Below are 57671 nucleotides of genomic sequence, written 5' to 3' on the forward strand. Positions count from 1 at the left end.
TGAATGCGTCGGCTCTGCGTGCCTTTCTGTGGTCGTTTGTGTTGGCCCTATGGGAGCAAATCTGGGCTAGGTCCGGAGGCATTTCCTGCCTGTTGATGGACGATGCCCAGGACCTGCTAGACCCCGCCAATGTGGCCAACATGGCGGCGGCGATCCCCAAAATACTGGAGGCGGGGATTAATCCCCTGGTCGCCAGCAATGATTTTGCGTTCCTTGCCTCTGTGGAGAACCACGTTAGGGCTGGAAACGGGCGCGCAGGCGCTCCGCAGGTGGATGCCTGGGAGTTCTCGGCGATCTCGCGCTCAAAAGCGACAGCTACCATGACGCCATTGCTTGATGAGGTGAGGGAGCGCTTCCGCCGGTGGCAAACTAACGAAAACGACCCGGAACTGTCCCGCCAATTCGCCTATCCAGTCCGCGTTCGCATTGAGACCAAGCTGTGGGATCTGCTTGGTGACGATCCAGTCGTGCTTCAGGACCCGACCCTGCACGACCTGATGGGCCGGATTTCTACGATGCGACGCAACGGCGAGGTGCCGTTCAACGAAGAGCCTTTCCGCAGGCTCGTCGAATTGCCATGCCTTCAGCCTGGCGCCTCGTTCCGAGATGTTATTAACAAGGCCCACCATGGTCGAGCCGACCAAGTTACACCCGGCGAAGCCGCCATCGTGGCCGAGCACCATGATATAGTGCTGAAGGCAATTGATGCCTGTTGGACGACTTACGCTAGGCACATGCGACGTTTGCCGCCAGAGGAAGGCGATTTGTCTGCGGGCGCGAAGGCTCCTGCGCCACCCGCCGCAATCACTTTCACAAATACGAACTTCCCAATTATTGGCAATCTGGCCGCGCATGGTATTGGGACGGCTCTCGTCGATCTGGAAGCTGCAACCGCTTCGTTTCAGCTCGAAACACTGGGCGATATTGCGCTTTACACGCTTAGGGCGAACACATTGGGAATGGTCGCCCTTCAAGGGCAGACCCTCATTGTCTCCTTGAGCGAGCAGCCCCGCCATGGTGACCTCGCCGTAGTTCAGACTGCGGGGAGGACCTACGCCCGCCGCATTGGCATAGACCGCCGTGACCCGTCCCGTATTGCGCTGGAAACGCTGCAATCAACCGCGAATGTACCTCCGACACATTTCGTGATGCAGGCGACGTCGCGCGTACTCAAGATTATTGGGGTGCTATTCGACAACACGCAGTCTGGCCATGGTCAGGATGAGGCCATCCTGACCGATGTCTCGCAGATCATCAAGCAAGTGACCGGCGTAGCCCAGGTGGTCGGTGATAGTGCTTTTCCTCTGGCCAATGACGGCCACCACGTCCTCATTGGACCGGCGGGGCCCTTGGATGCCTTGGTCGGGCGGATCGTTGCTGTGATTGCACACGACGACCCCGATTTTCCTCAGCGCCGGGGGTTTCTCAAGCGACTGAGTAAGCCGATGCCGGGCCACAGAAACATCCACTATCTTGAAAACGTGGGGCTTTTTGGAGAAGGGGAATACGTGCAATTCCCTGTCAATGCGACACTCGTCCCAGGTGTTCCCCTGGTCGACCAGATTTGGAGAGTGCATGGGGTGCTCTTCAGATGAGTGAGCAGGGCCGCATCAGGGCCGATGCCAGGTGGGCGAATGGCTTCGGTTTTTTTTGATCCATGTTCGGCGTGGCAACTGTCGCCTGCCGTTCCAAGGAAGACGCCGGCCTTGCCCCAGGAAACCAATCCCGCAACCCAAAGCGCCATGGACGATGCCCAAGAAGCGCGGGCGCCGGCTGGCCAATTTGAAGGTTGGCGGTTCAGCGCTCGTTCGGCAAATCCGACAAGATGGCCAGGCGCGTTTGCTGCGGGTGCAGCGCCTCAAGGACGAACAGGACAACACACCGGGAATACCGGTATTGGTGGAGGGTATCAGTGTCATGTCGCCAGGGAACGTGGTCGTCTGGGAAGCCGCGCCGTCCACTGAACCGCTTCGTCTGCGGGCGTCGGAACACATCTTCAGTGTAAAAATTGGCTACGCGATCCTCTCCGCATCCTTGACCAAAACACTTTGCTGAGCCGTAAAAACTACGTTCCCGTTGGGTTGGTCGTAGTCAACGCCTGAGACTCTTTTAGAGCTAGAAGCTTATCAATATCCGGGTTCCATCTAGCCATGTTGGCAGTATGATCTTCCGCATGCCATGTTCTGCTGCTAACATATTTTATATTAATATCAATTGGCTCATTGCTGCCGACAATGGCACCGAAGCACCAGCGATGGAAATTCTCGTTATCAGATATATTCATTATGTTGAATATGATCTTCGCATTAACCATGTTTACCATTGGTATTTTCCGTTTCCATCGCCGATCAATTATTGAATACATTTTATTTTTAAAAGCATTGTATCCGTCTACAAGAACTGCAATCCCGTTGTCTAATTCCTCAAGATTTATATTAGGAGGATAACTTTGTTCTCGCGCACGTTCATAAGCCATCATTACGTCGGATTGCCCCAGCACGAACGCTATATATAGTACATCTTCCAGCAGCATGGCGCGCGTGTCTGGATGCAGAGTTGACGCACCAATAGCGCGGCCGAGTAGCTCTTGCGACAAAAAGGCAAGGCGCCCCGCCGCCGCATGTGCCGGCAATTGACCAAGGGGATGGCCACAGCCGCAACGTTCAAAGTAGCGCCACGACAATGGAATGCCGCAGACACAACGATCCACAAGCACAAGGTCATGTTCTGGACAGGTGCGCATCCAACGATGTTGCCAGGCCCGCAAATGCCACGGCTTATCTCGGAAGCACTCGGGGCATATGCGGCGTCGTTGAGAATCTATGAAGGCACAATCAAGACGGTCAACGCCAAAAGAAAGCCCAGGTCGTCCAGAATTACAAGGTAGTAAATGGGGATACGACCTTGGATTCACCTCTAGACTCTCGAGGAAATTAACAATGGCCTGGCGATTAACCATTAACTTATCCAATTCTTCCGGCTTTCCAATCAGCCTATTAATAACCTCTTCCGTTTCCGGATAGCCGTTTGCCAGGATGGCGCGCCGGACATAGCCGGAGAGACATTCACCAGTCTCTGGGCGAGGGCGAACAATAAAGCGCATCATTCACCCCAAAAATGGGTTGGTCCGTCTGGACGTAGAACCAGGAAAACGGCGTTCATGGACCGCTGCCAAATCTTGCAGGCGGAGCATGTCCGCGCCTTGCTCAAGTGCGTGGATAGCCGCGTCGCAAAGAAGATCCGCAGTAAGCCCGATAAAACCGCCCGTCGCTGCATGCACTCGACGTGCCCAATAATCATCAGCCAAGTTAACCTGCCGCAGAGGCTTCGCCACAATATCCCATGTATTCAAGAACGACCTGAACTCACCATCCATGACGCCATAGCCCTTCATCTCAACGAGAATCCGACATCGGCGATATAAGGAGTCATTGGTCCTGAATATTTCCCAGAATCCATCCGATCCACAGAACACAAATCCGACTTTCACGTCGTTAAGAATGGTTTTTAGCCATTCCGTTATCTCTCTAATCACCTTTTCATTCTTGGAACTGACAATTAGTTGCGCTTCATCGATAAAAAGCACGGAAGTTTTCAAGACGGACGCGTAGAGAGCGATCCGCTGCCGGAGAGTTTGCTGAGTGTCTCGACGTAGGACGATCATTTCCTCACCGAAGGCACCCAGCAGATCCAAGGCAATACTCCGATATGTTACAGGGCCGCCGGTGATTTTGGCATACGCTACAGGCTTCTCATCGCTTCGTGCGCCCCTGTCCGTGCCGAACCTTCCCATCCAAGCATGTATGGTTGAGGTCTTGCCGGACCCTGGCGGGCCTGTAAGCAACATCCCGGCCGAACTGGAGCCCAAGCTCCCGTAATTCTTGATCCAATCGAATCCCGAATGGGCGGCCGATGCAGATTCATGAGGAATATGCAGCGACTTCAGCCTGTTAGCGATCTGCGTAATTTCCTGTGGCGTGAAGGTCATAGCGCGCTCCTGCTAGGATCGACCGCAATCATGGGAGCGCGGGTTTCCCACGTCTTAGGATCCGACCGTGCTGGTTCGGCGGCTGCAGCAGGTCGATCGCCATCGCTTAACCAGCCGGGCAAGCTTTCCATTTTGTCGGCAATATCAACGATCAGTCCGGCCATGCCATCGCTTGCAGGGTTGCAATAGCGTAGCATCGTCTTGGAATCCTTAATGCGCTTCGCGTTCAAGGCCGTTACCTCGGCGACCATCTTTTGCCGGCTGTACAACAGTTCCTTGACGGTGATGGCCTCCTGATCTCTTGCTTCTCTACGGGCCAGCTCGACGATGAGGCGGTGTTGGTACAGTGTAAGGTCCCGCGTGTAGTCCGGGTCGGTGGATTTGGCTACTTGCCAAGTCTCGGTCAGGGGATCGAAGAACCGAACCGTGACTAGGTCAAGGGGATCGACCTTGACCTTAATTTTGGTGCCCTTTGGCTGGGCACTACGGATGGCGGCAAACCGTGGCGTCTGCCAGGTCAAGTGCTTCCACTTGATACCATAACGCTGCGGCGTACATTCGATGGCGATCCCGGTCAGGCACTCCAGTTCGCCGGCGGTCGGCGCCGGCCGCGGCGGCATGCCCCCCTCCCGCGCCAGGGCTAAGTTCCAGGCCATGGCAGGGGACATGTTAAGCCCAGCGTGCAGGCTCTGGTGATAGTCGTCGATAAGCCACTGATGGAAAAATCCGATGAACGACTTGTAGCCGATGCACGCATATTTAGATGGATCGTGGGCCCGATCTCGGGCCCGGACCGTATTGCCCGGCAGTGTCTGCACAAATCGGGTTTTCACCGTCGAGAACCAACGCTCTATTCTTCCTTTATACCAGGGCTGCTCCGCCGGACAGGGATCATGGTCAATAAACAAGAGGCGAAGCGCGTCGAGTAAACTTTCCCCGGTAAACTCCCTTCCACGATCCGTTCGGAAGCGCTCGCAGCGGCCACCCGTATTGTAGGAAAAATGGATCCCGGGATAGAGATCCCTGACGTAGTCCTTGGGCGAGAGCGCGTGCCTCAGAGCCAGCATGACACTGAGGTAACTCGGTGGCTCAAAGCCAATGTAGAAGCCCATGACGATACGCGTATAGCCATCAATGATGGCGGTGATCCACGGTCGCCCCAGGAGCAGATTCAGCCTTTCGTCGTAAAGAATGATGTCGAGCAGGGTATGGTCGACCTCCCATATCTCATTCAGCCGCGTTGGGCGCATCCCTCGAGTGACAGTGGCAAAAGTTCGCCGGGCCGCCTGGCGCCCTTTCTCCATCGCCACCCGGGTAAAGCGGCTAAGCGTCCAATATGTCCGGTAAACGGTCATCCTGTTGACCTCCGGGATTTGCTCAGCCTGTTGTTCGTTGTGCCGTTCGATCGCCGCGTTCAGCGCCCGATACGCCGCGACGATTGGAGCGTTCCCAACCACCAGGAATTCATGGATGGCCGCCATCATGAGCGATTGGGCGATTGGATGAAGCTGCGACCTGCGGCCCCCACGCCGCTCAATGAGAGGAATCAGCGCCGGCAGCGAACGCCCGTGCTTCAGCCAAATAGCATGCCACCGACGCACCGACCGTTCGCCCGGCGGTGCGCGGTCATCCTGCCGATCGGCAACGACCATGATGGCCTGCAGCGCATCCCTGGACCGCGAGCCCGACGGCAACGCATCATAGGCCCTGACATATTCGTAGAGCTTCCGGGCGCGCGATTGCTGACGTGGGGTAAATGCGGCGAAGGCTATGGAGATCAGCCGCGCCCGTTCGGCCGCCGCCATCGCCTCCCGCTCAACCGGAATCACCAGCCGCCCGAGTACGTGAAGTTCGTTGAAGCGTTCCAGCGTCAACGTCCGTGGCGTCAAGAAGGTGCCTGACCGCATCAATACACGGCCCTCGCCCACCGACCTTACCGTCATGGGCTCGGCGTCCAGGTAGAGGGACAAGCCCGGCTTGATAAATGCGAGGTCATGGTTCATCGCCCCCCTCCTCCCACAGCTGCACCAGCGTCTCGGAGTGGAGCGGCGCGTCCAGGTCGAACGTCAGGACACCTTCCCGGCACAGGGCCAACACTTCACAGCGAGGGTCGGGGCTTCGCACCTGTCCCAGCAACACGCCGAACGGCTTGCCTGAACCGATCTCCAAGGTCAGCTGAAGCCGATTGGCGGGGTCCACGACGTGTCCGCGGGTGTTGAGCAGGGCAGAAATGTTGGCGAGCCTGTCGCTCCCCGAACGCTCATTCAGGATATGGACATGCGCCCCATCCAGCCCCAGTTGCAGCGCAAACCCGCGCAGCGCTTCCAAATGCTGATCAGCCTCATCCCGGCTTTGGGCTATCAGCGTCAGGCGGCGACCCGCCCGACGGCTGCTCACCGCCGTGTGTGAAATCATGCGGCACGGCACGACGGAAGCGCCTTTTGGAAGAGAAGGACGCAACGCCATGCCTTCGATGGTCGCATCGACCTCGGCATCCCGGAGGAACGCCACCTCCGCCCAGGAATAGGCGGGCAGAGCTTGACCCGCCTTCACGCTGGCAAACTGCTGCTTCAGGCCATAGGGCAGGCCCCCATGCGTGCGCCCAGATCGGGATTTAGCAACGGTCAGTGGAGACGATAGCGGTTGTATCATCACGGTCACCCCTTGCAGAGGACCGGCAAAGTTCTCCCGTTACGTCTTGATTGGATAGACGCACTGCGCTATCTTCAAGACGTTCTCTTGAACGGGGAAAGGTGCCACCGGTCCCGCGTTTGTGAATGTAAGAAAGGCCTGAGATTCCGTTGCACCGGAGTCTCAGGCCTTCTTCGTTTCCAGCGTCATCGCATGATCGCCCCCTTGCATGGCCACCACCACGCTATAAATCATGCGCCCTTTATCCTATTGGTCAACAGAAATCATATAGGATTATAATAATCGCATCCCTCGCCATATTGGGAAAATAAATTATTCACATATAACTGTTCACGATGCCTATAGTCATAGTGACAATGAAGAAAAAATAGGAATTACTCGCTTTTCCCATATTTACAGACAATTCCGTCGAATGTACCGGAAACGCACTGAATGTGCTGGAAACGCTCGCCCTTGAGCAGCTGCGGAACAGATTTCCCCCCGGATTGTCTTTTCCGCGGCCAGGCGCAGCGAATGGGCAAGGCAGCACCGGCCCGGTGCCTGGGCCACAATTGCGCCTTGAGCCCACTGGATGAGGTCGGGATCGGCAACTGCAACGCCTTCCGCTGTGCTTTATCCTAAGCAGGCGACGGACCGGTCATTGTGTGGCGTCCAAGCGTTCCAGGACTGCGTCCAAAGCAGACGTGGCACTGTCGAGCGCGGATTCCATGCCAATAATGATCGCGTCGACCTGGGCCAGGGCCGCCTTCTCACTATCACCGGCGTCATCATCGAGCGCGCAGCGCCGCACGTAGGCGCTCATGGAGAGGCCCGCAACCTTGGCCTTGGCGACGATCATACTCCGCTCCTGAGCGCTGACCTTGACGACCAAACGTAAGGTACGCGACTGGGCGGTGGGTGCGGGAATGGTCCGGCTCATAGACGGTTGGCTCCCCTGTCATGCAGACCAACCACAGTTGGGCATAGATAAGCCCTGGGAGCAAGGAGCCAGCCCCGGAAAGTTGGCACTCTTCCTTGCAAGCGTGACCGGAATCTCGGCCAGCCGGGGCATCACCCGCCCCTGGCACGGTCTCGGAATAACTTCTCCGTCGGATTGTCCTTCCAGCGGTCGGCGTGGCGCACGTAGCGCAGGGCAACATCGCTGCTACGATGCCCAGTTTGGTCCATGATCTTCTTTAGCGACGTCTCCGCCTCGGCGGCGGCCGTGGCCAAGCCACTGCGCAGCGAGTGGGCGGAGTAACGCCGGCCCAGAGTCTGGGCCGCAACCACACCCTGGGTCCACTGGATCAGGGCGGGATCGGCAGCACCAATGCCCTCGGCCGTGGCCTGCACCACGCGAGCGACCGTGCGATCGGAGAGCCGCCCACCGGGCCGGCTGCCCTTGCCAATGGCGATGAACAGAGGGGCGTCGGCATCTGCCACGGCATGCCAAGCCCGCCAGCGGTGAAACGCTGCCACCGGACAGAAGCCGGAATCGCCGGAGGCCCAGACGGCAGCGACACGGCCGCGCTTGGTCTTGCCGCCACGAATGGTAACCTCCAGACCGCGGCCCGGCACGAGAGTGATGTCACCAATGTCGAGCCCCACTAATTCGGAGCGCCGGGCGGCGGCCCCGAAGCCCAGCAGCAGCAGCAACGCATTACGCCAGCCGGCGGGGGTATTGGGCTGGGCCGCCACCAGCCGGCGCAGCAGGTCAGGCAACAGCGGTGCCGCCTGTCGCACCCGGCGCCGGGCTTGCAATGCAGCGACACCGGCCAATTGGTCGGCGATGAGCGCGTGCTTGGCGTCCAGCGATCGGCCAGCCAGGCGGTGGGCCAGCAGGATAGCCGCCAGGTGAACCCTCAAGGTGGGCAGCGCCAGGCCTTCGGAGGCCTTGGCCAAGTACAGGCCAACAATGCGGGGGTCGGCATTGAGAGGCTGAACCCCTAAGCTCTCTGCCCAGACACGGTATCGGCGCCAGGCGCCGCGGTAGGCGCGCTGAGTGTTGGGGCTATAGCGGCTGGCGACATTCCGCACGGCCGCGCGGGCCAAGCGCTCAATCTCCACCACCTGGTCCAGGGTGTGGACCCCGGGCAGCACCAAGTCGTCCAGCAGGCCGGATTTGATGACCAGGCAATCTGGCCCCACCTCAACCCGCGGCTCGGCCGTGCTGGCGTCGTTCAGGACCATTCCCGGAAAATTCTCGCTTCACATGTGGATGATGCAACCATACTCGTTTTTTATGTCCGACAATATAGCTTGTCGGACATAAAGTGGTCGACCCACTAGCAAGGGGTGGCATGGCCGGACCATCCTTGCGACAGGCAACGAATAGGCCTCAGGCCCCGTCGGCCCCGTCATCCAACAGCCGGTTCAAGTGATCATGCTCAGGGGACATTTGGGCGTCCTCGATGAGTTGCCAGTCGCCCTCTGACAATTCCGCTGTGGTCACCGCAATCACATGGTCCTCAAGCTCCACCACGGCGTCCGGTAGCGCCGCCCGGACGCTCTTCAAGGCCCGATCCCGCGCCTCTTCCTTCGCTGGCAGGCCGTTAAACACGACACGGAGTCGAAGTTGGTGCGTGGCCATCTGGATTCCTCCTGTGGGGCTGAAACGACCAATTGCCGCGCCTCCAACGCTACGTCGCGCGCCGACACAACACCAGAGTCAGTGGAAAGCATGCCTGCATGAGTGGCTGGTACGAATCAGACCAAGCCATCCCCATTGAAGCCCTTCTGCATACGCATAGTTTATGCAAGGGTACGGCGAAGGCGGAGCAGATTCCCTAATGATTTCAACGGTTGGCCACTTAACGTGTTACGGGTTTGGCCATGTTCGGCGTGATTTGGCCACTTAACGTGTTAGAGGACAACTGTGATTAAGAAAAGCAAAAAATAGAAATGATTTGACAACGCTGTCAACGCAACTATTAATAACAGAGCTGACACCCGGCAAGCACCCGGATGCTGCCTGCGATCCAATCGCCGGGCGGCGTATGGGAAGGATTTTGCGGAAGCATACCGCCGGCGCTCAGTAAGGTTGAGCCTAAGTCTCAGTAAAAAATAAATATATCTCGGGAGGATAGAGACATGAGCGCGCAAGCAATCTGCCGACCCTGTCATGGACATACTCACTATAGTTAGAACTGGTTGACCTTTCCCGGTAACGGAGAGGGAGGGGTTCAGCCGACTGTCAGATCGGCATGCCCTTATTCCAGTATCAGGTAGATCCGTCGCGACCGGACAGCAGCGCTGTGCCGTTCCCTGGCGCGCACCCTAAACCATGGGTTGCGGGCGGGAACCGTGGCCAGCGGCCGGGCCCGCGCATCCACGAATACCCCCCAAGGGAGGGACCTCGCATGTACGGAGAGTTGAAGATGTTACGGCGGCTGTTGATGGGTGCCGCCTCCTGCGCCGCCTTGGCTGCCACCCTGGCCGCGCCCACCGCCTTCGCCCAAAGCACGCAGCCGGCAGCACCCGATCCGCAGGCCGCCCCCCAGGCCACGTCCCAGGCCTCCCCGGCCGAGCAGGGCGGTGTTGAGGAAATCATCGTCACCGGGTTCCGCAAGTCGCTGGCCGACGCGCTGGAAAACAAGCGCCAGTCGAACCTGATCATCGAATCCGTCACGGCCGAAGACATGGGTAAGATGCCCGACCAGGACATCGCGGAATCGCTGCAACGCCTGTCGGGCGTGCAGATCGACCGCGACAACGGCCAGGGCACCCGCGTGCGCATCCGCGGCCTGAGCCAGAACGTCACGGTGCTGAACGACGAACCCTTCCTGTCCGGCCTGGAAGCCTACGCCAGCGGTGAAGGGTCCGGCGGCGGCGGCAACACCGCCACCAACTCGCTGGAAGCCATCCCGTCCGACCTGATCGCCGGCGTGGACGTCTACAAGTCGCCGCAAGCCAGCCTGGTCGAAGGCGGCATGGGCGGCATCATCAACCTGAAGACCCGCTCGGCCCTGGACACCCCGCAGGGCTGGACCGTGGGCGGCAACTTCCGCATGACCACGGGCGAGCACGCCCGCATGGAAGACTGGACCCCCATCGGCGCCATCGTCGGCACCTACAACTTCAACAACAAGATCGGCATCACGGCGGCGTTCTCATACTCCGAGACCGACACCCACTCCGACATGATGCAGGGCCAGAATCGCAGCGGCTGGGCCATCGAGCCGGCGGCCGGCACCTCCAGCAACCCGATGGCGACCATCCCGCAGAAGTACATCTCGCCCGAGCTGCTGTACTTCACCGACCGCGACACCGACCGCACCCGCATCAGCGGCCAGCTGGGCATCGACTACGCCGTCACCGACAGCCTGACCCTGAACGCCGACTGGCTGCATTCCACCTACGACATCCTGACCCAGGAAGCGTCGAACAAGCTGTGGTTCAATTCCAACGGCCTGGGCTTGGGCATCGACCCCAGCCAGCCCTACAGCATCGACAGCAACGGCGTCATCAAGTCGGCCACCATCCGCGCCCTGGGTGCTGAAGGCGACAGCGACGTGCAGAACGTCCACCTCACGGCGGACAACTTCCACTTCGGCGGCAAGTGGGACAACGGCGGGCCGTTCCGCGCCAAGTTCAAGGTCGCCTACGCCACCTCGGAATACAATTCCGACAGCGCGCAGCAGGACGTCGAGTATTCGCAGTACAACGCCGCCCAGCCCTGCGCCACCAGCCCCAACGGCTATTGCAACGCCCCGCTGAACCCCTCGGCCCCCGGCGGCAGCAGCCCGGTCAGCCACGGCCCGGCCTATTCCTTCAACTACGTCAACAACGGCACCCTGCCGTCGGTATCGTACAACGCGCCCTACGCCGATCTGATCAGCAACCCCAACAACGCCGTCTTCAAGTCGGCCTGGGCGTGGAACATCCACTCCAAGGACGATTTGTGGTCCGGCCATGCCGACGGCGAGTACGACGCCGATTTCATCAAGGCGATCAAGACCACCTTCACCGCCGGCGTGCGCTACACCGACGACAAGATCAACTACAGCCTGTCGCACTATGAGCTGGACAAGTCCTCAGCCGGCCAGACCGGGTACTGCAGCAACGGCACCTGCTATGGCACCTACGGGTACTACATGGACCCGGCCATCCTGAACGAGGGCATGACCAACGCCGCCACCGGCGCCAGCCCGGGCGGCAACTTCGTCGGCGCCAGCGGCGCCCCGTCGCAGACGCCGCCGGTCATTCCCGCCCAGACGGCGCTGAGCGCCCCCAACCGGGCGCAGCTGGTCAATAACTTCTTCCCCACCGGCAACGCGGGCAGCAGCATCCTGGTGCAGAACCTGTCCCAGATGCAGAACCCGGTGCAGTGGCTGCAGGGCAACTTCCCGCAGTTCCCGGGCAAGATGGTGCGCGACCCCATCAACTCCTTCGTCATCGAAAGCCAGCGCGTCTCCGGCTACGCCATGGCCGACATGGGCAGCAAGGAGGATCGCTTCCACCTGAACATTGGCGCCCGCATCGTCGACACGGTGCAGAAGGTGACGGCCGGCGCCCTGCCCGCCAACCCCATCTACATCTCCGACGAATCCTGGGATGGCTCCAACGCCATCACCAACCCGGATGTCGTCACGGCGGAACGGCACTACACCGACATCCTGCCCAGCATGAACCTGGTGCTGGACGTGGCGCCGGACCAGAAGGTCCGCTTCTCCGCCGCCCGCGTCATGTCCCCGCCCAGCCCCTACGACCTGGGCCGCGGCGCGCAGTACAACTTCACCCGTGAGACCAACACGGCGGGCAAGCAGGGCTTCGCCTTCGTGGGCGGCAGCGGCGGCAACCCGAACCTGGATCCCTTCCGCGCCACCCAGATCGACATCGGCTACGAATGGTATTTCGGTGAGCAGGGCGCGCTGACCTTCGGCGGCTTCTACAAGTCCATCGACACCTTCATCCAGACGCAGACCACCTCCATCACCGTGATGGACGATTTCGGCGGCAGCACCGCGGGCTTCACCGCCCCCAGCAACGGCGCCGGCGGCAGCATCAAGGGCTTCGAAATCGGGGCGCAGTACGCCTTCGACTTCGGCGTCGGCTTCAACGCCAACTACACCTACTCGCTGTCCACCTCGTCCACCCACACCGACTTCGCCCAGGACCTGCCCATCCCCGGCGTGTCGCTGCACGCCCTGACGGCGCAGACCTACTATCAGAAGGGCGGCCTGGAAGCCCGGCTGTCCTACAGCTGGCGGTCCAGCGCCGTGAACGGCGACGCCATCGGCTCCACCTTCGCCATCCTGGACGCCACCACCAACAAGTCGGTGACCTATGGCGTGTTCAGCCGGCCCTACGGCCAGTTGGACGCCCAGATCGCGTATCAGTTCACGCCTGAGTTCGGCATCACCTTCGAGGCCATCAACCTGACCGATGAGTCTCAGGAGACCTACCTGCAGTTCAAGAACCAGCCCTTCACCTACGTGAACGCGGGTCGCCGCTTCATGCTGGGCGGGCGGTTCAAGTTCGGCGGCTGATGCCCGTGAGCTGCGGGGGCCGGTCCGGCAGCGACGCCGGGCCGGATCCTGCAGAACCCGGGGGCCTTCAGGTTCTGCTTTCCAAAAGGTCCCCGAACCGGGAACTGCCGGGTTTGGTCGTTCCCGGGCCTTCTTCTTGATCTCCCTTCTATGCGCATACCCTCTCCCCGGGGACTATGCGCCCACTCCGGGCGGCATGATTGCGATCGTGCCGCCCTTTCTTTTTTGTGCCATTACAGGAGTAGTGACAGCTGGTGCCGAGGGGAGCGATGCCACATGGGGAATGACGCCCGGAAACCGACGATCATCGACGTCGCCCGTGAATCCGGGGTTTCCATCAAGACCGTGTCGCGCGTGCTGAACGGCGAGCCTTACGTCAACCGCGCCACCTTGGACAAGGTGATGAAGGCCATCCATGACCTGGGCTATCACCCCAACATGTCGGCGCGCACGCTGGCCGGCAAACGATCCTATCTGCTGGGCCACCTCTACGGCGACCCCGCCGGCCCCTACACCATGGAAATCCAGGTGGGACTGCTGAACCGCTGCCGCGCCCGGGGCTATCACCTGCTGATCGAGGAGATCGACTATCGCGGCCAAGATGTGGAACGGCGGGTGCGCGCCGTGCTGGACTGGCTGCGCCCCGACGGCGTGGTGCTGACCGCCCCCATCACCGACGAGCCGCGCGTGCTGTCGGTCCTGACGGAAAGCGGCATACCCCTGGTGCGGGTGACGGCGGAAAGCGGCGGCGACACCTTCTCCTCCGTCTGGATCGACGAGCGGCAGGCGGCGGCGGCCCTGACCCGCCACCTGCTGTCGCTGGGCCACCGCCGCATCGGCCTGATCAAGGGCCCCGCCAACCACGGCGCCACCGAGCGCCGCCACCTGGGCTATCGCGACGCGCTGGCGGAGCTGGGCATCGCCGAGGATCCGGACCTGATCGAGCAGGGCGCCTTCACCTTCCCCTCCGCCCTACCCTGCGCCGAGCGGCTGCTGAGTTTGCCGGAGCCGCCCACCGCCATCTTCGCCTGCAATGACGAGATGGCGGCCGCCGTCATCGTCGTGGCCCAGGCGCGGGGCCTGAGCTTGCCCGACGACCTGTCAGTGGCCGGCTTCGACGATTGCCCCATTGCCAGCATGACCTGGCCGCCGCTAACCACCGTGCGCCAGCCCATGCGCAAGCTGGGGGAGGAGGCGGCGGATCTGCTGATCTCCCGCCTCATGGAACGCCCGCGCGGCGACGCCACCGTGCCCCACCGGCTGGTATCGCATGACCTGGTGGTGCGTGCCTCCACCGCCCGGCCAAAAGCGCAGAACCCGGCGCGCCGCCGCACCAGGAAGGCGGGCTAGGACCAGCCGCGTCAGCAGCCGGCCCCACAAGTGAATGATCGGTTCAGGGCGATGACGTTCGGAACGCTTGCGCATGGTGCGCGCCGGCCATACACTGAACCACATGGTTCAGTGTATAAATCCTCCCCTCGACCTCTCGTTCGCGGCGCTATCCGATGCGACCCGCCGCGGGATCATCGATCAGCTTGGCCGCGGGGACGCGTCGATCACCAGTCTCGCCGACCAATTCCGGATGACGCTGACCGGCATGAAGAAGCACATCCAGGTTCTGGAGCGGGCGGGGCTCGTCATCACGCGGAAGGTCGGACGGGTAAGGACCTGCGCGCTTGGAAAACGCGGCCTGGCGGCGGAGGCCGAGTGGATCGAGACCCACCGCAAGCTCTTCGAGGCGCGCTTCGACGCCTTGGACGAGATCATCAGTGAGATGAAACGGGAGGAAAGCGATGACTCAGCACGGTGACAACCCCACGTCAGTCGAGCGCAGGGGCGATCGCGAACTGGTCGTGACGCGGACATTCGACGCGCCGCCGAGCGTGGTTTACAGGGCGTGGAGCCAGCCGGAGCTGTTCCGGCGTTGGTGGGTGCCGAAATCGGTGCCTGGCATTTCTCTCGTATCGTGCGAGCTGGACGTGCGTACCGGCGGAAAGTATCGCCTGGAATTCGCCGCCGGCGGCTCGGACACCATGGCCTTCTACGGCAAGTATATCGAGGTGGTGCCCAACGAGCGCATCGTCTGGACCAACGACGAGGGCGAAGAGGGCGCGATCACCACCGTGACTTTTCAGGACCTGGGCGGAAAGACGCTGCTGACTTTCCACGAAGCCTATCCGTCCAAGGAGGCGCTTGAGGAAGCGCTGCAGGGCTCGGCGGCGGCACTGCCGGAGCAGCTGGCGCAGCTGGGCGACCTGCTTGCCGGCACGGGCGATCTGCCCTAACGGGCCAGGTCACGCAAGGCCGCCACGGTGGCGGCCGCCAGCGCGGGATCGGTGCGGACCCCGGGTGGCACCGCCTGGTCGAACAGCAGGCGGGCGGGCCCGGGTGAGAGCACCAGCACGCGATGGGCCAGGGCCACCGCCTCCGCCAGGTCGTGGGTGATCAGCAGCGTGGGCACAGGCCGGCGCAGGAGCTGTTCCGCCAGGACGGCGCGGGCCAGGCGCTGGTTGCCCTCATCCAGGGAGGCGAAGGGCTCGTCCAGCAGCAGGGCCTGGGCATCCACCGCCAGGGCGCGGGCCAGCGCCAGGCGCCGCGCCATGCCCAAGGACAGTTGCGAGGCCCAGACGTCCGCCTGGGCCGCCAGGCCCAAGCGCTCCAGCAGCCGCTCGCCCTCCGCCGGGTCGGCACCGGCCAGGGCCAGGTTCTGCCGCACGGTGCGCCAGGGCAGCAGGCGGGGCTGCTGGAAAACGACACCCAGGTTGGGCACCGGGCGCGCGCCCTCCCCGCTCCACCGCACGGTGCCCGTAACCTCGCGGTCCAACCCGGCCACCAGGCGCAGCAGCGTGCTCTTGCCACAGCCGGAGGGGCCGACCACGGCCGTCACCTCACCCTCGTCCAGGCTGAAGGCCAGGCCGCCCAGCACCGGCCGGCCGGCCAGGCGCTTCTCACGGATATCGACGATGAGCCGGGTCATGACACTCTCCACCGCGCCGCTCGGCGTTCCAGCGGCTGCAGGGCTGCCCATTCGATGACCTGGACGATGAGGATGAAGGCCAGGGCGTAGGCCAGGATGTGGGCCACGTCGAACAGCTGGAAATAGACCTGAATCTGGAAGCCGACGCCGTCGCTGCGGCCCAGCAGCTCCACCACCAGCACGATCTTCCAGATCAGCGCCAGGCCGGAGCGGGTGGCGGCGAACAGGTAGGGCAGCAGCTGCGGCAGCACGATATGGCGCAGGGTGGCCGCGCGGCCGTAGCGGAAGACCCGCCCCATCTCCAGCAACTCCGCGTCCAGGGCCCGCACGCCCTCGCGTACGGTGACGGCGGTGGTGGGCAGCTTGTTCAGCGCCACAGCCGTGATGGCCGCCGCCTCCGTCAGGCCGAACCACACGTAGAGCAGGACGATCAGCACCAGGGCCGGCAGGTTCAGCAGCAACAGCAGCGCACTGTCCAGCCACAGGTCCACCGTGCGCCACCAGCCCATGGCCAGGCCCAGCGCCGTGCCCGCCCCCATGGCCAGCAGGAAGGACACCGCCACCCGGGCCAAGGTGATGCCGACATGGTGGGGTAAGGCGCCCGACGCCGTCTCCCGCGCCATGACGGCCAGCACGGTGGAGGCCGGCGGCGCCAGGGGGCTGGCCGCCAGCCGCCCCGCCGCCTCCCACACCAGCAGCAGGACCAGGACGGACAGCGCGCGGATCAGCCAGGCCCGGCCCCGGCCTGCCGCCTCCCGACTCACCAAGATTGCGTCGCCTGCCAGAAGGTACCGGCCGGCAGCACGTCGCCACCGCCGCCCACCAGCGCCGGTCCGCCCACCGAGGCCAGCACCTGGTACAGCTGGGCGGCGGCCTCTTGTTCCGCCGCCCCCCAGTGGCGGGGAATGCCGCGCCGGTACCAGTCGCGCAAGGCGTCGAACTCCGCGTCGCTGCCGGCGTCGGCCAGAGGGCGCAGCTTGGGCCATTCCGCCTCATCCTTGACCAGCAGGTCGCGCGCCTGGCGGCTGGCGGCGATGAAGCCCTCCAGCACGGCGCTGTTGGCCTTGGCCCAGCGTTCGGAGAAGACGTAGCCCACCATGGGCGGCGTCCCCTGGACGCCCAGCCCGGTCACCGCGTCCTCAACCGTCAGCAGGCGGCGTTGCCCGGCCGCCTGACCCTTGGCGGCGAAGGGCCAATAGGTCAGCAGGGCGTCCAGCCGGCCGACCGCCAGCGCGTTGGCCAGCAGGGGTGGTGCGCCGAAGGTTTTCTCCGCCGTCCGGTCCAGGTCGATGCCGACCTGGCGCTGGGCATAGGCGCGCAGGATCAGCCAGTTCTTGTCCAGCGCGCCGCCGGCGATGCCCAGGCGGCGGCCCGGCAGATCGGGCACCGTGGCCACTGGCCCCTGCGCCGGGGCCATCAACGCGCCAGCGGAATTGGAAAAGGGGATGAAGGTCCAGTCGCCGCCGCCCGATCCTTCCTGGGTCGTCCGCTGCCGCGCCACCCACAGCCAATCCACGGCGATGGTGTCCACCTGGCCCGCCTGCAGCGCCACCTGTGTCGCCTGGCCGGTGGCGAATTCCTGGGGGATGATCGCCAGGCCGTGGGCCGCGTCCAGCCCGTGGCGGCGGATGACGTCCAGTTCCCACGACACGGTGCCATAGCGCAGGATGCCGACACGCAAAGCCGGCGCACCCGCGGCCCGGACCCGCATGGGCACCGAGGCGGCAAGCCCCGTAGCCATCAGGCGGCGGCGTGTCATGGTCATGGGGACATCCAAATCGGGGCATCCTCCGCGCCCGGCCGGGGTGCCGGACCCAGTTCAATCCTGGGTTGTCCATGGCCCTGGGCTGTTCCTAGCTTCGAACGCCATTATCGGGCCGCCGGCTTCACCCCTGTCAACCCGGGCCCTCTACGACTATAGAATGAGACAGCGCGCTGATTTCCGGCCCTGATTTCCTATGGCGGCCCCGGATGGCCCGGGCCATTATCGGTCGGCGGTCCCTGGTCTGACGTTTAAGGAGACGGCGGAGATGCCCAACCGCCGCCATGGCCTGATAGGCGTGTATCCCATAGGCGTGCTTCTTTCCGGCCTGCTGCTGGCCGGACAGGTGGCGCATGCCGCCCCGCCTGCGGCAAAGCCCGCCACCGTTGCGCCCAAGCCGGATGCGAAGCCCGACCCCGTCGCCAACATCGCCTATCTGGCGCTGGTGCAGAAGCGGGTGCTGCCGCAAAGCTTCCTGGACCAGCCACCGGAGGACGAGGGCGTGCAAGGCGCCCGCCTGGGCTTGGCCGACAACATCACTACCGGCCGCTTCATCCACCAGGCCTATCACCTGGAAGAGGCGCTGGAGCCCGATGCCGACGCCGTGATTGCCGCCTTCAAGCGGCTGGTGGCCCAAGGCTACCGCGCCTTCGTCACCGACGTGCCGGCCGACCTGCTGCTGCGCCTGGCCGACCTGGCCGAAGCCAAGGACGCCACGCTGCTGGACGCCACCAGCACCGACGACGCCCTGCGCGGTGAGCAGTGCCGGCGCAACATCCTGCACCTGCTGCCCAGCCGCGCCATGTTGGCCGACGCCCTGATGCAATACCTGACCATCAAGAACTGGCGCGACATCCTGCTGGTGGCGGGCCCCAACCCCGAGGACAAGCTGTATGCCGACGCGCTGCGCAAATCGGCGCGCAAATTCCGCCTGAAGATCGTGGCGGACAAGCCTTGGACCTATGACCCCGGCGCCCGGCGCACCGACACCGGCCACTACGCCATCGGGGCCGAGGTGGCGCGCTTCACCCAAGGCATCAAGTACGACGTGCTGGTGGTGGCGGATGAGGGCGACAATTTCGGCGATGACCTGGGCTATCGCGCCACCGATCCCCGGCCCGTGGCCGGCACCCAGGGCCTGGTGCCCGCCGCCTGGGCCCGCCCCTTCGAGCAATGGGGCGCCACGCAACTGCAGGCGCGTTTCCTGAAGCAGGCCGGCCGCTGGATGACGGAGCGGGACTACGGCGCCTGGATGGCGGTGCGCGCCCTGGGCGAGGCCGCTACCCGGGGCGGCAGCGTGGAAGGGGCGGCCATGACCGCCTACCTGCGCAAGCCCGAGTTCGAACTGGCGGCCTTCAAGGGTGCGCGGCTCAGCTTCCGCGCCTGGGACGGACAACTGCGCCAGCCGGTGCTGCTGGCCGACGCGCGGTCGCTGGTGTCGGTCTCGCCGCAGCCAGGCTTCCTGCATGAGACATCGGAACTGGACACGCTGGGTCCCGACCAGCCGGAGACGACATGCCATCCACGTTGATGCTTGCGGCCTTTAATCGCATCCGATCAAAGGCCCCCTCAAACGCCGGGTGCCCCCAGCCGGGGGCTTGGCTCCCTCGCGTTTCAGTCCGCTCCGCTCCCCAAAACGCTGCGGGGCCGGCAGTCGCCGGCCTGTTGCTCGCGATGGGCCTGCTATTGGCCACCACCCCCGCGATGGCCGAGCGGCTGCTGGTGTCCAATGAGAAGGACAACACCATCACGGTGGTGGACGCCGGTACCCTGGCCGTCGTCAAGACGGTGAAGGTGGGCGCCCGGCCGCGCGGCATCGCCCTGTCCAAGGACGGCAAGTCTCTCTACATCTGCACCAGCGACGCCGACCATATCGAGGTGCTGGATCTGGCCAGCCTGACGGTCAGCCGCACCCTGCCCAGCGGCCCGGACCCGGAGCTGTTCACCCTCAGCCCCGACGGCAAGACGCTGTACGTGTCCAACGAGAACGACAACATGGTGTCGGTGCTGGACATTGCCGCCGGCCGCATCGTCACCGAGATCCCCGTGGGGGTGGAGCCCGAGGGCATGGGCATCAGCCCGGACGGCAAGATCCTGGTGAACACGTCGGAAACCACCAGCATGGCCCATTTCATCGACACGCAGAGCCATGAGGTGCTGGCCAACGTGCTGGTGGGCAGCCGGCCGCGCGTGGCGCAATGGACCAAGGACGGGTCGCTGGTGTGGGTGTCGGCCGAGGTGGGTGGCACCGTCAGCGTCATCGATTCCGCCCAGCGCAAGGTCATCCAGACCATCCGTTTCGACATTCCGGGCGTGCCGAAGGAATCCATCCAGCCCGTGGGCATCCAGTTGACCGCCGATGGCACCACCGCGTTCGTGGCGCTGGGCCCCGCCAACCGCATCGCCGTCATCGACACCCACAGCTACCAGGTCAAGAAGTACCTGCTGGTGGGCCAGCGGGTGTGGAACCTGGCCTTCTCCGGCGACGGCAAGCGGCTGTACACCACCAACGGCGTCAGCAACGACCTGTCGGTCATCGACGTTGACGCGCTGAAGGTGGTGAAGTCGGTGCCGGTGGGCCGCCTGCCCTGGGGCGTGGTGGTGGCGCCGTGACGCCAGCCCCCCAAGTCACCACCGCGGCGCTTGACGTTTCCGGCCTCAGCCACGCCTTCGGACCACGCCAAGTCCTGCGCGACGTGGGCTTCAGCCTGGCCCCCGGCGACTTCACCGTGCTGCTGGGCCTGAACGGGGCCGGCAAGACCACGCTGTTCGCCCTGATCACCCGCCTGTACCACAGCCGGCAGGGGCGCATCGCTGTCTTCGGCCACGACATCCGCCGCCAGCCTTCCGCCGCCTTGGCCGCCATGGGTGTAGTGTTCCAGCAGCCCACCCTGGACCTGGACCTGACGGTGCGGCAGAACCTCGCCTATCACGCCAGCCTGCACGGCCTGGCCGGCTCCCGCGCCCGCATCCGCATTGAGGAGGAGCTGGAGCGCGTGGGCCTGGCCGACCGGCGGGACACCCGGGTGCGCCAGCTGTCCGGCGGCCAGCGGCGGCGGGTGGAATTGGCCCGCGCCCTGGTGCACGACCCGGCCCTGCTGCTGCTGGATGAGCCCACCGTGGGCCTGGACATCGAAAGCCGCCGCTTCCTGATCGACCATGTCCGCCACCTGTGCCGCAGCCGGGACATGGCCGTGCTGTGGGCCACCCATCTGATCGACGAGGCGGACGACACCGCCAAGGTCATCGTGCTGCACCAGGGCCAGGTACTGGACCAGGGGCCCGTGCCCCAGGTGACCGCCCGCGCCGGCGTGCCCACCCTGCGCGCCGCCTTCGACACCCTGACACGTCAGCATCAAGGGACACCTCAGCATCAAGAGGGGGCCGCGCGATGACCCCCATCCACTACGCCCGCTGCCTGGGCGGCATCGTGAAGCGCGAGGCGCTGCGCTGGACGCAGCAGCGCGGGCGCTTCTTTTCCGCCCTGGTGCGGCCGCTGGTGTGGCTGGCCATATTCGCGGCGGGATTCCACTTCGTCCTGGGCGTCTCCATCATCCCGCCCTATGAAACCTATATCCCGTACGAGGTCTATATCGCCCCCGGCCTGCTGGCCATGATCCAGCTGTTCAACGGCATGCAAAGCTCCCTTTCCATGGTTTACGACCGGGAGATGGGCAGCATGAAGACCCTGCTGGTCAGCCCCTTCCCCCGTTGGTTCCTGTTGACGGCCAAGCTGCTGGCCAGCGTGGTGGTGTCGGTGGTGCAGGCCTACATCTTCCTCGGCATCGCCTGGTTCTGGGAAATCGACCCGCCGCCGCTGGGCTATCTCTCGGTGCTGCCGGCCCTGATCCTGTCGGGCCTGATGCTGGGCGCGTTGGGCTTGGTTCTGTCGTCCTTCATCCGCCAGTTGGAGAATTTCGCCGGGGTGATGAACTTCGTCATCTTCCCCATGTTCTTCGCCTCCTCCGCCCTCTATCCGCTGTGGCGGGTGAAGGAAAGCAGCCTGACGCTGTACTGGATCTGCCAGGCCAACCCCTTCACCCACGCGACGGAGCTGATCCGCTTCGCGCTGTACGGCCAGATGGCGCCGCTGTCGGCCGGGGTGGTGGCGGGGGCCACGCTGCTGTTCATGGTCCTGGCGGTCTGGGGCTACGACCCCGGCCGCGGCCTGCTGGCCCGCCGGGGCGGCGGTGAATAAGGAAGGGTCTTGCCCATGCGCCTGCTGCTGAGCCTTGCTCTTATCCTGGCGTCGACTTCCGCCCTGGCCGCCCCGCCCCCGCCGGCCGGCCAGGCCAACCCCGACTGGCCCTGCCACCAGCGGCTGGTGCCGCAACTGACGGCCGCCACCTACTGGGGCGGGCCGCCCCTGCCGGAGCATGTGGACTGGCGCGCCGACAGGCGGGTGGCGGCGGTGGTGCAGGCCACGGCCCCGCGCGAGATCCCGGCGGATGAGGGTGAGAAGGCCCTGACCCGCTTCGCCGACAAGGTGCCCAAGGGCCAGCGGCCCACCCTCTATCCCAAGGTCTTCGCCGGCATCGTCGAGGAGATCAACAGCCAGCGTGCCGGCGTCATCACCCGCATCCAGGATCTGGCGCACCGCCAGCGCGACATGGGCGACCTGGTGTCCAAGGCCACCACCGAGTTGCAAGCCATCCCGGCCGAGACCACCGACCCGGACAAGCAGCAGCAGCGGGCGGAGATCGTGCAGCGCCGCGGCTATCTCATCCGCAATTTTGAGGAGGTGGAGCGCACGCTGCGCTACACCTGCGAGGTGCCGGTGGAATTGGAGGCGCGCCTGGGAACCTACGCCCGGGTGCTGAATGACCGGCTGCAATCCTGATGCAGCGGCCCTGCCGTTTTTCCATTCCTTGCAATGACCGGCATGTTATAGTGGCGCACCTTCAAGTTCAAAAGATGGAAGCCCATGCTCGGCGAACTTACGGCACAGCATTTCCTGCCGCTGGTCGATCAGGAATTCACGGTTACCTACCCAGAATACCAAGGAACCTTGATCCTGACCAAGGTTGATCATGGTAAGAAGAGTTCGGCGCCCGGTCGCTTTCGCGATCCGTTCTCTCTTTTATTCAACGGAACGGATCCGAACACGATGCTGAACCAGCACATCCATCCCTTGACCCACCCCACCTTAGGCACGCTGGAGATCTTCCTGGTGCCGCTGGGGCGCAACGAGGACGGGACCTATTTCTACCAGGCGGTCTTCAGCTGACCACCTGTGGGCCGGCGACGGTCACGCCGCTGGTGCCGCCAGCCAGGCCATGAGGAAGTAGGGGCCCACGGGCTCCACATCCTGAAAGCCCAGGCGCTGGTATAGCCGCCGGGCGCGGTTGTTGCCCTCCACATGGATGGTGCACTGGGCGTAGCCCTCCTCACGGGCCAAGCCCTGTACCCAACCCAGCAGCGCGCCACCCAGGCCATGGCCGCGCCAGTCCGGCATCAGGCCGATTTCCACGATACGCAAATCCCTGACATTGCGGCGGAACAGGTAAAGGCGGCCGATGGGCCGCCCATCCTTCTCCACAATCATGAAATCGGCATCGTGGTAATGCAGGGCGTAATGGGCCGCCTGCAGCCGCGCCTGATCCTGCAGGAAGGCCAGGCGTTCACCGTCCGTCCAAGGGGCGGCCTGCATCTCTTCCCACCGGTGCGAGACATAGAGGTCACGCACGAAGTCCGCGTCCCCCTCTCCCTGGTCGCGCAAGGACAGACCCTGGGCCGCCAGGTCGGCAGGCAAGGTCAAGGGCGGCAGAACCGGGGCGGCATCATCCACGGCGGCCGCCGCCCCTTCAGGCAGGCAAGACATCAAACCCCTTCCTCACTGACGCGATGGGAACTCACCGAACTGACAGATGCAGAAGTTGACCACCAGATAGGGCTGGTCGTTGGCACGGGGGGCGATGGCTGCCGAGCCGACAGTGCCAACCGTATTCGCCGCCAGCGTCGGGCCGCCTTGGGTCACCGCCGTGGTGGAATACAGCAGCATGTTGTTTGGACGGCTGAGGTAGGTCGTCGCCGTCGGAGTCGATACATATCCCGCATTGCCGGTATTCGGGTTTTTGACATTCACCAAATGATTATGGGGCGGGAAATTGCCACTGGTCAGCGCCACCGTGTCCGTACCGCCTTTCTCGCCCGCGTCGCGCGGCGTCAGGCCAGGACCTGAACCGTAGGCGATGGGAATGCACCCCATCATATTGGGCAGATTGTAATAGTTCTGCAGATCGCCGCCGTAAGTGTTGCCAATGACGGCGTACAGCGTGTTGTTCTGCTGAATCAGCACTTGCTGGCCATTGCATTGCGACCAGTTGGCGGGCGGAAAGGAGAAAGCGAAGGCGCGGATTTCACCGGTGAAGGGATCAGCCATGGTGAGATTCCTTCCAAAAGGGAAACGTCATGGGAAAGCCATCGCTCATGCGACGGCGTCGGCATGAGGGTCAATTCCGGGACGGATAGATGCCCTGAATGGCCATGATGTAGCCCACCGCGATGAAGGGCATCATGTTGTTATGCGGAACCGTTCCGCCGCCGGAACCCAGCGCCGAGGTTATGACACCCGTCTCCAACTGTACCGTCGTGGCCGTGGTGTCGGACGTGTACAGGCCCTTGATGCTCGTGGTGGCGGTATAGGAGGCGACCAAGTTACCTGAAGCGTTGAGATCGGAACCGGTCGCCGTACTGGCGCTGAAGCCGTGGGTGTGGGCGGGTGTATTGGCCTGCGTCAGCGTGACCGTCTCCGTGCCGCCGCTCTGACCCAACACGCGGCTGGTCAGGCCTGTGCCTTGCCCTTGACCGATCGGTGTGCGCCCCCGGTAGTCCGGCAGATTGAAGTTGGTAACGCCGTTCCCGCCGTAGGTCGTGCCAATCAGCGCGAACAGCGCCTGATTCTGACTGAGGCTTTGCGTGGAACCATCGCAAGCCGCCCAGTCGACTGGCACGTAAGGGCCGGCGAAAATGCGGATTTCGCCCAGGAAGCATTCGGACATCGGTGCCCTCCCTTTCGAAGTGCGGTGGCGGGGTCAGTTGCGCGGCGGGAAAATGCCCTGCAGGGCGATGCAGTAGTTGGCTACGACCCAGGGCTGCATGTTGGCGACAGGGGCGCTGGCACCGCTGGTGGCGAGGGTATCGGCGGGCAAGGTCACCGTCGCCACCGGCTGGCTGTTCACAGTCGGTGGGGTGTAGACCGGGATCGTGGCGTTCGTCGCGACCTTCGTGACCGAGGCCAGGGCATGATTTGCCAGACTTGCCGTTTGCGGAGGCGTGGCCGGGCCATTGATCACGTTCACGGAATGGGTATGGACCGGCAAGCTCGCCGTCGTCAGCGTCACCGTTTCCGCCCCACCCGACAGCCCCACCTGGGGCATCTGCTGACTGAGGTGCCGCGGCGTCCGTCCACGCAGATCCGGCAAATTGAAATTGCTGGTCCCGTTGCCGCCATAGTAGACACCGATGAGGGAATACAGCGCGATATTCTGCTGCAGGTTCAACAGCGCGCCGTTGCATAGCGCCCATCCTTTAGGCGCCCAGTTCCAGGTGAAAATGCGGATTTCGCCCACGAATGGTTCCATGAGAACAGCCTCCCCTTTTCGTGTTGAGCGAGCATCGATAGAAGTAACTACACTTTTAGGTCAAGTCCACAGCGCAATTGCTGCCAGCGGGCGTATAACCCTTCGGATAGATCAACCTCTTTATCCTTGAGATTTTTCCGGGCCGGCAGGCGGCTTGGTAAAGTGCTGCTGCACGCCGCGATAGGGATGGGGAAAGCTGTTGTCTGGCAACTGTACACGCTGGCGGTGCAGTTCGGGGTCCCGGAAACCTGGGCAATAAGGCCGGCGGACGCCGGCATTGAACACGACGTCGTACAGTTCCGTCACCGGCCCGCTGATCGTCAACCAATGAGCGTTATGGCCCGTGCGCAAATCGACAATCTGCAGGCCGCAGCGCTGCTGGATGTTGCCAGCCTGGAGCTTGGCGTTCAACGCGATGCCCGAAGCGAAGCTGTTGGTGCGCAATTGCGACAGGCCGACGATGGCATAGTCGCCCACGAAGCTGAGGCCACGGGCGAAACCCGGGCATTCGGCCACCGCGACGAAACCACCCCGCTCGCCATCGACATAACCGAACTGGCCATCGCCCGAATTCAGCAGCCAAAGCCGATCGCGATACCAACGGGGCGAATGCGGCATCGACAGGCCTTGGGCCAGGATCTCGCCCGTCTCCACGTCAACGGCGAAGCCGCCGCCATTCTTGGTGCCGCGCCAACCGAAGGTGGTGTCGGAGCGACCGCACAAGGTCGCATACACCACCCGGCCGTCACGGGCACCGATGCCGTTCAGGTGGCAGCGATCCTCCGCCATCAGGCTGGAAATGAAGTCGGGCTTCCACAATGGCCGGAAGTTGAACTGGTCGTCCAATGCGGCGATGCAGCTGAAATTGGTGTTGGCGAAAACGAGTTCATGGCGCTCGCCCTTGAAATCGACATTCGCGATCATGTCATGCGTATCGCATGGGCCAATGAAATAGCCCTTCCTCGGCATGTACAAGGCATCGACGGGCAGGCTGTCCAGCGTCGCCGGGCCGGTATTGGCGAACTTCCAGATTTGTTCCTTATTGCCCAGCCAGATTTTGTCCGTGTCCACCGCTAGGCCCATGGCCGTGCCCACCACCCGGTCAAGCACATGCAGGCCGCCATCGGTCTCATAGAGGAAAATCAGGCGTGCGGACTGGTAGGTGGACATCAACAGGCTGCCCCCCGTCTCCGCCAGCCATGCAGCGAAACCAGGGGATGGCAGAAAGCGGGGCGGCTCCATCCTGTCCTGGCTGGCCACGGGGACGGAATTGGTCACGTCCGCTGCCGTTTCATTGACCGCCGTTCCCGCTTCGGGCGTCATCGCCATCTTTACCCCTATGCCTTCAGGCCAGTATTTTGATTTTTTACCCTTGGTTTGATGGCGCATAAGCGGTGGTATTTCCGGCGTGGCGCCACCACCCTGCGATGTCTCTATCAAATTTGCGCCCCTGGCGCCACCCCGTTACACGCCGGACTTGGTTAAATCCTTGTTAATATTTTAACTCCATTAAGAAATCCGGCTGGTGGATTACCTCCAAAAGCCGGCGCATACAATCGTTGGGCGGTAGGGATTTCTTAATATGTATACTTTTGAATAGGGCGCAGGGGGCAACATCGACTGCGGCTGCCCCATAAAGCGCGCTCTCACATTTAGTCACAAAAGATGATCGTCTTCCGAGCGCGATGCCCGCTTCTGAATTTACTGGCGGGTTGTGGGTACTTGTGATTTAAGCGCTATGGGGGAGCCGTTGCAGCCATCGATGGGTTTTTTGCAAAAGGCGCCTTGCCTTTCAGGTAGGTCCCCCGCGGCCGCCTATTCCAATTGGTGAGTGTACGCCATGCCCGACGGTTCACGCCCCCCGGTCAAGAAGACCCAGGATCGCAAGAACGCCCCGCGCGCCCTGCGACTGGCCCTTGAACCCCGCATGATGTTCGACGCCGCCGCCGCCGCGACCGCCGCGACGGTGACCAAGACGGCGGCGACGGCGACGGTGGACACGCACGCGGACGCGGCCGCCAGCGCCGCCCTGCTGGACGCGGCCGCCAAGGCCGCCGCCGCGACGGCGACCGACACCGGCACCGCCGACAGCAGCGCCAAGGCGACGGCCAGCGGCACGTCCGCCCCCAGCCAGACGGCGGCCACGGATACGGCCAAGACTTCGGACGCGGCCAAAACAGCCACGACCGACACCACCAAGGTCGCCAACACCAGCACCGCCACCGCCGTCATCCCCACCACGACGGCCACGTCCAGCGTGCACGAGGTGGTCATCGTCGACACCAGCGTGGCGGATTATCAGACCTTGATCGCCGGCATGGACCCATCCGTGCCCGTCATCCTGCTGGGGGAAGGCCAGCGCACCGTTCATGGCATCGCCGAGGCGCTGTCGGCCTACAAAAACTTGGACACCGTCGTCCTGGTGACCGAAGGCGGCGACGGCGGCCTCATTCTGGGCGGTAACCATGTACTTACAGATGGCGACCTTGCCGGCCGTGCCACCGACCTGGCGGCTATCGGCGCCTCGCTGAAAACGGGCGGCGACTTCCTACTGCTGGGCTGCTCCGTCGCCGAGACCGACAAGGGCAAGCAATTCGTCAACGACTTCGCCCGTTACCTGGGCAACGACATCGATGTCGCAGCCTCCACCGACCGCACCGGCCCGGCGGCGCTGGGCGGCGACTGGGTTTTGGAATACACCACCGGTAAAGCCATCGATACCGTGCTGCCGTTCACCGTCGCCGGTATGGAGGGTTTGGACCATTGCCTGGGCTGTACGACAGCATCGTATTTCGGAACCACCAGGCTTTACAGCGTGAGTGTGTCAACCGACGCCCACGGTAGTTCCATTTCCACAGGCACCCTTGTTGCATACTATGACCCAAGCGCCACGGGATACGTCTACGCATCATTGACGTATCCAAACAATCCCATAAGCCATAATGGCAAATTTGCGTATGCGGAGACGCTCGCCACTTTCCAGGCTACGAGCCCTTTCTGTGTTCCGGCCAATACCGCGCCCACCTTGGACGCCAGCAAGTCGCCGGTCCTGACCTCGGAAGTCAACACCGTGGCCAGCACCCCCACAGGGTCCGTTGGCACCCTGGTGTCGGCCTTGGTGGGCATCGGCACTGGCATCAGCAACGTCACCGACCCCGATAGCGGCGCCCTGACGGGCCTGGCCATCACCGCCACCGACACCACCCATGGCACCTGGTATTACACCACAAACGGCGGCACCACCTGGACCAGTGTCGCCACGGTCAGCAACACCAGCGCCCTGCTGCTGAAGGCGGACGCCAACACCCGCCTCTATTTCGCGCCCAGCAGCAGCTACACCGGCACCGCCACCATCACCTTCCGCGCCTGGGACCAGACCAGCGGCACGGCCGGCAGCAAGGTGACGACCGCCACCAACGGCGGCACCACCGCCTTCTCCTCCGCCACCGACACGGCCGGCATCACGGTCACGGGGGCCAACGCCGCCCCAGTCATCACCAACCTTGCCGGCGACACGGTCGCCTGGGTGGATGCCAGCACCGCCGTCCACCTCGATTCCGGCACCGCCGCCTCGGTCAGCGACACAGAGAACGACACGGCCGGCTGGGCCGGCGGCAGCCTGGTGGTACAGCGCGTGACGTCCGGATCCGCCGACGCCACGGCCAACGACGTCTTCAGTTTCGACAACAGCGTGAGCGCCAGCGGCGGCACGGTCACGGTCAATGGCCATGCGCTGACCTTCACCAACACCGGCGGCGTGCTGACCGTCAACCTGACCGCCAGCGCCACCAGCGCGGACGTGGCGGCGTTGATCCATGCCGTCCAGTACAGCAACGCCACCCCCTTTGGCGACGCCACCATCCGCTTCGCCGTGAACGACGGCAACGGCAACACCACCAACGCCGACCTGACGGTGACCAGTTCCACCATTTACGTCACCACCACCGCAGACCAGAGCAGCGGTGCCGCCGCCGACGGCTTCAGCCTGCGCGAGGCGCTGGCCCGGTCCGTCACCCAGACGGGGGCGGACACCATCGTCATCGGCGACAGCGTCACCGGGACCATCACGCTGGCCAGCGGTGTCACGCTGGGTGCCGGCGATACGCTGAAGTACGCGCCCACCACGGCAGGCAGCCTGACCATCGCCGCCACCAGCGGCGGCCTGGCCCTGGGCGGCGCCGGCACCCTGTCGGTGGGCAGCGGCGACACACTGACCATTTCCGCCGGGGTTTCCGGCACCGGCAGCACCCTGACCAAGACCGGGGCGGGCACGGCGACCCTGTCCGGCACCAATACCTACACCGGCGCCACCACGGTATCGGGCGGCACGCTGGCGCTGGGCGCCGTGGGTTCCACGGCCTCGCTGACCCTGGACGGCGGCACGCTGAAGTCCACGGCGGCAATCACCAGCTCCATCGGCATCACGATCAATTCCGGCGGCGGCACCATCGATTACACCAGCGGCTCCGTCACCCTGAGCGGCGCCATCACCGGCAGCGGCGCGCTGGACGCCAAAAGCTCCACCAGCGGCAACGCCATCAAGCTCTCGGGCAACAGCACGTTCTCCGGCGGCGTCACGGTGGATGGCGGCATCCTCGACATCTCCAGCACCAACGCCATCGGCACCGGCACGCTGACCTTCAACAGCGGCAAGATCCGCAGCACCACCGCCGCCTACACCCTGGCCAACAACCTGGTGATCAACGGCAACGTGCTGCTGGCCGGCAGCTTCGGCATGACGTTCACCGGCACGGTGGACCTGGGCGGCGGCACCCGCACCATCAATGACCAGTTGGGCGCCGGCAATAACCTGACCTTCACCGGCGTGGTCAGCAACGGCAGCCTGAACGTCGCCTCACAGCTCAACGGCAGCACCTACGCCTCGCTGGTCCTGAGCGGCACCAGCAACACCTACACCAACGTCACCGTCACCTCCGGCACCCTCAGCATCGCCGGCGCGGGCAGCCTGGGCAGCGGCAGCGTCACCCTGGCCGGCGGCACCCTGCTGGTCAACGGCGCCGCCAGCATCACCAACAACATTCTTGTCAGCGCCAGTTCCACCGTCCAGGTGGCCAGCGGCAACGCCGCCACCCTGTCCGGGAACATCACCGGCACCGCCGGCAAGACGCTGACGCTGACCACCGGCACCACTGTCGGCAGCGGCCTGACCCTGTCCGGCACCAACACCTTCGCCGGCGCCATGACGGTCTCGGCCGGCACTGTCACGCTGAGCGGCGGCAGCGCCGTCGCCGACACCAGCGCCGTCACCGTGGCTTCGGGCGCCACCCTGGCCCTGGCCGCCAGCGAGACCATCGGCTCGCTCGCCGGCGCCGGCACCGTGACGCTCGGCACCAACACACTGACGGTGAACGAGGCCAGCACCGACGACACCACCTTCTCCGGCGCCATCACCGGCACCGGCGGCCTGACCAAGACAGGCACCGGCACCCTGGAGCTGTCCGGCACCAACACCTATACCGGCGCCACCACCATCAGCGCCGGCGAGATCATGGTGTCCAACGGCAGCGCCATCAGCGACAGCAGCGCCGTGTCGGTGGCATCCAGCGCCACCCTGGTGCTGCAGGCCAGCAATGAAACCGTCGGCTCGCTCAGCGGCGCCGGCACGGTGACGCTCAACGGCGGTTCGCTGACATTGGGCGGGGATAACACCTCCACCACCTTCTCCGGCGTCATCCAGGACGGCGCCTCCCTGAACGGCGGCATCACCAAGGCCGGCACCGGCACCCTGACCCTGTCGGGCACCAACACCTACACCGGCGCCACCACCATCAGCGCCGGCACGCTGGAGGCCGCCAGCAGCGGCGCCCTGGGCAGCAGCACCGGCGCCACCACCGTGGCCAGCGGTGCCACCCTGCAGATGGACAACGGCGTCACCATCGCCGATGCCCTGACCATCGCCGGCGCCGGCACGTCCAGCTCCGGCGCCATCAATCTGTCCTCCGGCAGCGCGACGCTGTCGGGCAACGTGACCCTGAGTGCGGCCAGCAGCATCTACGTCGGCGACACCGCCACCCTGACCCTGGGCGGGACGCTGGCCGGCGCGTTCACCCTCACCCACAACTTCGGCAACGGCGCGATCGTGCTGACGGCCAACAACAGCGCCGCGGCCACCGCCCTGAACATCCAGGTCGGCACGCTGTCGATCACCGACCAGACCAACCTGACCACCGGCACGCTGACCCTGAACATGGGCAACACCGGCGTCGGCGGCCTGCTGGTCACCGGCAGCAACGTCACCATCTCCAAGAACATCACGCTCGGCGCCAGCGGCGGCATCATCAGCAACGCCAACGCCCTGACCCTGTCCGGCAACATCACCGGCGGCGTCAGCAGCAACCTCAGCCACGTCATCAGCCTGACCAAGGTCGGCACCGGCAAGCTGACCCTGTCCGGCACCAACACCTACACCAGCTCCACCGGCGCCCTGGGCGCCACCATGGTGTCCGCCGGCACCCTCAGCGTCACCAACGCCGCCAACCTGGGCAGCACCACCATCAATGGCGCCGTCATCCTGAATGGCGGCGCGCTGGAGGTGACGGGCAGCGCCGTCACCCTCGCCAACGCCATCGTCCTCAGCGCCAACGGCACCATCAGCGCCACCAACAGCGCCACCCTGTCCGGCGTCATCTCGGGTTCCAAGAACCTGACCTCGGCTGGTGCCGGCACCCTCACCCTCTCCGGCACCAACACCTACACCGGCACCACCTCGGTGACCGCCGGCACGCTCAGCATCACCGACAATACCAACCTCAGCACCGCCGCGCTGACCCTGAACGGCGGCACGCTGGCGGTGACCGGAACCAGCGTCACCCTGACCAACGCCGTGACCCTGGGCAGCAGCGGTGGCACGGTCAGCGACGCCAACGCCCTGACCCTGTCGGGCGTCGTCAGCGGCACCGGCAACCTGACCAAGACGGGTGCCGGCACCCTGACCCTGTCGGGCGCCAACACCTACACCGGCAACACCACCGTGTCGGCCGGCACCCTCAGCATCACCGACAGCACCAACCTGGGCAGCGGCGGCCTGACGCTGGATGGCGGCACGCTGACGCTGACCGGCACCACCGTGACGCTGAGCGGCAACATCCTGCTGAGCACCGGCGGCGGCACCATCAGCACCGCCAACACCCTGACCCTGTCGGGCGTCATCAGCGGCACCGGCAACCTGACCACGGCGGGCGCCGGCACGATCATTCTGTCGGGCGCCAACACCTACACCGGCACCACCACCATCAGCGCCGGCAAATTGGAGGCAGCCACCTCCAGCGCCTTGGGCACCAGCGCGGGCGGCACCACCATCGCCTCTGCCGGCACTCTGCTGATCGATGATGGCGTGACCATCGCCGACGCGGTGAGCACCGCCGGCAACGGCTCGCTGACCCTGAACACCTCGACCGGCAGCGCCACGGTATCGGGCAACGTGACCCTGACGGCGGACGCCCGGGTCAACGTCAGCGGCACGGGCACGCTGACCCTCAGCGGGACCCTGGGCGGCGCCTTCACGCTCTATAAGAATGTCGGCACCGGCACCCTGGTCCTGAGCGGCAGCAACGGCACCGGCGCCACCAACCTGAACGTCGCCACGGGCACCCTGTCCATCACCGACCAGACCAACCTGACCACCGGCACGCTGACCCTGAACGGCGGCGCATTGGCGGTAACGGGGTCCGCCGTGACCGTGAGCAAGGCCATCACCCTGGGCAGCGGCGGCGGCACCATCAGCAATGCCAACGACGTGACCCTGTCGGGCGTCATCAGCAGCACGGGCGGCCTGACCAAAACAGGTGCCGGTAAGCTGACCCTATCGGGCAGCAACACCTACACCGGCTCGACGACGATTTCGGCCGGCATATTGGCCGTGGCCGGCCTGGGCAGCACCTCGTCGCTGATCTTCAACGGCGGCACATTGCTGTCCACGGCGGCCTTCTCCAGTTCCACCGCCATCACGGTCAATTCCGGCGGCGGCACCATCGATTACACCAGCGGCTCCGTCACCCTGAGCGGCGCCATCACCGGCAGCGGCGCGCTGGACGCCAAGAGCACCACCGCCGGCAACGCCATCAAGCTGTCGGGCAACAGCACGTTCTCCGGCGGCATCACGGTGGACGGCGGCATCCTGGACATCTCGTCCGCCAACGCCATCGGCACCGGCACGCTGACCTTCAACAGCGGCAAAATCCGCAGCACCACCGCCGCCTACACCCTGGCCAACAACCTGGTGATCAACGGCAACCTGTTGCTGGCCGGCAGCTTCGGCATGACGTTCACCGGCACCGTCGATCTGGGCGGCGGCACGCGCAGCATCAATGACCAGCTGGGCGCCGGCAAGGACCTGACCTTCTCGGGCGTGGTCAGCAACGGCAGCCTGAACATCACCTCACAGCTCACCGGCGGCACCTACGCCTCGGTGGTGCTGAGCGGCACCAGCAACACCTATACGAACGCCACCGTCACCTCCGGCACCCTCAGCATCGCCGGCGCGGGCAGCCTGGGCAGCGGCAGCGTCACCCTGGCCGGGGGCACCCTGCTGGTCAACGGCGCCGCCAGCATCGCCAAGAACATCGCCGTCACCGCCAGTTCCACCATCCAGGTGGCCAGCGGCAACGCCGCCACCCTGTCCGGGAACATCACCGGCAGCACCGGCACCCTGACGCTGAGCACCGGCACCGGCGCCTCGGATGGGCTCACCCTGTCGGGCACCAACACCTACACCGGTGCCATCAGCATCGGCGCTGGCACGGTCACCGCCAGCGGCGGCAGCGCCGTCGCCGACACCAGCGCCGTGACCGTCGCCTCGGGCGCCACCTTGGCCCTGGCCGCCAGCGAGACCATCGGCTCGCTCGCCGGTGCCGGCACCGTCAGTCTCGGCAGCTTCAACACGCTGACGGCGGGCGGCAACAACACCAACACCACCTTCTCCGGCGCCATCACCGGCACCGGCGGCCTGACCAAGACGGGCACCGGCACCCTGGAGCTGTCAGGCACCAACACCTACACCGGCGCCACCACCATCAGCGCCGGCGAGATCATGGTGTCCAGCGGCAGCGCCATCAGCGACAGCAGCGCCGTGACCGTCGCATCGGGTGCGACGCTGCAGCTGGAAGCCAGTGATGAGACCGTGGGCTCGCTCAGCGGCGCCGGCACGGTGACGTTGAACGGCGGAACGCTGACGATGGGCGGCGACAACACCAGCACCACCTTCTCCGGCGTCCTCCAGGACGGCGGCATCAATGGCGGCATCACCAAGACCGGCACCGGCACCCTGACCCTGTCGGGCACCAGCACCTACACCGGAACCACCACCATCAGCACCGGCACGCTGGAAGCCGCCAGCAGCGGCGCCCTGGGCAGCAGCACCGGCGCCACCACCGTGGCCAGCGGCGCCACCCTGCAGGTGGACAACGGCGTCACCATCGCCGATGCCCTGACCATCGCCGGCGCCGGCACGTCCAGCTCCGGCGCCATCAACCTGGCCTCCGGCAGCGCGACGCTGTCGGGCAACGTAACCTTGAGTGCCGCCAGCAGCATCTACGTCGGCGATACCGCCACCCTGACCCTGGGCGGGACGCTGGCCGGCGCCTTCACCCTCACCCACAACTTCGGCAACGGCGCGATCGTGCTGACCGCCAACAACAGCGCCGCGACCACCAACCTGAACATCCAGGTCGGCACGCTGTCGATCACCGACCAGACCAACCTGACCACCGGCACGCTGACCCTGAACATGGGCAACACCGGCGTGGGCGGCCTGCTGGTCACCGGCAGCAACGTCACCATCTCCAAGAACATCACGCTCGGCGCCAGCGGCGGCATCATCAGCAACGCCAACGCCCTGACCCTGTCCGGCAACATCACCGGCGGCGTCAGCAGCAACCTCAGCCACGTCATCAGCCTGACCAAGGTCGGCGCCGGCAAGCTGACCCTGTCCGGCACCAACACCTACACCAGCTCCACCGGCGCCCTGGGCGCCACCATGGTGTCCGCCGGCACCCTCAGCGTCACCAGCGCCGCCAACCTGGGCAGCACCACTATCAACGGTGCCGTCATCCTGAACGGTGGCGCGCTGGAGGTGACGGGCAGCAGCGTCACCCTCGCCAACGCCATTGTCCTCAGCGCCAACGGCACCATCAGCGCCACCAACAGCGCCACCCTGTCCGGCGTCATTTCCGGTTCCAAAAACCTGACCCTGAATGGTGTAGGCACGCTGACGCTCAGCGGCACCAACACCTACACCGGCACTACCACCATCATCGACGGCACCCTCAGCATCGCCGCCGCCACCAACCTGGGCAGCGGCAGCCTGACGTTGAATGGCGGCACGCTGGCGGTGACCGGAACCAGCGTCAGCCTGAGCCAAGCACTGGCCCTGGGCAGCAATGGCGGCACGATCAGCGATGCCAACGCCCTGACCCTGTCGGGCGTGGTCAGTGGATCGGGTGACCTGACGATGAACGACGGCGGTACCTTCACGCTGTCGGGCGCCAACACCTACACCGGCGATACGACGGTGCGCGATGCCACCTTGCGCATCGCCGCCGCCACCAACCTGGGCGGCAGCGCCCTGACGCTGAACGGTGGCACACTCACTGTCACCGGGGCCAGCGTCAGCCTGAGCCAGAATCTTAACATCTCCGTCAACAATGGCACCCTCAACACGGACAACAGCCTGACCCTGTCAGGTGCCGTCAATGGTTTCGGCAGCCTGTTCAAAGGTGGAACCGGTACCGTAACCCTGTCGGGCGACGGCAGTGGATATACCGAAACCACCTATGTGCAGGCGGGCACCCTGGCGCTGACCGGTTCGGTTGGCGGCGACGTCAACGTCCAGGACGGCGCCACCCTGGCCGGCACCGGCACCGTCGGCGGGAACCTGCGGGTCTATGGCGGCGGCACCTTGGCCCCCGGCGTCGAGGGCGTGAACAACGGCATCGGCACCCTGACCGTTACGGGCAACGTGAACCTGGGCGGCGCCCTGCAAATCCAGATCGCCGGCACATCCGGCAACAACGACGTCCTGAGCGTCGGCGGCAACGTCGTGCTGAACGACGGGTCGGGCAATGCCGGCACCCTGACGCTGAGCGCCGTCGGCGGCTACACGGTGGCGCTGGGCGACAGCTTCACCATCGTCAACAACACCGGCAGCGGCACCACCGACGCCACCGCCTTCGACAACCTGGACAGCGGCGGGCGCGCGGACCTCAGCGGCGGCAAAGCGCTGATCACCAACAGCGGCGGCACCGGCAACGATATCGTGGCCAGCGTCCTCAACGCCGCCCCGACCCTGACCACAACCCCGGCCAGCGCCCCCGGCTTCACCGAGGGCGGCAGTGCGGTATCCCTGTTCAGCGGTACCACCGTCAGCACGGTGGAGGCCGGCCAGAGCATCCACGCGCTGACGCTGACCGTCGGCGGCCTGGCCGATAGCACGTCGGAGGTGCTGACCGTCGACGGCACCGCCGTGATCCTGACCAATGGCACCAGCGTGACCACCAGCGCCAACGGCTATGCCGTCAGCGTCAGTGTGACCAGCGGCACCGCCACCGTCACCATCACCAAGGCCGGTGACTTCTCCGCCAGCGCTGCCCAGACCCTGGTCAACGGCCTCACCTACCAGAACACCAGCGACGATCCGACGGCCGGCAGCGGCCGCACCGTCACCCTCACCAGTGTTCAGGATAATGGCGGCACCGCCAACGGCGGCGCGGACACCACCACCCTGACCGCCAGCACCACCGTCACCATCATCCCGGTCAACAACAGCCCGACCCTGTCCAGCAGCGGCGCCACCTCCACCATCCCGGCCACGCCCATCAACACCACCAGCAACGCCGTCACCGTGTCCAGCATCCTGGGCGACGCCGGCTACGCCGATGTGGACGGCCATGGCGTCTCGGGCATCGCCATCACCGGGCTCTCCGGCGCCGGCACCTGGCAGTACACCACGGACGGCACGAACTGGTTCGGCGTCGGCACCGTTTCCACCAGCAGCGGCCTGCTGCTGAACAGCACCGCCCAGCTGCGTTATGTCCCCAATGGCAGCACCGCGGAAACCGCCACGCTGACCTTCAAGGGCTGGGACGAAACCAGCGGCACCGCCAGCAGCGGCAGCACGCGCCAGACGGCCGACACCACCACCAACGGCGGCGCCACCGCCTACTCGGCCAACAACGGCACGCTGAGCGTCGAGACGCAGGGCGCTGTGATGACGGCCGGCGGCTCCGTCACCTACGTCGAAGCCGGCACCGCCGGCGCCATCGACACCACCCTCACGGTCGCCGACGGCGCCACCAGCACCCTGACCAGCGCCACGGTGACCATCGGCAGCGTGGTAGCGGGCGACGTACTGACCTTCGTCAACACCGCCAACATCACCGGCAGCTACAACGCCAGCACCGGCGTGCTGACCCTGACCGGCAGCGACACGCTGGCCAACTACCAGGCGGCCCTGCGCAGCATCACCTTCAGCTCCACCAGCCAGGACCCGACCCTGGGCGGCACCCGCACCAGCCGTACCGTCACCTGGTCGGTGAACGACGGCATCGCCCCCTCCGCCGGCGTCACCAGCACGGTCAACATCACCGCCGTCAACGACGCGCCGACGTTCAGCACCACGCCCGCAACCAGCCCAGTCTTCACCGAGGGCGGCAGCGACGTGAGCCTGTTCAGCGGCACGACCATCAGCGCGATCGAGGCCGGCCAGAAGATCAGTGGCCTAACCCTGACCGTCGGCGGCCTGGCCGACGGCACGTCAGAGGTCCTATCCATTGATGGCCAGGACGTCACCCTGGTCGACGGCACCAGCGTCACCACCACCGCCAACGGTTATGGCGTCGCGGTCTCGGTGACCTCCGGCACCGCCACCGTCACCATCACCAAGTCGGGCGGCGCCACGGCAGCCGCCACCCAGACCCTGGTCGACGGCCTGACCTACAAGGACACCAGCAGCGACCCGACGGCCGGCAGCGGCCGCACCATCACCCTGACCGCCATCCAGGACAACGGCGGCACGGCCAACAGTGGCCACGACACCACCACCCTGACCGCCAGCACCACCGTCACGCTGCACCCGGTCAACCAGGCGCCGACCCTGACCACCACCCCGGCGACCAGCCCCACCTATGTCGAGGGCGCCAACGCCGTCGCGCTGTTCAGCGGCACAACCGTCAGCACCAGTGAGGCGAGCCAGAGTGTCCACGCCATCACCCTGACGGTGGGTGGCTTGGCCGATGGCGCCTCGGAAACCCTGAACATCGACGGCCAGAGCGTGGCGCTGACCAACGGCAACAGCGCCACCACCACGGCCAATGGTTATTCCGTCAGCGTTAGTGTTACCAGCGGCACCGCCAACGTCACCATCACCAAGGCCGGCGACTTCTCCGCCGGCGCCGCCCAGACCCTGGTCAACGGCCTGGCCTACCAGAACACCAGCGACGATCCGACGGCCGGCAGCGGCCGCACCGTCACCCTGACCAGCGTTCAGGATAATGGCGGCACCGCCAACGGCGGCGCGGACACCACCACGCTGACCGCCAGCACCACCGTCACCATCACCCCGGTCAACGACGCGCCCACCCTATCCAGCAGCGCCACCTCCATCATCCCGGCCACGCCCATCAACACGACCAGCACCGCCGTCACCGTGTCCAGCATCCTGGGCGACACCGGCTACGCCGACGTGGACGGCCACGGCGTCTCGGGCGTCGCCATCACTGGGCTCTCCGGTGCCGGCACCTGGCAGTATTCCACCGATGGCACGAACTGGTTCAGCGTCGGCACCGTTTCCACCAGCAGCGGCCTGCTGCTGAACAGCAGCGCCCAGCTGCGCTATGTGCCCAATGGCAGCACCGCGGAAACCGCCACGCTGACCTTCAAGGGCTGGGACGAAACCAGCGGCACCGCCAGCAGCGGCAGCACGCGCCAGACGGCCGACACCACCACCAACGGCGGCGCCACCGCCTATTCCACCAATAACGGCACGGTCAGTGTCGCGGCGCAGGGCGCGGTGATGACGGCTGGCGGCTCCGTCACCTATATCGAGGCCGGCACCGCCGGCGCCATCGACACCACCCTCACAGTCGCCGACAGCGCCACCAGCACCCTGACCAGCGCCACGGTGACCATCGGCAGCGTGGTGGCCGGCGACGTGCTGACCTTCGTCAACACCGCCAACATCACCGGCAGCTATAACGCCAGCACCGGCGTGCTGACCCTGACAGGCAGCGACACCCTGGCCAATTACCAGGCGGCCCTGCGCAGCATCACCTTCAGTTCCACCAGCCAAGACCCGACCCTGGCCGGCACCCGCACCAGCCGTACCGTCACCTGGTCGGTGAACGACGGCATCGCCCCGTCGGCCGCCGTCACCAGCACGGTCAACGTCACCGCCGTCAACGACGCACCCACCCTGACCGTTGCGGGCGCCCAGACCATCACCGACGTCCTGGGTCACGGCCTGAGCGTCAGCGTGGCCGACCCTGACGCCGGTACCGGCACCGAGACCGTGACCCTGGGCGCCGGCAAGGGCAACCTGGCGGTCACCGCCTCGGGCAGCGCCAGTGTCACCGGCAGCGGCACGGGCAGCGTCACCATCACCGGCACCCTGGCCGATGTGAACGCCACCCTGGCCAGCCTGACCTACACCACCACGGTGACCGCTAGCGACAGCGATACCATCACCATCGGTGTCAATGACGGCGGCAACACCGGCACCGGCGGTGCGCTGTCGGACAGCAAGACCATCGCAGTCACCCTGACCGGCAACGCCGCCCCCACCATCAGCGTGGCCGGCACGCAGAGCATCGCCGACACCAACAGCCATGCTATTACAGGCGTGGGCGTGACCGACGCCCTGGCGGGCAACACCGTCACGGCCACCGTGTCCGACCTGCAGGGCAACCTGGGCTTCACCGCTGCGGGGTCCGCCAGCGTCACGGGCGGCGGCACGGGCAGCGTCACCATCAGCGGCAGCCTGGCCGACGTGAACGCCACCCTGGCCACCCTGACCTACGCCACCACCGCGACGGCCACGGGAACGGATACCATCACCGTCACCGTCAATGACGGCGGCGGCAGCCTGATCGGCGGTGCGAAGTCCGAGACGCAGACCATCGCGGTGAACCTGACCGGCAACGACACGCCGTCCCTGGCCCTGCCGGGCGGGCAGAGCTATGTCGACCAGGCCAACCACGCCATCACCGGTGTGGCGATCACCGACGCGCTGCCGGGCGGCACCGTCACGGCCACCGTGTCCGACCTGCAGGGCAACCTCAGCTTCACCGCGTCGGGCGCCGCCAGTGTCACCGGCGGGGGCACGGGTAGCGTCACCATCACCGGCAGCCTGGCCGACGTGAACGCCACCCTGGCCACTCTGACCTACGCCACCACTCTATCGACCGCCGGCAGCGACACCATCACCGTCGCCGTCAACGATGGGGGCACAGCCCGCATCGGCGGCGCGAAGTCCACCAGCGGCACCATCGCCGTGGCCATCGCCACCAACGACACGCCGGTCCTGACCGTCGCGGGGGCGCAGGCCTACAACGATACCAACGCCCATGCCATCACCGGTGTCAGCGTCGCCGACACCTACGGCGGCACCATCACCGCCACCGTTTCCGACCTGCACGGCAACCTAGGCTTCACCGCGTCGGGGTCCGCCAGCGTCACCGGTACCGGCACGGGCAGCGTCACCATCACCGGCACCCTGGCCGACGTGAACGCCACCCTGGCCACCCTGACCTACGCCACCACCGCGACGGCCACGGGAACGGATACCATCACCGTCACCGTCAACGACGGCGGCGGCAGCCTGATCGGCGGCGCCAAGTCCGCCACCCAGACCATCGGGGTCAGCCTGATCGGCAATGACACGCCGGTCCTGACCGTGGCCGGAGCGCAGAGCTACAACGACACCAGCGCCCATGCCATCACCGGCGTCAGCATCAGCGACACCTTGCAGGGTGGCACGGTCACCGCCACCGTGGCTGATCTACACGGCAACCTCAGCTTCACCGCGTCGGGCGCCGCCAGTGTCACCGGCGGGGGCACGGGTAGCGTCACCATCACCGGCAGCCTGGCCGACGTGAACGCCACCCTGGCCACCCTGACCTACGCCACCACGGCCACCGCCACCGGCAGCGACACCATCACCGTCACTGTCAATGATGGCGGCACCGCCCGCATCGGCGGGGCCAAGTCCGCCGTCCAGACCATCGCGGTCAACCTGACCGGCAATGACACGCCGGTCCTGACCGTGGCTGGGGCGCAGAGCTACACCGACACCAACGTCCACGCCATCACCGGCGTCAGCGTCAGCGACAGCCTGCAGGGCAGCACCGTTACCGCCGCCCTGATCGCCACCCAGGGCAACATCTCCGTCACCGCCTCCGGCGGTGCCACGGTGTCGGGCAGCGGCAGCGGCGTGGTTTCCATCACCGGCAGCCTGGCCGACGTGAATGCCACCCTGGCCACGCTGAGCTACGCCACGACCGCCACAACCACGGGCGCGGACGTCCTGACCGTGGCGCTGAGCGATGGCGGCAGCAACCGCATCGGCGGCGCCAAGTCCACCGTGCAGACCATCACCATCAACCTGACGGGCAACGACACGCCGGTCCTGACCGTGGCCGGGGCGCAGAGCTATAACGACACCAACGCCCACGCCATCACGGGCGTCACCATCAGCGACAGCCTGACCGGCACCACGGTCACGGCCACGGTCACGGCCACCCAGGGCAACGTCGCCGCGACCGCGTCGGGCGCCGCCACCCTGGCCGGCAATGGCACGGGCAGCCTGACCATCACGGGCAGCCTGGCCGACGTGAACGCCACCCTGGCCAGCCTGACCTATGCCACCACCGCCACGGCCACGGGCAGCGACACCATCACCGTCACCGCCAACGACGGCGGCACCGCCCGCATCGGCGGGGCGAAGTCCACCGTCCAGACCATCGCGGTCAGCCTGACCGGCAACGACACCCCCGTGGTGACCGTGCCGGGGGCGCAGAGCTACAACGACACCGACGCCCATGCCATCACCGGCGTCAGCGTCAGCGACACCCTGTCGGGCAACGCGGTCACGGTGGCCCTGCTGGCCGGCAAGGGCAACGTCACGGTCACCGCCTCCGGCGGCGCCACGGTGTCGGGCAACGGCAGCGGCGTGGTTTCCATCACCGGCAGCGTGGCCGACGTGAACGCCACCCTTGCCAGCTTGACCTACGCCACCACCGCCACAGCCACGGACACCGACACCCTCACGGTGGCCATCAGCGATGGCGGCACCAGCCGCATCGGCGGCGTGAAGTCCGCCGTGCGCACGGTGGCCATCAGCCTGACCGGCAACGACACGCCCGTCCTGACCTTGCCGGGCGCCCAGAACCTGTCCGCCACCGGCAACCAGGCCATCACCGGCATCAGCGTCAGCGACACCCTGACCGGTAGCACCATCAGCGTTCTGGTGAAGGACGGCTTCGACGGGCAGCTGGTCATGGCGGCCTCCGGCGCCGCTACCCTGACCGGCAATGGCACCGGCACGGTCACCGTCCGCGGCAGCGTGGCCGACGTGAACGCCACCCTGGCCACCTTGAACCTGACCCCCGCCACCACCGGCAACGACATCATCACCGTGACCGTCAGCGACGGCGGCACGACCCGGGTGGGCGGCGCCAAGACGGCCAGCGGCATCATCGGCGTGACCATCAACCCCGTGGTGGTGCCGCAGCCCCCAGCCACGACGACCACGACGACCACAACCACGACCGCGACGGCACCGACAACCACGTCGACCAGCACCTTGATCGTGACGCCCACGGTGGCCGCGACCAGCACCGCGACGACCACCGTGGCCCTGACCCAAACGGTGGGCACGGGCAACGCCGGCGTCAGCGGCACCCCCAGCGCAGGCCTGACCGGCAACAGCGTCATCAGCACCAGCGCGACCAGCACAAGCACCAGCACGACGACAACGTCGACCGCCACCACCAGCATCATCACCGCGTTGGCGACCGACACCAGCACGTCGACCAGCACCAGCCGGTCGACGACCACCACAACGGCCACTGGCTCAACGACCGCCACCCCAACCACCACCGGCACAACCGCTGCCGGCACGACGACGGCCAGTGCGGCGCCCACGACCACCACGACGGCGACCTCGACCACCGGGGCCGCGACGACCGGAACGACGACCACCTCCGCCGCCACCATCAGCGCCGGCACCGGCGTGGTCGCCATCACCTCCGCCACCGGCGGCACCACCACGCTGACCCTGGCCAACCAGGTCAGCAACCAAGTGGTCACCGCCGGCCAGCAAGTGACCTTCCAGCTGCCGCAGGGCACCTTCCAGAGCAGCGACCCGCAGGTGACGCTGGAAGCACGGCAGGCCAATGGCGAACCGCTGCCCGCGTGGCTGACCTTCAACCCGGCCAACGGCACCTTCAGCGGCCAGCCGCCGGCGGGCGAAAACGGCAACGTCGCCATCACCGTCACGGCGCGCGACAGCAACGGCAACGTCGCCGAGGCCAAGTTCAACATGGCGGTGGGCCAGCAGCAGAACGGCACCGGCGGGCCTGGTGGTCAGGGTCCGGGGAACCGCGCCCCGCAGCAGCATGCCGCCAACGACCCGGCGATCGCCGTCCCCGCTGATCTCAACCCGGTGCAGTTGGCGGCCTATACCGGCCGTGACGTGGCAGCCCAGGATCTGGCCGCCAAGATCGCCAACGGCCCCGGCAAGGTGCCGGCGGGCAAGCTGTCGCTGACGGCACAGCTTCAGGCCGCCGCCCAGGCGCAGAAGGCCGTCGGCTTCGGTACCGGCACCTTTGGCGTCCCGCACCACGGCATCGTCGACGACACCGTGTCCCTTCTCGCCAGTTTGCTGGACGTGTTCGGCGGCACCGCCCCGCAGCACGGCCCGGCCCTTCCCGCCCACCACGCTTCCACCACCACGACCGCCTGAGGCTACATGACGTCCTTGCCTTATTCCGCGCCGGCGCGGCGCACCCGCCCGCGTACTGTGGCGACGCCCATTGTCGCCGGAGCCTTGGTGGCCTTGCTGGCGGGGTGTTCCGTCACCCCCCGCCCCTTGACGTCGGATGAGAACCAGACCCGCGCCACCGAGGCGCTGAAGCTCGTCCGCGACCGCATTGATCCGGTGACGGTCGCCGTCTCCCTGGACGAGGCCATCGCCCGGGCGGTCAAGTACAACCTGGACCACCGGCTGGCGCTGATGGACCAGGCCATCGCCAACCGCCAGATCGACGTATCGCGCTGGGACCTGCTGCCCAAGCTGGTGGTGGACGGCGGGCTGACGGCGCGCAGCAACGAACTGGCCTCGTCCTCCTACTCCATCCTGACCGGCAAGCAGTCGCTGGAACCCTCGATCTCAAGCGACCGCCGCTCCGGCACCGCCGACCTGCAGCTGAGCTGGAGCGTCCTGGACTTCGGCATCAGCTATTACCAGGCCCGGCAGAACGGCGACCGGGCCCTGGCCACGGCTGAGAAGCGCCGCTCAGCGGTCAACAGCATCGTGCAGCAGGTCCGCGCCGCCTACTGGCAGGCCGTGGCGGCTGAGAAGATCGGCGACCGCATCAACCCCATCCTGGCCGATGCCCGCCAGGCCCTGGAAGACACCCGGCAGGTGGAGAAGCAGCGCCTGAAGCCCATGCTGGACGTGCTGCGGGATGAGAAGGCGACCATCGACATCATCCGCCAGCTGGAGAACCTGCAGGCCGACCTGGCGCTGGCCAAGACCCAATTGGCGGCCTTGATGGGCCTGCCCCCGGGGACGCCCTACCAGCTGGTGTTGCCGGACAACCCGACCGCCCTGCCGGAGATGAAAACCGCCATCACCGAGCTGGAACACACGGCCCTGATCAACCGCCCGGAATTGCGCGAGCAGGCGTACAACCGCCGCATCGCCACGGACGAGGTGCACAAGGCCTTCCTGAAGCTGTTCCCCAACCTGTCCATCCAGGGCGGTCTGGACTATGACAGCAACTCCTTCCTGGTGAACCAGCGATGGGCCGAGGGGGGCTTGCGCCTGTCCTGGGGCCTGGTGAACCTGCTGGCCGGCAATGACTTCATGGGCCTGGCGGAGACGCAGCGCGACCAGGCCGAGGTGCGCAACCTTGCCCTCTCCATGGCCGTCCTGACCCAAGTGAACGTGGCCTGGCAGCAGTTGGGCCGCGCCCGCACCCAGTACCTGGAGGCGTCCGAACTGGACAACATCGAGGGCCGCATCTACGACCAGGTACTGGCGCAGCAGGAAAACAGCGCCGCCGGCAAGGTGGACCGCGTCCGCGCGTCCGCGTCGCGCATCGTGGCGGAACTGACCCGTGCCCGGGCCTACGCCGACATGCAGAACGCGCTGGCGTCACTGTACGTTTCGGTCGGCATCGATCCGCTGCCCCAGGCCGTGCCGGACTATTCGTTGAAGACCCTGACCGCCGCGGTGTCCACGGTGAACCGCCGTATCGAGAGCGGCATGTTCGGTGCCGAGGCGTCGGTCTCCGCCGAGACGCCGACACTGGACGACCCCGGCAAGGCCTTGACGCAGTAACTCCAGAGAGCCATAGCCAAAGCGGCGCCGGGCGGGGATCCTCCCTCCCGGCCCGTCTTGTTTCGGCGACCGTCCAACGCCGGCCTTTGCAACGAACCCCTTGCAACGAACAGCGAGTCCGCCCCTTGTTCCGCCCCCGGTTCAGCCTGATCCTGCCCGCGCTTCTTCTCGGCCTGTCCGTCACGGCCCACGGCGCCGACACCATGCCCGAGATCCGCGCCCAGTTGGTGCCCAAGCGCAGCACGGTGCTGTCGTCGCAAATCGCCGCCCAGATCTCGGAACTGCCGTTGCGAGAGGGCGACAGTTTCAGCGAGGGGCAAAAGCTGGTGGCCTTCGACTGCGGCATCCAGAGGGCGCGCCAGGCCAAGGCCAACGCCCAGGAGACTGCGACCCGCAAGACCTATGAGGTCAAGAGCAAGCTGAACACGCTGAATTCCATCGGCGTATTGGAAGTGGAAACGGCGGCGGCGGAGCACGCCATGGCCGAAGCCGAACAGCAGATGGCGCGCGAGGTCGCGTCGCATTGCGTGGTCACCGCCCCCTTCGCCGGCCGCATGGGGCCGGTGGACGTGAAACGCTTCCAATCCGTGGCGGAAGGGCAGAAACTGCTTGAGATCCTGGACCCGACGGAACTGGAGGCGGAAATGCTGGTACCGTCGTCGTGGCTGAAGTGGCTGAAGCCGGGTTTCGCACTGGAAATCGGCATTGAGGAAACGGGCCGCAAGTACCCGGCCAAGGTCGCCCGCCTGTCGCCGCGCATCGATCCCGTCTCGCAGAGCATCCGGGTCTTCGCCATCATCGACGGCAAATTCCCGGAGCTGCTGCCGGGCATGAGCGGCCGCGCCATCGTCGCGGCTCCGAATTGAGGACAGGGTGATGCGCGTCGTGCCCCCCACCCCGGAGGAACCGCCCCAGCGTCCGGATGCGGCCGAACTGGCCGGCCGGCAGCTGTTCGGCTTGACTACCCTGCTGCAGTTGCAGAAGCGCGCGCGGCATACCCGCACCGAGCAGGAACTGGGCTTCCTGATGGTGAATGACACCTTCAGCCTGGTGCGCTATCGCCAGGCGCTGGCCTGGCAGCGGACGGAGCGGGGCGACGGCGCGGTGCTGGCCGTATCGGGCTTGTCCTCCGTGGATGCCGACAGCCCCTATGCCCGCTACGCCTGCCGCCTTCTGGTGGCCCATGGCGATTCCGCCGCGATCAAGGAACTGACCACGGCCGATCTGGCCCCGGATCTGGCCGAGGAGTGGCCGGAGTACCTGCCGGCCCACGGCCTGTGGCTGCCGCTGACGGCACCGGATGAGCGGTCCCTGGGGGGACTGTTGCTGGCCCGGGAAGAGCCGTGGACGGATGGCGAGCGCGTGCTGCTGGAAAATCTGGGTGATGCCTACGCCCATGCCTGGGGCGGCTTGGTCCGGCAGCAGCGGCGCTGGCATCGCGACGCCGCCCGGCTGAAGTCGCTGCGTACCCTGGGCTATGTCGCGGCGGGCTTGGTGGCCCTGTCGCTGTTCCCTGTGCGCCTGTCGGCCCTGGCGCCGGCGGAGGTCATCCCCCAGGCCCCGACCGTGGTGCGGGCCCCATTCGACGGCGTGGTCGACAAGTTCCTGGTGACGCCCAACCAGCCGGTGACCGAGGACCAGCCCCTGTTCCAGCTGGACCCGGTGCGGCTGCAGAATCGCCTGGACGTGGCCCAGGCCACCCTGGAAGCGGCGGAGGCGGAGTACCGCCAGACCGCGCAGCAGGCCGTGTTCGATGAAAAGGCCAAGGGCCAGTTGGTGGTGCTGCAGGGCAAGCGCGACCAGGCCATGGCGGAGGTCACCTACGTCCAGGATCTGCTGAAGCGCATCGTCGTGCATGCGCCGCGCGCCGGCCTGGCCGTGTTCACCGACGTCAACGACTGGATTGGACGGCCGGTCACGCAGGGCGAGCGCATCCTGATGGTGGCGGAGCCCAAGGACGTGGAGCTGGAGATCAAGCTGCCGGTGGCCGACGCCATCGCCATGGACACGGGCGACCCTGTGTCGCTGTTCCTGAACATCGACCCGCAGCATCCGCTGGACGCCACCGTGCGGCTGGCGGCCTATCAGCCCGAGGTGGGCACGGACGGCATCGCGGCTTATCGCCTGAAGGCGCGGTTCAACGATGGCCAATCCCCCGTGCGCATCGGCCTGCAGGGTACAGCCAAGATCTATGGCCAGCGCACCACCCTGTTCTATTATCTGTTCCGCCGCCCGTTGGCGGCGCTGCGTCAGCGGCTGGGTGTCTGATGAGCGGTGAGGTTCCGGACGCCGTGCCCGCGTCGGTGGACGCCCCGCCCATGCGCTTGGCCCCCTTGCGCGAGGAACTGACCCTGCTGGCCGGGCCGGCCCTGGCGGATGGGTCGCCCAGTTGGACGCTGCATGACCAAGTGGCCGGACGCTTCTATCGGCTGGGCTGGCTGGAGTTCGAGATCCTGCGCCGATGGCATCTGGAGGTGCCGCAGGCCATCGCCGCCGATGTCGCATCCAACACCACGCTGCGCGTCACCGCCGACGATGTCATGGCCGTCTCGCAGTTCCTGGCGCTGAACAACCTGTTGCAGCGCCATGGGCCGCAGGCGGTATCGACCCTCATGCGTCAGGCGGAGATGCGCAAGCCCGGCTTGTGGCAGTGGCTGCTGAAGAACTACCTGTTCTTCCGTGTGCCGCTGGTAAAGCCGGACCGTTTCCTGACCCAGGCCCTACCCTATGTATCCTGGATCTTCACCCGCGGTTTCTTCCTGGTGACGCTGGCCGCCGCCTTATTGGGCATCTACCTGGTGACCCGGCAGTGGGACCAGTTCCGCACCACCTTCGTCAGCTTCCTCTCCCCCTCCGGCCTCATCACCGGCGCCGTCGGCCTGGCCGTGGCCAAGGTGGTGCATGAGCTGGGGCACGCCCTGACCGCCAAGCGCTATGGCTGCCGGGTGCAGACCATGGGCATCGCCTTCATGGTCATGTACCCGCTGCTCTACACCGATGTCAGCGACGCCTGGCGGCTGCCCAACCGGCGCCAGCGCCTGGCCATCGGCGTGGCCGGCATGGGTGCGGAACTGACGCTGGCCGCCTATGCCACGCTGGCCTGGTCCTTCCTGCCGGAAGGGCCGGTGAAGGCCGCCGCCTTCCTGCTGGCCACCACCAGCTGGATCATGACCGTGCTGGTCAACACCAGCCCCTTCATGCGCTTCGACGGATATTTCCTGCTGTCGGACCTGCTGGACGTGCCCAACCTGCATGACCGCGCCTTCGCGCTGGGCCGCTGGTGGCTGCGCGAGCGGCTGTTCCATCTCGGGGAACCGGTGCCGGAGGAGCTGCCGGCCAGGCGCCGCACTCTGTTGATCGCGTTGGCCTTGGCGACCTGGATTTACCGCTTCACCCTGTTCGTCGGCATCGCGGCCCTGGTCTACCACCTGTTCTTCAAGGTGCTGGGCATCATCCTGTTCCTGGTGGAGGTGTGGTGGTTCATCCTGCGCCCGCCCCTGAACGAGGTGCGGGAATGGATACGGCGGCGGGGAACCATGACCTGGAACCGCCGCTCCGCCACCACGGCGGCCGTGGCGCTGGGCCTGCTGGCCCTTGCCGTCATCCCCTGGCGCAGCACGGTGACGGCGCCGGCTGTCCTGCGCGCCGCGCAGGAGATGGAGATTTTCCTGGACCAGCCAGGGCGGATGGACGCCGTGCTGGTCAAGGCCGGCCAGAGCGTGGCGGCGGGCCAAGTGCTGTTCCGCCTGAGCTCCCCCGACCTGGACTATAAGCTGGCCAGCCAGCGCCAGAAGATCCAGACGCTGCAGTGGGAAGCCGCCTATCGCGGCGGCGCCGCCGTTGACCCCAAACGCCAGCGCATCGCGGCGCAGGAGCTGGAGACCGCGCAGGCCGAATTGCGCGGGCTGGAGGCGGAAAAGGCCAAGCTGACCGTGACCGCCCCCTTCGCCGGCATCATGGCCGAGGTGACGGAGCCGCTGTCGCCCGGCGAATGGCTGCCGGCGAAGGAGCGGCTGGGCCTGCTGCTGGACCCGGCGCATCCCATGATCGAGGCCTATGTGCGCGAGGCCGACCTGCACCGCGTGGCCGTGGGTGACGAGGGCCGCTTTCGCCCCGACCAGACCGTGACCAGCGCCGTGGACGGCCACATCCAGGATATCGACGACACCAGCACCCGCGTACTGACCCGGCGCTATCTGGCCAGCACCTATGGCGGCGACATCGCGGCACGCGAGGACAGCCAGCACCAGCTGGTGCCTGAGGAATCGCTGTACCGCGTGCTGATCGCCCCGGCCAAGGACACCACCCCGGCCACCCTGGAGCGGGGCCGCGTGACGCTGGAAGGCGTGCGCGAAAGCCTGCTGGGCAGCCTGTGGCGCCGCACCGTGGCCATCCTGCTGCGCGAAGGCAGCTTCTGAACGCCAACCGCCGACCCCGCCCCTTTGAGAAGCCTCACACCATGACCAACCGCCCCACGCTTCCCCTTTTCTACAAGCAGCCGCGACTGATGCAGGCCGCCGTGGACGAGGCCATGTCATTGCGCGTTCCAACCCATTACGGGTTCGCCGCCGGGGCGCACGCGGTTCCCCTGGTGATGGGCGAGTTCGCCGCCGCCTGCCGGTCCATCCCCATCCTGTTCGCCGGCGAAGCCGCGGCCCCCATCGCCCTGCTGGGCCTGCGTGAAGGACAGAATCTGTTCGTGCACGCCGATGGCCGCTGGGATGAGGACGCCTACATCCCGGCCTACGTCCGCCGCTATCCCTTCATCTTCCTGGAGGACACGGAGGCGGACCAACTGACCTTGTGCGTGGACGAGGCGGCGGACGCCGTGGTGGCGGGAACGGAAAACCCTTTCTTCGTGAACGGCGCGCCCACCGACCTGACGCTTCAGGCCCTGGACTTCGCGCGCCAGTACCAGGCATCCCACGCGCTGACCACGGGCTTCGTCACGGCCCTGCTTGACGGTGACCTGCTGACCGAGCGGCGGGCGGACATCACCTTGCCCTCCGGCGAGACGCCCAGCCTGTCCGGCTTCCGCGTCATCGATGAGGAAAAACTGAACCGGCTGCCGGTGGAAACGTTGGCGCATTGGCGTGACCAGGGTTGGCTGGCCGCAGCCTATGCCCACCTCATCTCCCTCAATGACTGGTCGGCGCTGATGCGGCGGGCCGGGTGACGCCGAGTGATGGACGGACTGCTGCCGCAGGAGATCGAACCGCCAACGCCGGAGATGGAAAGGCTGACCTCGCGGATGGTGCTGCCCATCCTGCCGCAGCTGATGGCCTATCTGGCCGACATCCGCGCGCTGGTGGACGCGGAGCTGCAGCCCGCGCTGCAGCCGGTCAGCCCGGTCAAGCCGTATCCCCTGGGCCGCTGTGAGGAGATCACGCGGGCGGCCATGGCCATCCTGGGCCGGCGCTTGCGCGAGCCTGCCCATCCGGTGGAGCACGCCCTCGCCTCCTTCCTTCGCCAGGGCGGCCGCATTCGCACCATCTGGGGCGCGCTGCGCGGCACCTATTTCCAGAACGCCTTCCAGATCGGCAGCCTGTACGCCGACGTGGCCAACGACACGGTCGTCATCACCAAGCCCAAGGTTGAAATCCTGCCGGTACGGGAGTGCGGGCTGGTGCCCATACGGGACATCGCCCATTTCATCGAGATTGCCGGCACGTATTGGGGCGGGGAGATCTACCCCAACTTGGTGATCCCTGACCTCGCCCCCCTGTTCCCCATGATCAGCCGCGTTCCCCACCAGTCCGTCCGGCCGCAGATGGGGTGCGACTACATGATCGACCTATTCCGCCGGGATCAATTCCGCGGGCCGGAGGCCTTCCTGGCCAGCGCCCCACCGCCCCCGCCCGAGGTGGTGGAGGAACTGCGCAGCCTCTGCCCCGAAACCATACGCCATGTCACCCCCGACAGCGGCCGGGACCTAGCCGTCGCCGCCTGCCGACGGGCGCGGGACATCCGGGCGGACAATGCATGGCGGGACCGCCTGGTCCTGGACCTGTTGAGCATCAAGCGGCTGTGAAAGCCGCCGCCCCCGCCTCGTACTACCAATCGGTCATGGTCGCGGACGGGTCCCTGCGCTAGGCTTTCCCGATAATAAGATCGGGAGGAGTCCATGATGCGCGTAACGCGGTCCCTGCTGGCGATGACGGCCCTGCTGGGGCTGGGAATGGCGCCGGCATCGGCTGGTGCCGCGGAACCCAAGGCCAAGGGGGAGCATCATCCCCGTTACGACTATCCCACCGCCGTGCGCGCCGACTATGTCATCGGCTGCCTGGCGTCCAACGGCTTCAAACACGAGCTGCTGGGCAAATGCGCCTGTGGCATCGACACCATCGCCGACATGATGCCCTACGACGATTATGAGAAGGCGGACACGATCCTGCGCATGCAACAGGGCGGCCTGGGCGACCGGGGGGCCATGTTCCGCGACACTCCGATCGCCAAGGACGAGGTGGAAAAGCTGCGCCGCGCCCAGGCCGAGGTCAACCTGCGCTGCACGTGAGGGCCGGCGCCCCATCCGTCTTGCGCCGCCCCCCGGCCCGCGCCACAATCCGGCCGACCATTGCGGGGGAAAATAGACGGTGAAATACCATCCGGAGGCGCTGGACCCCATCGTCGGCTTCCTGCGCGACATCGGCTTCACGGTGACGTACGGCGCGGGGGCGCAAGGCGGCTTCCTCCCCGGCGTCAACATCGCGGCCGGCATCCTCCATGTGGATCCTGAGACGCTGGTGGGCCCCGGCGACCTGCTGCACGAGGCCGGGCATATGGCCATCCTGCCCCGCCGCCTGCACGCCCAGTTGGGACGGGATCTGGAGGCCGACATGCGCGCCGCCATCGCCGCCGAGGCCGGACCCGGCCTGCCGGCCGATCCCCTGCTGTCCGTGCCCCTGCAGCAGGGCGAACTGATGGCCCAGGCCTGGTCCTACGCCGCAGCCCTGCATCTGGGCGTGCCGCTGGAATGCATCTTCTTCCCCGGTTCCTACCACGTCGACGCGTATGAAGGCCCGCATCCCATGCAGCGGTGGCTGGAGGCCGGCACCCACCACGGACTGGCCGGGCTGGCGCGCGTGGGCATGACCGGCTTCACCGGCGTCTTCGCCCTGATGGATGACAACAGCCTACCCCCCTTTCCCCGGATGAGCCGGTGGGTACAGGCGTGAGGGATCAAAGGGCCGCGAATTCGGATCGCAGGAAGGCGAACACCTGATCCGCAGCCGCCGGGGTGCCATACCGCCGACCCGCCGGCGTGGGGTTCATATCGGTGCGAACCTGCGGCCGCAGGCGCTTACACTTCCACCCGGGCGATGCCACGAGGCGTGAGGGTGGATCGACGGTAACGCCGAACACGGTCGGCGGCTGTGGCATCCCGTTTGGGCTTGGTGGCCATGGCATCTCCTGACCACGCCAATTTAGCGTAACCGGATTACGGCCCCAAGCTCACCCTCACCCCTTGTCATCGCCCTGGAAGGTGTGGCTGAAGGTGGCGTCGGTGCTGTCGCGCACGGTCGCTGACAGGGGACCCTGGGGGTTATAGCTGAAGGTGATGGCCGGATCCTCGCTCAAGGAAATGTCGGCCTCCAGCTGGAAAACCAAGGCGTCACCGCTTTTGACCGTGATGTCGCGGATGAAGCGCGCGGGCGTGTAGTTGCGGGTCACCTGGTCCATCTGCATGCCGTTGTAATTGGGATGGCTGATCAGCAGCTGGGCGGTGACCGCCCCCTTGGGCAGGCCGGCCGGGCCCTCGGTCACAGTTTTCAGCCGCATCTGGCCCAGGCGCTCCATGGCCAGGGCGGCGTCCTTGGTGGCCGGGGCGGAGCAGCCGCCAGCGGCCTTGATATAGCGCTCCGTCACGAACCAATGCCCGTCCGTCGTTTCCGCCACGGCATGCATATGGGTATAGGCATCCACCCGGATGCGGGTCTTCACCTGCGCCGGTACGGCAGCGGGCCCGAAATGAAAAGTGCCGACCAAGGGTGCCGGGTTGTTATCCACCACCAAGTAGAGGGCCTTCAGCGGCAACTTGGGATCCAGGGTCACAGTCACCGGCACCAGGGCCGCGTCCATGGCCCGGTCCGGCGCCTCCAGCGCGATCTGCCCCTTGGCGGGGGTCAGGGTGTGGGCGTTGAACAGGGTCTGGCGCAGATCCTGCCATCGGGCGGCGTCGGCCGCCGGGTCCTCTGCCCGGGCGAGAAGCGGGGCGGCCAGGATTGACAGCAGGACCAACGCGAACAGGCGGGACTTCATGACGGATCCTCCCACTCCAACTGCTTGAAGGCGGTGACGGCGTTGCGGCCGTTATAGGCGTCGAACAGTTTCCAGCGGCCCCGTTCCGACCGCGCCACCGTGGTGGCGGCGGCATCAATGTCCCCGCCGTTTTTCAGCAAGGCCCGGACATCGCGGGCCAGCGTGGTGAGGTAACGTTCCTCATCCGCCGCGCCGGCCGGCCAGGGCAGCTGGGCGGGGCCGTGGCCTGGCACGACGCGCACCGCCGGCAGGGCCTTCAGCTGGCCCAACACCGTCAGCCAGCCGGTCAGGCTGCCGTCCAGCGCCGGGATGCGCTCCTGGAACAGCAGATCGCCGGCCCACAGGGTGCGCGTCTGCCCATCATACACCGTCAGGTCGCTGTCGGTATGGGCGGCGCCATAGGCCGTCACATGCAGCACACGGCCGCCTAGGTCGATGTCGGCGCTGGTGTCCACAGCTTGAGTGGGCGCCAGCGCGTCGCCAGCCTGGACCGGGTCACCACCCAGGATGCGGGCCAGGCCCTGGCGGTAGTAGCCCCCCCGCTCCCCCCAGGCGGCGGCGAAGCGGGTATGGGCGACCACCACCGGATGGTCCAGCGCGAACGCCGCGGCGCCCAGCACATGGTCGGGGTGGACGTGGGTGTAGATCAGATAACGGATGGGCAGGCCTGTCTTGGCCTTGATCTGCGCCCGCAACCGGGCGCCATCCCCGGCACTGCCACCCGGATCGATGACGGCCACGGCGTCATGGCCGACGATGAAGCCGATGTTGGCGATGGCATCGTCATTGGCGGCGGTGGCGTCCTGCACCACGCCGGGACGCACGTAGACGCCGGGCGCCACTTGAATGAGAGGGGCATCCCTCGCCCACAGAGGCGCCGGCAGCGCCAAACCGGCCGCCACGCAGAAGAGAAATCCGGCCCGGATCAGGATTCGGCGGGCCATGCCTCCCCCACGGGAGCCGGCAGTGGCCCATATTGGCGATAGATGAACTTCGCCGGCGCCTCACCACGCGCCCGCACCGCCGCCAGCATGACGCCGTGGTCGGGCGACAGGGCGCAGGCGGGATCGGTGCGGCCGGCATCGCCGGTCAGGGCGAAGGCTTGGCAGCGGCAGCCGCCCCAGTCCACCTCCCGCCGCTCGCACCCCTGGCAGGGTTCCGGCATCCAGGCGGTGCCGCGATAGCGGTTGAAAGCCTCGCTGTCGTACCAGGCCGCGGCCAGCGAGCCAGTGGCGACCGAGGGCCAATCGAAGCCGGGCAGCGTTTCCGCCGCATGGCAGGGCAAGGCGAGGCCGGCGGGGGAGATGTTCATGAACCGCCGGGCCCAGCCACCCATGCAGGCCTTGGGGCGGGCGGCGTAATAGTCCGGCGGCACATAGTCGATGACCATGCGGCCCTTCAGCCGCGCCCGCGCCGCCTCCACCGTCGCCGTGGCCGCGTCCAGCTGCGCCCGGCTGGGCAGCAGGGCGTCACGGTTCATCAAGCTCCAGCCGTAATACTGGACATGGGCGACCTCGATGCGGCCCGCCCCCAGCTCCAGCCCCAGGTCTATCATCTGCGGCAGGCGGTCCAGGTTCTGGCGGTGGACGACGAAGTTCAAGGTCAGGGGCAGGCCGGCCGCCGTCACCAGCCCGGCCAGCGCCAGCTTGCGCGCCTGGGCGCCCGGCATGCCACCGATCCGCTCAGCACTCTCCACCTCCACGTCCTGAAAGCTCAACTGCACATGGTCCAGGCCGGCGTCGGCCAGCACGGCCAGCGACGCCCCGTCCAGCAACACGCCGGAGGTGATGAGGTTGGTGTAGAGGCCCAGGCTGGCGGCATGACGCACCAGGTCGGGCAGATCCTTGCGGGCCGTGGGCTCCCCGCCCGAGAAGTGCACCTGCAGGATACCCAGGGCGGCGGCCTCACCCAGCACACGCTTCCACGTGGCGGTGTCCATCTCCTCCCCCGCCCGCTGCAGCTCCACGGGGTTGGAGCAATAGGGGCAGCGCAGCGGGCAGCGGTGGGTCAGCTCCATCAGCAGGCCCATCGGCGCCTCCACCGGGGGCGACACGGCCCCAGGCCCGGCCGTAGGAGAGGAAGCGGGGCTCATAGCAGGACCACGCCTTTCTCGGCCAGATCGCGCAGCATGCCAGCCACGTCGCCCGCCATCTCGTCCCGCGGCACGTCGAAGCGGGTGGCCAAGTCGTCGATGATGGCCCCCAGGCTGCGCTGGCCATCCACCAGCTTCAGGATTTCGGTGGCCGCCTCATCCGGCAGGAAGAGTCGTTCCGGTGCCAAAACCATCCAGCTTTTGCGGGTGTCATCGAAGCGGAACTTCACGCCCCGGGCAAAGCGCGGCACCGACGCCTCGCCCACCGCTTCCCTGGTCGCGGCATCGGTCATCGCCGCCGTCCTTCCGGCATGAAGGCGCCCGGCGGGATATAGCCGGGCTCGACATAGGCGAAGTGCAGGGCGTCCAGTTGCGCCCACAGGATGTTGCACTTCTCCGTCAGGGCGGCGATGGCGGCCCGCTGCTGCTCCGCCGTGCGGGCATGTTCCTTCACATAGGCCAGGGCGAAATCCACGTCGCGCGGCGCCTGGGTCAGGCGCGGGGTGAAGTAGGCCAGGGTTTCCTGGGTGATGAAGTCGTAATTGGCCAGCATGCCGGACACACGCTCGGCGATGATGGTGGGAGAAAACATCTCGGTGAGGGAGGAGGCCACCGCTTCCAGCACGCTGCGGTCCCGCACCAGGGAAACATAGGCGTCCACGGCGAAGCGGGTGGCCGGCAGGATGCCGACGGTGGACTGGACGTAGTCGCGGTCCAGCCCCACGCCGGTGGCCAGGCGCAACCAGCGCTCGATGCCGCCGTTGGCGGGGGTGTCGGCCCCGGGGAAGCCGTCGTGGTCCTCCAGCCGGCTGCGCCAAAGGCGGCGCAGATCCGGCGTGGGCAGGCGGGACAGCAGCACCGCGTCCTTGGCCGGGATACGGCTTTGATAATAATAACGGTTCAGGGCCCAGGCCTGGACCTGCCCCCGGTTCAGCGCGCCGCTGTGCAGCAGCTTATGGAAGGGGTGCAGGTTGTGATAGCGCTCCGCCCCGACGGCGCGCAACGCCGCCTCCAACTCTTCCGGCGATAGGACGCGATCCTGCGGCTCAGCGGTCATAAGGCGATTTCCATTCCGTCGTAGGCCACCTCCCATCCCGCTTGGTCCACCACCCGGCGCTGCGGGCTGTCGTCCATCAGGATGGGATTGGAATTGTTGATGTGGATAAAGACACGGCGGCGAACATCCAGGCCGGCGAAGGCGGCGAGGGTGGCGTCCACGCTCATGTGTCCCATGCGCAGGCCGGTCTTTTTCCCAAGGCCGGCGTCGATCATTTCGGTATCGGTATAAAGTGTTCCATCGAAGAACACCAACTCGG

42 protein-coding genes (2 of these 42 only partly in view) are annotated in these 57671 nt (G+C 66.0%); 21 read left to right on the forward strand and 21 right to left on the reverse strand.

The features are described 5' to 3' along the window. Together P5F91_RS20500 and P5F91_RS20505 are read left to right on the forward strand one after the other, a co-directional pair. Window positions 1-1595: the 3' portion of an ATP-binding protein gene (locus P5F91_RS20500; protein WP_277908132.1), read on the forward strand. Its footprint begins 2374 nt before the window's first position; 1595 of the gene's 3969 nt are visible here — the last part of the coding sequence; the start codon falls outside the window, past its left edge; the stop codon is at window positions 1593-1595. Window positions 1596-1749: 154 nt separating this feature from the next. Beyond that, window positions 1750-2055, forward strand: coding sequence for a hypothetical protein (locus tag P5F91_RS20505; RefSeq protein ID WP_277908133.1), 306 nt, complete (start codon window positions 1750-1752; stop codon window positions 2053-2055). 10 nt (window positions 2056-2065) lie between these two features. Here P5F91_RS20505 and P5F91_RS20510 read toward each other — a convergent pair whose 3' ends face one another. The 7 genes from P5F91_RS20510 to P5F91_RS20540 form a co-directional block, all read right to left on the reverse strand. Then, window positions 2066-3106: a TniQ family protein gene (locus P5F91_RS20510; protein WP_277908134.1), complete on the reverse strand. Its 1041-nt coding sequence runs from the start codon at window positions 3104-3106 to the stop codon at window positions 2066-2068. Next, the gene (locus P5F91_RS20515) at window positions 3107-3988 is read right to left on the reverse strand and encodes an ATP-binding protein (RefSeq protein ID WP_277908135.1); all 882 of its coding nucleotides are present in this window, start codon (window positions 3986-3988) and stop codon (window positions 3107-3109) included. Next, a complete protein-coding gene (locus P5F91_RS20520) occupies window positions 3985-5991 on the reverse strand; it encodes an integrase catalytic domain-containing protein (protein WP_277908136.1) in 2007 nt (668 codons plus the stop codon). Before P5F91_RS20520 ends, P5F91_RS20515 begins: the two co-directional genes overlap by 4 nt. Then, the gene (locus P5F91_RS20525; protein ID WP_277908137.1) at window positions 5981-6640 is read right to left on the reverse strand and encodes a hypothetical protein; all 660 of its coding nucleotides are present in this window, start codon (window positions 6638-6640) and stop codon (window positions 5981-5983) included. The genes P5F91_RS20520 and P5F91_RS20525 overlap by 11 nt, the downstream gene beginning before the upstream one ends. Before the next feature lie 637 nt (window positions 6641-7277). Beyond that, window positions 7278-7559, reverse strand: a complete 282-nt coding sequence (locus P5F91_RS20530) for a plasmid mobilization protein (protein ID WP_422394481.1) — start codon at window positions 7557-7559, stop codon at window positions 7278-7280. Between the two features lie 131 nt (window positions 7560-7690). Next, window positions 7691-8809 carry a tyrosine-type recombinase/integrase gene (locus P5F91_RS20535; RefSeq protein WP_277908139.1) on the reverse strand — a complete coding sequence of 373 codons (1119 nt, stop codon included), beginning with the start codon at window positions 8807-8809 and terminating at the stop codon, window positions 7691-7693. 148 nt (window positions 8810-8957) lie between these two features. Beyond that, the gene (locus tag P5F91_RS20540) at window positions 8958-9209 is read right to left on the reverse strand and encodes a hypothetical protein (protein WP_277908140.1); all 252 of its coding nucleotides are present in this window, start codon (window positions 9207-9209) and stop codon (window positions 8958-8960) included. A gap of 769 nt (window positions 9210-9978) precedes the next feature. Between P5F91_RS20540 and P5F91_RS20545 the strand changes: the two genes are divergently transcribed. From P5F91_RS20545 to P5F91_RS20560, 4 genes are all read left to right on the forward strand, one after another. Beyond that, complete coding sequence (locus tag P5F91_RS20545; protein WP_277908141.1) at window positions 9979-13107, forward strand: TonB-dependent receptor; 3129 nt, start codon at window positions 9979-9981, stop codon at window positions 13105-13107. A gap of 276 nt (window positions 13108-13383) precedes the next feature. After that, entirely contained in the window at window positions 13384-14457 is a 1074-nt protein-coding gene (locus P5F91_RS20550) for a LacI family DNA-binding transcriptional regulator (RefSeq protein ID WP_145612074.1), read from the forward strand. A 73-nt stretch (window positions 14458-14530) separates the two neighbouring features. Beyond that, window positions 14531-14917 carry an ArsR/SmtB family transcription factor gene (locus tag P5F91_RS20555; RefSeq protein WP_211106997.1) on the forward strand — a complete coding sequence of 129 codons (387 nt, stop codon included), beginning with the start codon at window positions 14531-14533 and terminating at the stop codon, window positions 14915-14917. Beyond that, on the forward strand, window positions 14901-15392 hold the full coding sequence (locus tag P5F91_RS20560; protein ID WP_277908142.1) for an SRPBCC family protein: 492 nt from the start codon (window positions 14901-14903) through the stop codon (window positions 15390-15392). Before P5F91_RS20555 ends, P5F91_RS20560 begins: the two co-directional genes overlap by 17 nt. On the opposite strand, the gene P5F91_RS20565 is transcribed toward P5F91_RS20560, so the two are convergent. The 3 genes from P5F91_RS20565 to P5F91_RS20575 are packed head-to-tail and all read right to left on the reverse strand — an operon-like array spanning window position 15389 to window position 17849. Continuing rightward, window positions 15389-16084: an ABC transporter ATP-binding protein gene (locus P5F91_RS20565; protein WP_145612076.1), complete on the reverse strand. Its 696-nt coding sequence runs from the start codon at window positions 16082-16084 to the stop codon at window positions 15389-15391. The genes P5F91_RS20560 and P5F91_RS20565 overlap by 4 nt on opposite strands. Beyond that, entirely contained in the window at window positions 16081-16848 is a 768-nt protein-coding gene (locus P5F91_RS20570) for an ABC transporter permease (RefSeq protein ID WP_145612170.1), read from the reverse strand. Before P5F91_RS20570 ends, P5F91_RS20565 begins: the two co-directional genes overlap by 4 nt. Further along, window positions 16845-17849: an ABC transporter substrate-binding protein gene (locus tag P5F91_RS20575; protein ID WP_145612077.1), complete on the reverse strand. Its 1005-nt coding sequence runs from the start codon at window positions 17847-17849 to the stop codon at window positions 16845-16847. The genes P5F91_RS20570 and P5F91_RS20575 overlap by 4 nt, the downstream gene beginning before the upstream one ends. A 265-nt stretch (window positions 17850-18114) precedes the next feature. Here P5F91_RS20575 and P5F91_RS20580 point away from each other — a divergent pair, with 265 nt between their 5' ends. From P5F91_RS20580 to P5F91_RS20605, 6 genes are all read left to right on the forward strand, one after another. Further along, window positions 18115-19377 carry an ABC transporter substrate-binding protein gene (locus tag P5F91_RS20580; RefSeq protein WP_277908143.1) on the forward strand — a complete coding sequence of 421 codons (1263 nt, stop codon included), beginning with the start codon at window positions 18115-18117 and terminating at the stop codon, window positions 19375-19377. Between the two features lie 143 nt (window positions 19378-19520). Then, entirely contained in the window at window positions 19521-20459 is a 939-nt protein-coding gene (locus tag P5F91_RS20585; protein WP_145612079.1) for a YVTN family beta-propeller repeat protein, read from the forward strand. After that, on the forward strand, window positions 20456-21241 hold the full coding sequence (locus P5F91_RS20590; protein ID WP_145612080.1) for an ABC transporter ATP-binding protein: 786 nt from the start codon (window positions 20456-20458) through the stop codon (window positions 21239-21241). The genes P5F91_RS20585 and P5F91_RS20590 overlap by 4 nt, the downstream gene beginning before the upstream one ends. Next, the gene (locus P5F91_RS20595) at window positions 21238-22044 is read left to right on the forward strand and encodes an ABC transporter permease (RefSeq protein ID WP_145612081.1); all 807 of its coding nucleotides are present in this window, start codon (window positions 21238-21240) and stop codon (window positions 22042-22044) included. The genes P5F91_RS20590 and P5F91_RS20595 overlap by 4 nt, the downstream gene beginning before the upstream one ends. A 15-nt stretch (window positions 22045-22059) precedes the next feature. Continuing rightward, window positions 22060-22686 (forward strand): hypothetical protein, encoded by a 627-nt coding sequence (locus tag P5F91_RS20600; RefSeq protein WP_277908144.1) that lies wholly within the window; start codon window positions 22060-22062, stop codon window positions 22684-22686. An 84-nt stretch (window positions 22687-22770) separates the two neighbouring features. After that, window positions 22771-23073, forward strand: coding sequence for a DUF6916 family protein (locus P5F91_RS20605; protein WP_145612083.1), 303 nt, complete (start codon window positions 22771-22773; stop codon window positions 23071-23073). 21 nt (window positions 23074-23094) lie between these two features. On the opposite strand, the gene P5F91_RS20610 is transcribed toward P5F91_RS20605, so the two are convergent. The 5 genes from P5F91_RS20610 to P5F91_RS20630 all read right to left on the reverse strand — a co-directional run bounded on the left by P5F91_RS20610 (window position 23095) and on the right by P5F91_RS20630 (window position 26758). Next, on the reverse strand, window positions 23095-23667 hold the full coding sequence (locus P5F91_RS20610) for a GNAT family N-acetyltransferase (RefSeq protein WP_145612084.1): 573 nt from the start codon (window positions 23665-23667) through the stop codon (window positions 23095-23097). A gap of 12 nt (window positions 23668-23679) precedes the next feature. Next, window positions 23680-24228, reverse strand: coding sequence for a phage tail protein (locus tag P5F91_RS20615; RefSeq protein ID WP_145612085.1), 549 nt, complete (start codon window positions 24226-24228; stop codon window positions 23680-23682). Window positions 24229-24298: 70 nt separating this feature from the next. Next, window positions 24299-24847, reverse strand: a complete 549-nt coding sequence (locus P5F91_RS20620) for a phage tail protein (protein WP_145612086.1) — start codon at window positions 24845-24847, stop codon at window positions 24299-24301. Window positions 24848-24880: 33 nt separating this feature from the next. Continuing rightward, window positions 24881-25429, reverse strand: coding sequence for a phage tail protein (locus tag P5F91_RS20625; protein WP_145612087.1), 549 nt, complete (start codon window positions 25427-25429; stop codon window positions 24881-24883). A gap of 120 nt (window positions 25430-25549) precedes the next feature. Beyond that, the gene (locus P5F91_RS20630; protein WP_186454837.1) at window positions 25550-26758 is read right to left on the reverse strand and encodes a TIGR03032 family protein; all 1209 of its coding nucleotides are present in this window, start codon (window positions 26756-26758) and stop codon (window positions 25550-25552) included. A 511-nt stretch (window positions 26759-27269) separates the two neighbouring features. Here P5F91_RS20630 and P5F91_RS20635 point away from each other — a divergent pair. From P5F91_RS20635 to P5F91_RS20675, 9 genes are all read left to right on the forward strand, one after another. After that, complete coding sequence (locus P5F91_RS20635) at window positions 27270-44402, forward strand: autotransporter-associated beta strand repeat-containing protein (protein WP_277908145.1); 17133 nt, start codon at window positions 27270-27272, stop codon at window positions 44400-44402. A gap of 6 nt (window positions 44403-44408) precedes the next feature. Continuing rightward, window positions 44409-46004: a TolC family protein gene (locus P5F91_RS20640; protein WP_088875721.1), complete on the forward strand. Its 1596-nt coding sequence runs from the start codon at window positions 44409-44411 to the stop codon at window positions 46002-46004. Window positions 46005-46129: 125 nt separating this feature from the next. Then, on the forward strand, window positions 46130-46870 hold the full coding sequence (locus tag P5F91_RS20645) for an efflux RND transporter periplasmic adaptor subunit (RefSeq protein WP_145612090.1): 741 nt from the start codon (window positions 46130-46132) through the stop codon (window positions 46868-46870). A 10-nt stretch (window positions 46871-46880) separates the two neighbouring features. Then, complete coding sequence (locus P5F91_RS20650; RefSeq protein ID WP_145612091.1) at window positions 46881-48272, forward strand: efflux RND transporter periplasmic adaptor subunit; 1392 nt, start codon at window positions 46881-46883, stop codon at window positions 48270-48272. Further along, entirely contained in the window at window positions 48272-50422 is a 2151-nt protein-coding gene (locus P5F91_RS20655; RefSeq protein WP_145612092.1) for a site-2 protease family protein, read from the forward strand. Before P5F91_RS20650 ends, P5F91_RS20655 begins: the two co-directional genes overlap by 1 nt. 41 nt (window positions 50423-50463) lie before the next feature. Continuing rightward, window positions 50464-51180 carry a SapC family protein gene (locus P5F91_RS20660; protein WP_277908146.1) on the forward strand — a complete coding sequence of 239 codons (717 nt, stop codon included), beginning with the start codon at window positions 50464-50466 and terminating at the stop codon, window positions 51178-51180. Window positions 51181-51189: 9 nt separating this feature from the next. Beyond that, entirely contained in the window at window positions 51190-52035 is an 846-nt protein-coding gene (locus P5F91_RS20665; RefSeq protein WP_277908147.1) for a hypothetical protein, read from the forward strand. Window positions 52036-52128: 93 nt separating this feature from the next. Beyond that, a complete protein-coding gene (locus P5F91_RS20670) occupies window positions 52129-52518 on the forward strand; it encodes a hypothetical protein (protein ID WP_186454838.1) in 390 nt (129 codons plus the stop codon). A gap of 79 nt (window positions 52519-52597) precedes the next feature. Then, window positions 52598-53179, forward strand: coding sequence for a hypothetical protein (locus P5F91_RS20675; protein WP_145612095.1), 582 nt, complete (start codon window positions 52598-52600; stop codon window positions 53177-53179). A 283-nt stretch (window positions 53180-53462) separates the two neighbouring features. On the opposite strand, the gene P5F91_RS20680 is transcribed toward P5F91_RS20675, so the two are convergent. The 6 genes in view from P5F91_RS20680 to pqqB are tightly spaced (each overlapping or abutting the next) and all read right to left on the reverse strand, a layout consistent with a single transcriptional unit that may run on beyond the window. Next, window positions 53463-54263: a quinoprotein dehydrogenase-associated SoxYZ-like carrier gene (locus P5F91_RS20680; RefSeq protein WP_145612096.1), complete on the reverse strand. Its 801-nt coding sequence runs from the start codon at window positions 54261-54263 to the stop codon at window positions 53463-53465. Beyond that, window positions 54260-55207, reverse strand: a complete 948-nt coding sequence (locus P5F91_RS20685) for a quinoprotein relay system zinc metallohydrolase 2 (RefSeq protein WP_145612097.1) — start codon at window positions 55205-55207, stop codon at window positions 54260-54262. Before P5F91_RS20685 ends, P5F91_RS20680 begins: the two co-directional genes overlap by 4 nt. Then, window positions 55189-56355, reverse strand: coding sequence for a pyrroloquinoline quinone biosynthesis protein PqqE (gene pqqE / locus P5F91_RS20690; protein ID WP_145612098.1), 1167 nt, complete (start codon window positions 56353-56355; stop codon window positions 55189-55191). Before pqqE ends, P5F91_RS20685 begins: the two co-directional genes overlap by 19 nt. Next, complete coding sequence (gene pqqD, locus P5F91_RS20695; protein WP_145612099.1) at window positions 56352-56648, reverse strand: pyrroloquinoline quinone biosynthesis peptide chaperone PqqD; 297 nt, start codon at window positions 56646-56648, stop codon at window positions 56352-56354. The genes pqqE and pqqD overlap by 4 nt, the downstream gene beginning before the upstream one ends. Beyond that, window positions 56645-57412: a pyrroloquinoline-quinone synthase PqqC gene (gene pqqC / locus P5F91_RS20700; RefSeq protein ID WP_145612100.1), complete on the reverse strand. Its 768-nt coding sequence runs from the start codon at window positions 57410-57412 to the stop codon at window positions 56645-56647. Before pqqC ends, pqqD begins: the two co-directional genes overlap by 4 nt. Next, window positions 57409-57671, reverse strand: partial view of a pyrroloquinoline quinone biosynthesis protein PqqB gene (gene pqqB, locus P5F91_RS20705; RefSeq protein WP_277908148.1) — the 3' end only. It continues 655 nt past the right edge of the window; the window shows 263 of its 918 coding nt (coding positions 656-918); its start codon lies off the right edge, out of view; its stop codon occupies window positions 57409-57411. The genes pqqC and pqqB overlap by 4 nt, the downstream gene beginning before the upstream one ends.

Origin of the sequence: Nitrospirillum amazonense, from assembly GCF_029594735.1 — a bacterium.
GTDB lineage: Bacteria > Pseudomonadota > Alphaproteobacteria > Azospirillales > Azospirillaceae > Nitrospirillum > Nitrospirillum amazonense.

Bases quoted from the DNA above. Each gene is read 5' to 3' on its own strand.
- P5F91_RS20540 (WP_277908140.1), bottom strand. From the start codon at position 9,209: ATGGCCACGCACCAACTTCGACTCCGTGTCGTGTTTAACGGCCTGCCA.
- P5F91_RS20545 (WP_277908141.1), top strand. From the start codon at position 9,979: ATGTACGGAGAGTTGAAGATGTTACGGCGGCTGTTGATGGGTGCCGCC.
- P5F91_RS20610 (WP_145612084.1), bottom strand. From the start codon at position 23,667: ATGTCTTGCCTGCCTGAAGGGGCGGCGGCCGCCGTGGATGATGCCGCC.
- P5F91_RS20525 (WP_277908137.1), bottom strand. From the start codon at position 6,640: ATGATACAACCGCTATCGTCTCCACTGACCGTTGCTAAATCCCGATCT.
- P5F91_RS20515 (WP_277908135.1), bottom strand. From the start codon at position 3,988: ATGACCTTCACGCCACAGGAAATTACGCAGATCGCTAACAGGCTGAAG.
- P5F91_RS20510 (WP_277908134.1), bottom strand. From the start codon at position 3,106: ATGATGCGCTTTATTGTTCGCCCTCGCCCAGAGACTGGTGAATGTCTC.
- P5F91_RS20650 (WP_145612091.1), top strand. From the start codon at position 46,881: ATGCGCGTCGTGCCCCCCACCCCGGAGGAACCGCCCCAGCGTCCGGAT.
- P5F91_RS20580 (WP_277908143.1), top strand. From the start codon at position 18,115: ATGCCCAACCGCCGCCATGGCCTGATAGGCGTGTATCCCATAGGCGTG.
- P5F91_RS20555 (WP_211106997.1), top strand. From the start codon at position 14,531: ATGGTGCGCGCCGGCCATACACTGAACCACATGGTTCAGTGTATAAAT.
- P5F91_RS20625 (WP_145612087.1), bottom strand. From the start codon at position 25,429: ATGGAACCATTCGTGGGCGAAATCCGCATTTTCACCTGGAACTGGGCG.
- P5F91_RS20575 (WP_145612077.1), bottom strand. From the start codon at position 17,849: ATGACCATGACACGCCGCCGCCTGATGGCTACGGGGCTTGCCGCCTCG.
- P5F91_RS20685 (WP_145612097.1), bottom strand. From the start codon at position 55,207: ATGGCCCGCCGAATCCTGATCCGGGCCGGATTTCTCTTCTGCGTGGCG.
- pqqE (WP_145612098.1), bottom strand. From the start codon at position 56,355: ATGAGCCCCGCTTCCTCTCCTACGGCCGGGCCTGGGGCCGTGTCGCCC.
- P5F91_RS20535 (WP_277908139.1), bottom strand. From the start codon at position 8,809: ATGGTCCTGAACGACGCCAGCACGGCCGAGCCGCGGGTTGAGGTGGGG.
- pqqD (WP_145612099.1), bottom strand. From the start codon at position 56,648: ATGACCGATGCCGCGACCAGGGAAGCGGTGGGCGAGGCGTCGGTGCCG.
- P5F91_RS20680 (WP_145612096.1), bottom strand. From the start codon at position 54,263: ATGAAGTCCCGCCTGTTCGCGTTGGTCCTGCTGTCAATCCTGGCCGCC.
- P5F91_RS20565 (WP_145612076.1), bottom strand. From the start codon at position 16,084: ATGACCCGGCTCATCGTCGATATCCGTGAGAAGCGCCTGGCCGGCCGG.
- P5F91_RS20605 (WP_145612083.1), top strand. From the start codon at position 22,771: ATGCTCGGCGAACTTACGGCACAGCATTTCCTGCCGCTGGTCGATCAG.
- P5F91_RS20550 (WP_145612074.1), top strand. From the start codon at position 13,384: ATGGGGAATGACGCCCGGAAACCGACGATCATCGACGTCGCCCGTGAA.
- P5F91_RS20600 (WP_277908144.1), top strand. From the start codon at position 22,060: ATGCGCCTGCTGCTGAGCCTTGCTCTTATCCTGGCGTCGACTTCCGCC.
- P5F91_RS20615 (WP_145612085.1), bottom strand. From the start codon at position 24,228: ATGGCTGATCCCTTCACCGGTGAAATCCGCGCCTTCGCTTTCTCCTTT.
- P5F91_RS20655 (WP_145612092.1), top strand. From the start codon at position 48,272: ATGAGCGGTGAGGTTCCGGACGCCGTGCCCGCGTCGGTGGACGCCCCG.
- P5F91_RS20595 (WP_145612081.1), top strand. From the start codon at position 21,238: ATGACCCCCATCCACTACGCCCGCTGCCTGGGCGGCATCGTGAAGCGC.
- P5F91_RS20505 (WP_277908133.1), top strand. From the start codon at position 1,750: ATGCCCAAGAAGCGCGGGCGCCGGCTGGCCAATTTGAAGGTTGGCGGT.
- P5F91_RS20635 (WP_277908145.1), top strand. From the start codon at position 27,270: ATGCCCGACGGTTCACGCCCCCCGGTCAAGAAGACCCAGGATCGCAAG.
- P5F91_RS20560 (WP_277908142.1), top strand. From the start codon at position 14,901: ATGACTCAGCACGGTGACAACCCCACGTCAGTCGAGCGCAGGGGCGAT.
- P5F91_RS20640 (WP_088875721.1), top strand. From the start codon at position 44,409: ATGACGTCCTTGCCTTATTCCGCGCCGGCGCGGCGCACCCGCCCGCGT.
- P5F91_RS20660 (WP_277908146.1), top strand. From the start codon at position 50,464: ATGACCAACCGCCCCACGCTTCCCCTTTTCTACAAGCAGCCGCGACTG.
- P5F91_RS20620 (WP_145612086.1), bottom strand. From the start codon at position 24,847: ATGTCCGAATGCTTCCTGGGCGAAATCCGCATTTTCGCCGGCCCTTAC.
- P5F91_RS20585 (WP_145612079.1), top strand. From the start codon at position 19,521: ATGGGCCTGCTATTGGCCACCACCCCCGCGATGGCCGAGCGGCTGCTG.
- P5F91_RS20665 (WP_277908147.1), top strand. From the start codon at position 51,190: ATGGACGGACTGCTGCCGCAGGAGATCGAACCGCCAACGCCGGAGATG.
- P5F91_RS20520 (WP_277908136.1), bottom strand. From the start codon at position 5,991: ATGAACCATGACCTCGCATTTATCAAGCCGGGCTTGTCCCTCTACCTG.
- P5F91_RS20630 (WP_186454837.1), bottom strand. From the start codon at position 26,758: ATGGCGATGACGCCCGAAGCGGGAACGGCGGTCAATGAAACGGCAGCG.
- P5F91_RS20670 (WP_186454838.1), top strand. From the start codon at position 52,129: ATGATGCGCGTAACGCGGTCCCTGCTGGCGATGACGGCCCTGCTGGGG.
- pqqC (WP_145612100.1), bottom strand. From the start codon at position 57,412: ATGACCGCTGAGCCGCAGGATCGCGTCCTATCGCCGGAAGAGTTGGAG.
- P5F91_RS20530 (WP_422394481.1), bottom strand. From the start codon at position 7,559: ATGAGCCGGACCATTCCCGCACCCACCGCCCAGTCGCGTACCTTACGT.